The organism is Neobittarella massiliensis (ex Bilen et al. 2018), from assembly GCF_014269355.1.
Taxonomy (GTDB): domain Bacteria; phylum Bacillota; class Clostridia; order Oscillospirales; family Ruminococcaceae; genus Neobittarella; species Neobittarella massiliensis.
Genome location: NZ_JACOGI010000002.1, coordinates 517,772 through 575,442, shown reverse-complemented (window position 1 = coordinate 575,442; position 57,671 = coordinate 517,772). Strand labels below are relative to the sequence as shown.

General features: G+C 60.2%; 53 protein-coding genes, 2 tRNA genes and 1 riboswitch (2 of these 56 running past the window's edge). Of the genes, 5 read left to right on the top strand and 50 right to left on the bottom strand.

Annotated elements, in window-relative coordinates:
• Positions 1–786: the 5' portion of a hypothetical protein gene (locus H8K20_RS11770; protein ID WP_186488518.1), read on the bottom strand. Its footprint begins 396 nt before the window's first position; 786 of the gene's 1,182 nt are visible here — the first part of the coding sequence; it begins with the start codon at positions 784–786; its stop codon lies off the left edge, out of view.
• Between the two features lie 220 nt (positions 787–1,006).
• Between H8K20_RS11770 and H8K20_RS11765 the strand changes: the two genes are divergently transcribed.
• Both H8K20_RS11765 and H8K20_RS11760 read left to right on the top strand, forming a co-directional pair.
• The gene (locus H8K20_RS11765) at positions 1,007–2,065 is read left to right on the top strand and encodes an ADP-ribosylglycohydrolase family protein (protein ID WP_186488517.1); all 1,059 of its coding nucleotides are present in this window, start codon (positions 1,007–1,009) and stop codon (positions 2,063–2,065) included.
• Complete coding sequence (locus H8K20_RS11760) at positions 2,062–3,078, top strand: ADP-ribosylglycohydrolase family protein (RefSeq protein WP_186488516.1); 1,017 nt, start codon at positions 2,062–2,064, stop codon at positions 3,076–3,078. The genes H8K20_RS11765 and H8K20_RS11760 overlap by 4 nt, the downstream gene beginning before the upstream one ends.
• A 234-nt stretch (positions 3,079–3,312) precedes the next feature.
• Here H8K20_RS11760 and H8K20_RS11755 read toward each other — a convergent pair whose 3' ends face one another.
• From H8K20_RS11755 to H8K20_RS14255, 38 genes are all read right to left on the bottom strand, one after another.
• Positions 3,313–3,789 (bottom strand): SAM-dependent methyltransferase, encoded by a 477-nt coding sequence (locus tag H8K20_RS11755; protein ID WP_186488515.1) that lies wholly within the window; start codon positions 3,787–3,789, stop codon positions 3,313–3,315.
• Between the two features lie 216 nt (positions 3,790–4,005).
• Positions 4,006–4,536, bottom strand: coding sequence for a dihydrofolate reductase family protein (locus tag H8K20_RS11750; RefSeq protein WP_186488514.1), 531 nt, complete (start codon positions 4,534–4,536; stop codon positions 4,006–4,008).
• A 265-nt stretch (positions 4,537–4,801) separates the two neighbouring features.
• Positions 4,802–4,878: transfer RNA gene (locus H8K20_RS11745), tRNA-Pro, on the bottom strand.
• Positions 4,879–5,321: 443 nt separating this feature from the next.
• Complete coding sequence (locus H8K20_RS11740; RefSeq protein WP_186488513.1) at positions 5,322–6,269, bottom strand: carbohydrate kinase family protein; 948 nt, start codon at positions 6,267–6,269, stop codon at positions 5,322–5,324.
• A 24-nt stretch (positions 6,270–6,293) separates the two neighbouring features.
• Positions 6,294–7,319, bottom strand: a complete 1,026-nt coding sequence (locus tag H8K20_RS11735) for an ADP-ribosylglycohydrolase family protein (RefSeq protein WP_154867746.1) — start codon at positions 7,317–7,319, stop codon at positions 6,294–6,296.
• 2,212 nt (positions 7,320–9,531) lie between these two features.
• A tRNA-Gln gene (locus H8K20_RS11730) sits at positions 9,532–9,605 on the bottom strand.
• A gap of 191 nt (positions 9,606–9,796) precedes the next feature.
• Positions 9,797–10,000, bottom strand: coding sequence for an alpha/beta-type small acid-soluble spore protein (locus tag H8K20_RS11725; RefSeq protein WP_105205243.1), 204 nt, complete (start codon positions 9,998–10,000; stop codon positions 9,797–9,799).
• Between the two features lie 144 nt (positions 10,001–10,144).
• Positions 10,145–10,651 (bottom strand): hypothetical protein, encoded by a 507-nt coding sequence (locus H8K20_RS11720; protein ID WP_186488512.1) that lies wholly within the window; start codon positions 10,649–10,651, stop codon positions 10,145–10,147.
• Positions 10,652–11,100: 449 nt separating this feature from the next.
• Positions 11,101–11,967, bottom strand: a complete 867-nt coding sequence (locus H8K20_RS11715) for a hypothetical protein (RefSeq protein ID WP_186488511.1) — start codon at positions 11,965–11,967, stop codon at positions 11,101–11,103.
• Positions 11,968–12,070: 103 nt separating this feature from the next.
• A complete protein-coding gene (gene ftsZ, locus H8K20_RS11710; protein WP_105205246.1) occupies positions 12,071–13,144 on the bottom strand; it encodes a cell division protein FtsZ in 1,074 nt (357 codons plus the stop codon).
• Positions 13,145–13,401: 257 nt separating this feature from the next.
• Positions 13,402–14,550 (bottom strand): cell division protein FtsQ/DivIB, encoded by a 1,149-nt coding sequence (locus H8K20_RS11705; protein WP_186488510.1) that lies wholly within the window; start codon positions 14,548–14,550, stop codon positions 13,402–13,404.
• Between the two features lie 3 nt (positions 14,551–14,553).
• Entirely contained in the window at positions 14,554–15,804 is a 1,251-nt protein-coding gene (gene murA / locus H8K20_RS11700) for a UDP-N-acetylglucosamine 1-carboxyvinyltransferase (RefSeq protein ID WP_186488509.1), read from the bottom strand.
• Between the two features lie 415 nt (positions 15,805–16,219).
• Positions 16,220–17,338 (bottom strand): undecaprenyldiphospho-muramoylpentapeptide beta-N-acetylglucosaminyltransferase, encoded by a 1,119-nt coding sequence (gene murG, locus H8K20_RS11695; protein WP_105205450.1) that lies wholly within the window; start codon positions 17,336–17,338, stop codon positions 16,220–16,222.
• 140 nt (positions 17,339–17,478) lie between these two features.
• A complete protein-coding gene (gene ftsW / locus H8K20_RS11690; RefSeq protein WP_207721556.1) occupies positions 17,479–18,663 on the bottom strand; it encodes a putative lipid II flippase FtsW in 1,185 nt (394 codons plus the stop codon).
• 97 nt (positions 18,664–18,760) lie between these two features.
• Entirely contained in the window at positions 18,761–19,771 is a 1,011-nt protein-coding gene (mraY, locus tag H8K20_RS11685; RefSeq protein WP_186488508.1) for a phospho-N-acetylmuramoyl-pentapeptide-transferase, read from the bottom strand.
• Entirely contained in the window at positions 19,768–21,162 is a 1,395-nt protein-coding gene (locus tag H8K20_RS11680) for a UDP-N-acetylmuramoyl-tripeptide--D-alanyl-D-alanine ligase (RefSeq protein WP_186488507.1), read from the bottom strand. Before H8K20_RS11680 ends, mraY begins: the two co-directional genes overlap by 4 nt.
• A gap of 44 nt (positions 21,163–21,206) precedes the next feature.
• Positions 21,207–22,664, bottom strand: coding sequence for a UDP-N-acetylmuramoyl-L-alanyl-D-glutamate--2,6-diaminopimelate ligase (locus H8K20_RS11675; protein ID WP_186488506.1), 1,458 nt, complete (start codon positions 22,662–22,664; stop codon positions 21,207–21,209).
• 54 nt (positions 22,665–22,718) lie between these two features.
• A complete protein-coding gene (locus tag H8K20_RS11670; RefSeq protein ID WP_186488505.1) occupies positions 22,719–24,932 on the bottom strand; it encodes a penicillin-binding transpeptidase domain-containing protein in 2,214 nt (737 codons plus the stop codon).
• A gap of 217 nt (positions 24,933–25,149) precedes the next feature.
• Positions 25,150–25,608 carry a hypothetical protein gene (locus H8K20_RS11665; protein ID WP_186488504.1) on the bottom strand — a complete coding sequence of 153 codons (459 nt, stop codon included), beginning with the start codon at positions 25,606–25,608 and terminating at the stop codon, positions 25,150–25,152.
• Between the two features lie 97 nt (positions 25,609–25,705).
• Positions 25,706–26,629 (bottom strand): 16S rRNA (cytosine(1402)-N(4))-methyltransferase RsmH, encoded by a 924-nt coding sequence (rsmH, locus tag H8K20_RS11660; protein ID WP_407938513.1) that lies wholly within the window; start codon positions 26,627–26,629, stop codon positions 25,706–25,708.
• A gap of 41 nt (positions 26,630–26,670) precedes the next feature.
• Complete coding sequence (mraZ, locus tag H8K20_RS11655; protein ID WP_105205257.1) at positions 26,671–27,093, bottom strand: division/cell wall cluster transcriptional repressor MraZ; 423 nt, start codon at positions 27,091–27,093, stop codon at positions 26,671–26,673.
• A gap of 78 nt (positions 27,094–27,171) precedes the next feature.
• Positions 27,172–27,438, bottom strand: coding sequence for a hypothetical protein (locus H8K20_RS11650; protein WP_186488502.1), 267 nt, complete (start codon positions 27,436–27,438; stop codon positions 27,172–27,174).
• A gap of 49 nt (positions 27,439–27,487) precedes the next feature.
• Complete coding sequence (locus tag H8K20_RS11645; RefSeq protein ID WP_105205258.1) at positions 27,488–27,949, bottom strand: ATP synthase subunit B family protein; 462 nt, start codon at positions 27,947–27,949, stop codon at positions 27,488–27,490.
• 2 nt (positions 27,950–27,951) lie between these two features.
• Positions 27,952–28,437: a pantetheine-phosphate adenylyltransferase gene (gene coaD, locus H8K20_RS11640; protein ID WP_105205259.1), complete on the bottom strand. Its 486-nt coding sequence runs from the start codon at positions 28,435–28,437 to the stop codon at positions 27,952–27,954.
• Positions 28,434–29,054 carry a 16S rRNA (guanine(966)-N(2))-methyltransferase RsmD gene (gene rsmD / locus H8K20_RS11635; protein ID WP_341480845.1) on the bottom strand — a complete coding sequence of 207 codons (621 nt, stop codon included), beginning with the start codon at positions 29,052–29,054 and terminating at the stop codon, positions 28,434–28,436. Before rsmD ends, coaD begins: the two co-directional genes overlap by 4 nt.
• A gap of 69 nt (positions 29,055–29,123) precedes the next feature.
• Entirely contained in the window at positions 29,124–30,944 is a 1,821-nt protein-coding gene (gene uvrC / locus H8K20_RS11630; protein WP_186488501.1) for an excinuclease ABC subunit UvrC, read from the bottom strand.
• Between the two features lie 153 nt (positions 30,945–31,097).
• Complete coding sequence (locus H8K20_RS11625) at positions 31,098–31,361, bottom strand: HPr family phosphocarrier protein (RefSeq protein ID WP_105205261.1); 264 nt, start codon at positions 31,359–31,361, stop codon at positions 31,098–31,100.
• A 192-nt stretch (positions 31,362–31,553) separates the two neighbouring features.
• Positions 31,554–32,264 carry a DUF554 domain-containing protein gene (locus H8K20_RS11620; RefSeq protein ID WP_154867714.1) on the bottom strand — a complete coding sequence of 237 codons (711 nt, stop codon included), beginning with the start codon at positions 32,262–32,264 and terminating at the stop codon, positions 31,554–31,556.
• Entirely contained in the window at positions 32,261–33,016 is a 756-nt protein-coding gene (trmD, locus tag H8K20_RS11615) for a tRNA (guanosine(37)-N1)-methyltransferase TrmD (RefSeq protein WP_186488555.1), read from the bottom strand. The genes H8K20_RS11620 and trmD overlap by 4 nt, the downstream gene beginning before the upstream one ends.
• A complete protein-coding gene (gene rimM / locus H8K20_RS11610; RefSeq protein ID WP_154867712.1) occupies positions 33,006–33,512 on the bottom strand; it encodes a ribosome maturation factor RimM in 507 nt (168 codons plus the stop codon). The genes trmD and rimM overlap by 11 nt, the downstream gene beginning before the upstream one ends.
• A gap of 156 nt (positions 33,513–33,668) precedes the next feature.
• The gene (locus H8K20_RS11605) at positions 33,669–33,902 is read right to left on the bottom strand and encodes a KH domain-containing protein (RefSeq protein ID WP_105205265.1); all 234 of its coding nucleotides are present in this window, start codon (positions 33,900–33,902) and stop codon (positions 33,669–33,671) included.
• A gap of 71 nt (positions 33,903–33,973) precedes the next feature.
• Positions 33,974–34,219, bottom strand: a complete 246-nt coding sequence (gene rpsP / locus H8K20_RS11600; protein WP_105205266.1) for a 30S ribosomal protein S16 — start codon at positions 34,217–34,219, stop codon at positions 33,974–33,976.
• Positions 34,220–34,296: 77 nt separating this feature from the next.
• Positions 34,297–35,619: a signal recognition particle protein gene (ffh, locus tag H8K20_RS11595; RefSeq protein WP_105205267.1), complete on the bottom strand. Its 1,323-nt coding sequence runs from the start codon at positions 35,617–35,619 to the stop codon at positions 34,297–34,299.
• A 41-nt stretch (positions 35,620–35,660) separates the two neighbouring features.
• Positions 35,661–36,023 carry a YlxM family DNA-binding protein gene (ylxM, locus tag H8K20_RS11590; protein WP_154867710.1) on the bottom strand — a complete coding sequence of 121 codons (363 nt, stop codon included), beginning with the start codon at positions 36,021–36,023 and terminating at the stop codon, positions 35,661–35,663.
• 130 nt (positions 36,024–36,153) lie between these two features.
• Positions 36,154–36,840 (bottom strand): YczE/YyaS/YitT family protein, encoded by a 687-nt coding sequence (locus H8K20_RS11585; RefSeq protein WP_186488500.1) that lies wholly within the window; start codon positions 36,838–36,840, stop codon positions 36,154–36,156.
• Positions 36,841–37,070: 230 nt separating this feature from the next.
• Positions 37,071–37,229 (bottom strand): hypothetical protein, encoded by a 159-nt coding sequence (locus tag H8K20_RS11580; RefSeq protein ID WP_178089881.1) that lies wholly within the window; start codon positions 37,227–37,229, stop codon positions 37,071–37,073.
• 41 nt (positions 37,230–37,270) lie between these two features.
• Complete coding sequence (feoB, locus tag H8K20_RS11575) at positions 37,271–39,334, bottom strand: ferrous iron transport protein B (protein WP_243206448.1); 2,064 nt, start codon at positions 39,332–39,334, stop codon at positions 37,271–37,273.
• Between the two features lie 11 nt (positions 39,335–39,345).
• Positions 39,346–39,759 (bottom strand): FeoA family protein, encoded by a 414-nt coding sequence (locus H8K20_RS14255; protein WP_341480844.1) that lies wholly within the window; start codon positions 39,757–39,759, stop codon positions 39,346–39,348.
• Positions 39,760–41,376: 1,617 nt separating this feature from the next.
• On the opposite strand from H8K20_RS14255, the gene H8K20_RS11565 reads away from it, so the two are divergent.
• Together H8K20_RS11565 and H8K20_RS11560 are read left to right on the top strand one after the other, a co-directional pair.
• On the top strand, positions 41,377–42,909 hold the full coding sequence (locus H8K20_RS11565) for an ABC-F family ATP-binding cassette domain-containing protein (RefSeq protein WP_186488499.1): 1,533 nt from the start codon (positions 41,377–41,379) through the stop codon (positions 42,907–42,909).
• A 117-nt stretch (positions 42,910–43,026) separates the two neighbouring features.
• Positions 43,027–43,650 carry a flavodoxin family protein gene (locus H8K20_RS11560; RefSeq protein WP_341480843.1) on the top strand — a complete coding sequence of 208 codons (624 nt, stop codon included), beginning with the start codon at positions 43,027–43,029 and terminating at the stop codon, positions 43,648–43,650.
• 102 nt (positions 43,651–43,752) lie between these two features.
• Here the strand turns inward: H8K20_RS11560 and H8K20_RS11555 are convergent, their stop codons facing one another.
• From H8K20_RS11555 to pdxR, 10 genes are all read right to left on the bottom strand, one after another.
• Positions 43,753–44,706, bottom strand: coding sequence for a nucleoside hydrolase (locus H8K20_RS11555; RefSeq protein ID WP_105205272.1), 954 nt, complete (start codon positions 44,704–44,706; stop codon positions 43,753–43,755).
• 1,079 nt (positions 44,707–45,785) lie between these two features.
• Positions 45,786–46,538, bottom strand: coding sequence for a peroxide stress protein YaaA (gene yaaA / locus H8K20_RS11550; RefSeq protein WP_243206512.1), 753 nt, complete (start codon positions 46,536–46,538; stop codon positions 45,786–45,788).
• 84 nt (positions 46,539–46,622) lie between these two features.
• Positions 46,623–48,014 (bottom strand): MATE family efflux transporter, encoded by a 1,392-nt coding sequence (locus H8K20_RS11545; protein ID WP_186488497.1) that lies wholly within the window; start codon positions 48,012–48,014, stop codon positions 46,623–46,625.
• A gap of 509 nt (positions 48,015–48,523) precedes the next feature.
• Entirely contained in the window at positions 48,524–49,372 is an 849-nt protein-coding gene (locus tag H8K20_RS11540) for an energy-coupling factor ABC transporter ATP-binding protein (protein ID WP_341480842.1), read from the bottom strand.
• A gap of 2 nt (positions 49,373–49,374) precedes the next feature.
• The gene (gene cbiQ / locus H8K20_RS11535; protein WP_186488496.1) at positions 49,375–50,154 is read right to left on the bottom strand and encodes a cobalt ECF transporter T component CbiQ; all 780 of its coding nucleotides are present in this window, start codon (positions 50,152–50,154) and stop codon (positions 49,375–49,377) included.
• 73 nt (positions 50,155–50,227) lie between these two features.
• A complete protein-coding gene (locus H8K20_RS11530; RefSeq protein ID WP_105205277.1) occupies positions 50,228–50,554 on the bottom strand; it encodes an energy-coupling factor ABC transporter substrate-binding protein in 327 nt (108 codons plus the stop codon).
• A gap of 3 nt (positions 50,555–50,557) precedes the next feature.
• Positions 50,558–51,304 (bottom strand): energy-coupling factor ABC transporter permease, encoded by a 747-nt coding sequence (locus H8K20_RS11525; protein WP_105205278.1) that lies wholly within the window; start codon positions 51,302–51,304, stop codon positions 50,558–50,560.
• A 256-nt stretch (positions 51,305–51,560) separates the two neighbouring features.
• Positions 51,561–51,757, bottom strand: a riboswitch (cobalamin riboswitch).
• A gap of 84 nt (positions 51,758–51,841) precedes the next feature.
• On the bottom strand, positions 51,842–53,470 hold the full coding sequence (locus tag H8K20_RS11520; protein ID WP_105205279.1) for a Na/Pi cotransporter family protein: 1,629 nt from the start codon (positions 53,468–53,470) through the stop codon (positions 51,842–51,844).
• Between the two features lie 280 nt (positions 53,471–53,750).
• Positions 53,751–54,194: a hypothetical protein gene (locus H8K20_RS11515; protein ID WP_105205280.1), complete on the bottom strand. Its 444-nt coding sequence runs from the start codon at positions 54,192–54,194 to the stop codon at positions 53,751–53,753.
• Between the two features lie 119 nt (positions 54,195–54,313).
• Positions 54,314–55,723 (bottom strand): MocR-like pyridoxine biosynthesis transcription factor PdxR, encoded by a 1,410-nt coding sequence (gene pdxR / locus H8K20_RS11510; protein ID WP_341480841.1) that lies wholly within the window; start codon positions 55,721–55,723, stop codon positions 54,314–54,316.
• Positions 55,724–55,844: 121 nt separating this feature from the next.
• Between pdxR and H8K20_RS11505 the strand changes: the two genes are divergently transcribed.
• A complete protein-coding gene (locus H8K20_RS11505; RefSeq protein WP_105205281.1) occupies positions 55,845–56,219 on the top strand; it encodes a pyridoxamine 5'-phosphate oxidase family protein in 375 nt (124 codons plus the stop codon).
• A gap of 372 nt (positions 56,220–56,591) precedes the next feature.
• On the opposite strand, the gene H8K20_RS11500 is transcribed toward H8K20_RS11505, so the two are convergent.
• On the bottom strand, positions 56,592–57,671 hold the 3' portion of the coding sequence (locus H8K20_RS11500) for an RNA polymerase sigma factor (protein ID WP_186488495.1). The gene runs 129 nt beyond the window's last position; 1,080 of the gene's 1,209 nt are visible here — the last part of the coding sequence; the start codon falls outside the window, past its right edge; the stop codon is at positions 56,592–56,594.

Genomic DNA, 57,671 nt, shown 5'->3' with positions numbered 1-57,671 from the left:
TCGGCGCGTGCCGGTCAGCCGGCCAATTGGGCAGATAAAATACGGGATGCCCAGCGCCCGTACCTGCGGCAGGTCCTCTGGCGCCACGGTAAACACTGCGCAGGCACAGGCGCCGCAGCTGATCTGGGCCTGCTCTTTGATCGGGTATGTCTCTGACTCACAGAAATCGAGGCCGCTGGTATCGGCCAGCGTATTTGCCTCGTAGCGAAAGCCCTTCGAGCCGCAGGGGAGTATCTCGTGCACGGCGGCACAGTCCCGCAGCGCTTTTACCGCCGCACAGGTCAGCTGCCCTATGTGGCTGCGCTTATCCATGGGGCGGCCCACGGTACACACCAGATCGCCCGGCTGCGAGCAGGCAATTTGCAGCCCCGCCGGCGGGGCTTGCCCCACGACTACCACCCCGGTGGCGGTGCACAGCGGCGCACCGTATGTGCCGTAACCCGGGCGCACGATCTCCCCGCCGCCCCCCACCGAGCGCACCTCATCCAGCACCCCAGCCAACACCCGCTCGGTGTGGGGCGAAGGCGCATAGCAAAAATCGGCATATACCGCCACCGGCACCGCACCGCTGGCGATCACCTCCATCAGCGCCACCTTTACTAAAAACACGCCGGCCCGCCGCGCATCGGTGGCAAAATCGTCCTCCGGCAGCGCTCCTACTGCCCCGGTCGAGTCGCAGGCGAACGCCAATAACTGCCCTGCCGCGCGGCAGAGCGTCAGATCTCTAAACCGGTATAGGTCCGGTTTTTTCTGGTCCTCCACAAACATCACCGAGTGGCTGCACATAGAGCCATCTCCTCTCTGGCGCCCCGCCAGGGGGCACCCGCCAAGCGGGCCTGCCAACTTGTGCCGCGGGGCCTGCCACTGCCGCGTTTCACACCAAAACGACCGGTCTCTGTTGTCGCAAAAGGCGAAATTGATCCGCATAGACCGCTTTTATATTGTGGGTCCTCTGCGAAAATGATAGAATATATTTATAAAATTTTCAAGATGGGAGATGGATTTTTTGACGAGAAGAGACAAAATCTTGGGTGCTCTGCTGGGCGCGGCCATCGGCGACGCGATGGGTGCCGTCACCGAGACCAAGACGACCCAAGCCATCGTACAGCGTCACGGCGGTTTCGTGACCAGTCTGGTCGACCCGGTGTGCGACTGTTTTGCCCACAACAACCGCCGGGGCATGGTGACCGATGACTTCAGCCTGGTCTATCTGATCGGTCTAGCCTATATCAAAGAGCAGGGCCGGGTCGATCAAAAAACTTTTGAGCAGGTGCTCATCGACTGGTCGATGCTCGACCAGTATTTCCTCGACCACTCCGGTCCCAACACCAAAGTCGAGATCCTGCGCCTAAAAGGCGAGATCCCGGTAGACAAATACGCCCACTTAAAGACCCGCAACCACCTCATCACCAACGGCACAGCCATGAAGGCGGCACCTATGGGCTTTATGAACCCCGGCGACTACGATCGCGCCATCACCGAGACCATCGCCATGTGTATGCCCACCCATCCCACCGATGTGGCCATCTCGGCGGCGGCCGCTGTCTCCTGTGCCGTATCTGAGGCCATGACCGAAAACACCAGTAAAGACAAGATCATACAGGCGGCCCTCTACGGGGTCAAAGAGTCCTGCCGGCGGGTGCGGGATACCGCCTACCAGGTCTCCGGCGCCAAGATGGACCGCCGCATCGAAATGGCCGTTGAGCTGGGCTTGCGCTACTGTCACGACACCGAACGCCTGCTGTGGGAGCTGGCCTCGCTGGTGGGTACTTCACTGGTCTGCACCGAGTCGGTTGCCGCTCTATTCGGGCTGTTTATCGCCGCCAAGAGCGCCTTCGATATGGTGGTACTGGGGGTAAATGCCGGCGGCGACACCGACTCGATGGCCTCTATCGGCGGGACCATCTACGGCGCCTACGAAGGGCCCGGTTCCTTCTCCGACGCCGACCGACAGCTCATCGAACACATGAATTTCAGCGACCGCGACCTCACCCGTCACTTCGACATCCTGGGCATGGCCGACCAGCTGGACGCGATCATCGATAAAAGGGGGATACCGGCATGATAGAACGCAAACTGTACGGCTGTATCTCCGGTGCCGCGGTGGGAGAAGCCATGGGCGCCGCCACCGCCACCTGGACCACAGACATGATCCGCGCCGCCCACGGCGGCTACCTCACCACCCTGCAAAAGCCGCCGGTCTCCACCAAGTGTAAGGGCCGCTTTGCCGCCGGGCAACCCGGTGACGCCTTTACCTTCTCCTGGCAGCTGTTGGGCCGCTTTGTGGCCGACGGCGAGATACACGGCGAACACGCCGCAGCCGAGGAGCTGCTTACCTGGGGGGCCGATCCCGACCATTTAGACAGCGCCGGCTATGTGACCCGCGAGTCGTACTGCGCGCTGGCCGGCATCGATACCGGCTACCGCTACCCGTTTCTCACTTTCGACCACCACAAGATCTCAAACGAGGCGGCGGCCCGCACCGCAGCTGTGGCGGTATTTTACCCCGGCGACTGCGAGACAGCCTGCCAGAAAGCGATCATGGTGTATAAAAACATCTACAACAACATGGTCTCGCTCTCTGGTGCTGGCGCTATGGCCGCTGCTATCAGCGAGGCGCTGCGCGAAAGCGCCACCTGTCACTCGGTGCTGGCTGCTGCCGTACACGGCGCCCGCCGCGGCTACGATATCGCCGACAGCTACCGCGCTCAGCCCGCCGCCTGTCCCCTGGTCAGCCGCCGCATCGAACTGGCCATCGAGATCGGGCTCAAATATCAAAACGACTTCGATCGCGCCATAGCCGAGATCGAGGCCTGTGTGGGCAACAGCTCTGCTGCCAACGAGTCGGTCCCCGCCGTATTTGGCTGCCTGGCCGCCACCGGTGGCAGCGCCGCAGCGCTGACAATGGCCGTCAACCTGGGCAACGATACCGATATGATGGGCGCTATGGCAGGGGCTCTGGTCGGGGCGCTCGACCCCGAAGCGCTCTCACCGGCAGATATTCAGCTCGTCAGTGCGGTAGGCAGCTACGATTTTGCCACCATGGCCGCCAACATTGCCCGCCAGATGCAGGGCTAAAATCACCTTACAGCTACCAAAAGAGGACCGGACGAATCGTCCGGTCCTCTTTCATGATAGTCAGCGCAAAATCGCAGATCCGGGGCAGAGCGCACAACAGACGATCATCTGCTGCCCGCCTTTTTTAAAACGATCCGCGCGGGGCAAAGCCCCGTACAAAAAAGCTGTGCCAACCTCGCCGACCGCAGAATGATTCTCCTCTATTGTCGCTAAAACGCCCCGTCTGGCCCGGCACTAAAAGCAAAACTCTTTCGGCCAGTCAAATTCGCCGGACTGTTCGATGCTCTGGGGCCAATGGGCACACCAGGTGGGGACTTGTGGGTACTCTACCCGGTCTAAACTGGGTGTATAGGGCTTTATATCCAGTACCGGCGTGCCTGCGTCGGCATCGATATAGGCCAACCGGATCACACCGCCCGCTTCATCGATATCCAATACCTGGGCACAGCTCAACCCAAGCGGATTGGGGCGTCGGGGCGAGCGAGTGGCAAATGTGCCCATCTGTCGTGGGCCCCGCGTGTAGGGGCGCTGCTCGGTCAGCGCGGCGCGCGACTGTGGGTCGTCGCAGCCCGAAAACCACCACAGCACCTGTATAAAACCGAAGCCCTTCAGCCCGCTGAGAGCCGGCCGGTAGGCGGCGTCTATCTGTATATAGGGCAGAATACCGTCAAAGCATATACTGCCCACCGGTGAACACACGAATGGATGCATAAAACATCCTCCTTTTTAGTAGATTCACGGTACCGTTATCCCCAGTATAGCAGCTCAGATTGATACTAAAACCCCTATTTTGCTTTTTTCTAAAACTGGCTGACGGGAGCTGGTAAAAACACCAAATACCTCTCACATGAAAAGGCCGGCGGCTCTATGCCACCGGCCTTTTCGTCCCAGCTGTAAAAACGACAACCAAACAGTATATTACAGCCATTATCGCCTCTCGTATACCAGGTCCACCATCCCGTCGTATACAGCCGTCGAGAGAAGGCGCAGCCGACAGCACCGCTCCTGTGGGGCAAAAAGGCGCAACCCGCCGCCCAATATCACCGGTAACACCGTGACGTGGTAGCGGTCTATCAGCTGCCCGGCCATCAGCTGACAGATGATATCAGCCCCGCCGCACACCCAGATATCACCGCCTGGCCGCGCCTTGAGCGCACCGACGAGCGCGATCAGGTCCTGGTGGGTAAAGGTGATCTCCCCGGTCGACTCCATATCGCGGTGCGTCAACACATAGCTCTTTTTTCCGCGATACACCCAGCTGCCGCCAGAGAGCTCGGTGACGATCTGGTGGTAGGTGCGGTAGCCCATCAGCACTGTGTCCACCGAATCGATAAACTGCTGGTAGCTGCCCGCACTGCCCGGCTCCGAACTGTCGCCGGTCATCCATTTTACCCCGCCGTTTCGGTCGGCGATATAGCCGTCTAAACTCATGCCGATATACACTACAACTCTGCGCATCGGGGTCACCTCCGCTCTTTAAATAATACCCTCCACTAATTCTCTATCAGCTTGCCCGCTATCGCCATCTATATAGGTACCATCATCAAACAGCGGCCATCTTGTTCACCGAACTGGGCCGACCAGAGCTTTTCAATCTTTAAAAGAGCACCGTAGTAGGGCTCTTTCCTCATGAAAAAAGCGCCGTCTCCGGCGCAGATATCACCATATCCATATATAGATTAAAAGGCCCCGATCGCAAACTGCGCATCGAGACCTATCGACATGGTCGAGGTGACAGGACTTGAACCTGCGGCCTCTGCGTCCCGAACGCAGCGCTCTACCAAACTGAGCCACACCTCGATTTATCTTACCTAAAACATTATACTAGAAACCCAGAAAAATGCAAGAGCTTTTGCGCAAAATCTTTTCCATCTGCCAAAGCCGGTACTGCGCGGAGCACCCACAGTACCGGCCTAAAAACAGATATGGAACTTTCCGCTGCCGACTGCCGGCAGGCTCTGATGCAGATATGGCGCCGTCGACGCCCAGCCGCGGCCAAATGCCCAGACCGAGGTACCGATATTTCGTATCCCGTCGCTGGCGACACTCTAATTCTAATAGATGGCTGGTCCATTCTCTCCGCCGCAACTTACTGCGACCCACTGCAGCCCCTACCAGAGAGCATCTCATAACCTGATCGCGGGTCTGATAGCCCAGTTCTATTCGTACGGGCAACTGCAGTTGGTGTACATACGCCTTATAGCCCGTCGTCTTCTATCTTGTGCTGCCGGGCGGCCGCTCTCTCACAGGTCATACATAATATTTGCAGACTGCAGGACTCTCAGCACTTCACTTTTGGTCGGCACATGCGTGCCACTACCCATTTTGGCCACAGCGGCGGCACCGGTGGCATTGGCCAGCGCTGCGCAGTCGCACAGCGCCCAACCGTGTAGATAGGCAAACATAAAAGCCCCTAAAAAGGCGTCACCGGCAGCGGTGGTGTCGACCAGCGGCACCGAAAAGCCGCGGTATCGAGTCCCGGCAGTATCCTCCGGTGTGGCGATGCAGCACCCCTTAGGCCCGTCTTTTACGATGGCGACACCGCCGTATCTGCATTGCAGCAGCGGCGCGGCGCGCTCGGCGGTATTCTCACCGGTGATAAGAGCAGCCTCCTCGTCGTTGAGACTCACCACCGTCGCCGTCGACATACATTTTTCTAATACGCCCCGATCGATCTGCGGGATCATGGGTCCGGGATCAAAAAAGATCTCCCGTCCCATCGCCGCTGCCCGGTATAGCACTTTGAGCATGTCGTCCCGCATCATCTCGGTAGCCAGCAGGTATCCGGTAAAATAGATAGAGCGCACCTCGCCGATCCACTTATCCAACAGGTCCATATCGCCCAAATACCCGCCGATCATGGACGCCAGCACATGCCGCCCCTCCCCGTCTACCAGCACCACTACTTTGCAGGTCTCGGTGCCGGGCAGCACGGTGATCGCATCGGTACAAATACCTTCTGCGCGGTATACATCCAGAATGAACTCCCCAAACAGGTCATTGCCTATGCCGCCAAAAGGCAGGCATGACAGGCCCAAGCGGCTGCCGGCCAACATGGTGTTCCCACAGCCGCCAGCCTCGGGAGTCACGCTCTCGACGATGCGGGTCGGCCCCGCCACGATGGGAAAGGTACCCTCAAAAGGAGTGATCAGATCCACTTGGGGATTGTTGACGATCATCGTATCAAACATGGTAACACCTCTTCGGCACCGCCGCTACAGCGCAGCCAGAGCAGCAGCCACCGCCTCCAGATCCAGTGCCGGGTTAGCCGCCTTAAATGTGCGGTACCACTGCTGGTCGATCTCCGCAAAACCGCAAAAGGCCCCGGCGATCATCCCAGCGATGCAGGCTACCGTATCGGTATCGCCGCCGAGATTGGCGCCGCCGAGAATGGTCTTTTTCCAGTCGCCCCGCGCGGCTTTAAACAGGGCCACAGCACAGGCCACCGTGGGCTGGATATCTACATTGCACCCGATATTTCTGTCGAGTTGTATGATCGCCTCCTCCATATTTTCCGCCCCGTCAACAGCCGCGAGAGCGCGGTGGAGCAGCGGTAGGCAGTATGGACCGTACGCCGGTCTCGCCTCTTTTTCACCGATGAGCTCCCCCTTTAAACAACCGTAAATCGCCGCCTCAACTACCGTCTCTACCGTGGCCTGCTCGGTGAGCGCCTCGGCAATAGCCGCCGAGATGGCAGCTGCCCCGCTGTAGGCGTGCTGTGTACCATGGGTGGGCACACAAGAGGTGATGGCCGTATTCACCGCCCCATCCAGATCACCGGGATTACACAGCCCGCAAGCAGCCACCCGCATTGCTGCACCGTTAGAGGTGCCGCGCCCGTAAAAGCCACCGGTCTGTCCCAATACGACGGGATCTTTGCCGGCCCTGAGATCATCGATCACCCGCGAAGTGGTGGGGCCAGCGTTGCGCGGATAGTATTTGGGGTAGGACTCAGACCAGCGCACGATCGCCCGAGCTGTGGCCTCTACGGTCAGGTGACCGCCTGTCTCGGCCACCGCTTTGGCCAGTTCAAACATCTGCGAGGCGTCGTCGGTTACCTCGGCCGTTATATTGCCGACGACCAAAGGGTTATCCTTGGGGTCCTCAAATTTCTCTACATAGCCCCCAAAATGGGCGATGATCTCCCGGCGGCTATAGGTCTCGGTGGGCGCGCCCATCGCGTCCCCCATACCGGCGGCCACGAGCGAGCCGAGAATGCGATCTTGCAAGCTGTAAGACATGACAGTTCCTCCTTTTAGCAGAACAATATGTGTATGCGCAAAGCGCCGAATGACAACATCATCGACAGAGCTCCACAGCTCTTACCAGCCCTGCTGATAACAGGGAAACATGTCGCACGGCAAGCATCTTGCCCCAGATCCTATCTGGTAGATGATCTGTCTGTCGCCGCGCCCATTGCGCTCGCCATGGCGGCAACACCCCTTATAGCAGATCGCCGGTGCACTCAGACCACCTATATCTCTACAACATCATTATAGCAGCAAAGGTCTCCGTTTCCCAATAGAAATCCAGCGGCAAAAATCATCCACACTGGCTAAGTGGCCTTGGTGCTGTGCCACAATAAATACTGCAAACTTTGTACAAAAATGATAGCAGGGACCTGTCTGTGCGGGTACGGCCACTTTTGGCAGCAACACTTGTCAGTAATAAGTGCCGGCGGCGCGGCGCAGCACACCACTGTCAGGCCAACACTGCGGTGCCCAGAGCACTGTAAGCAAGTCGTCTTATCTGCCTGCCAAAAGGATCATCTCCCCGCCCATTTTTCATCTGCGGCACCCTATTTTGGCAACTGCGCGTCACCTGTCACCGCCGAAAACATATCGTGCATCTGTGCGAACTGGCGGGCGACATCGGGCCTGTTTGCTAGAGGCCCCCGCACCCCCGGTCCTCCTGTGCGTTGCAGCTGCAAAAAGATCTTCCCCTGTAAGACATCCGTCCAGACAATATTGAGCAAACTGCATTTAGCACCCGGCACCCGATCGACCTCTACCCACCGCTAAAAAAGCTGAGAAGTAAAAACTCTGCCAGTTGGCTCAACAGTACCCTAATGGCAGAACTGGATGGTTTGCGCTACACGTTACACCGATGCCGCTTCGCCCCCTTCGACTACGGTGCACCCATGCACTCGCGTATCATCCCCAAGGGCAGTCAGACCCCGTATATGGCGGTGAGACGCGTATGGACGACCAAAACCCGCCGACTACATTTAAGGACCCAAGGCAGTGTAGGCAGTTCCAGATGTCACCTTCAAAGTTGTGCAGCAAAATTGAGGTTACCACAGGCGATAAAAGACGGAGTAAAACACAGTTGCGTCCGCAACTCGCTGTGTTTTGGCGCATACGCTGACCCCACTGTTATGGCCGACCGAATGGAGACCCCGTGCAGTGAGCTGCAGATACCGCATACAGCGCCGCTGTGTGCGCATTCTTATCGCCCGGCTAAAGGTCAAACGCGGCCGCTATCGGGTAACTCTGGGCGCAAGGTCAAAAAACATATCGTCCTGCTGTATCGACTGCAGCTCTACATCCAAAAAGAATTGGCCAATTCTGTCAGGCCAGCCCCTGATCGGCCCTTTTTATTTAAAAGATACCGGGTTATCGATATAAGAGGCAGAGAGAACACGGTTTAGAGAGGTAGCGCTACATAGGCACAATGTATAGAAGTTTTGATTGCTGACCAATCCGCAAAAAAGTGCCGCGGCTCATATGTTTGCTTCAAAGGAGACTCCTGTTCACTGCGTGGCGGTGATAGATCTTAGGCAGCTATTCTTCTGTTGCAGAGAAATGTGCGGGTCTTTCACCGCCCCGCCAGCGGGGAACTGTCCGTCTCCTCTACCTTTGCCCCAGGCCGGGAGCTATTTGTTGAGCTAAAAGTGCCGCGCAACGACCAACTACTGCTCTTTCAAAACGTGGCCGCAGCCACCGTCTGCACCGCGGTGCGGATGTATCAGGCTGACTTTTTTCGCGGCTTGCGAGGACCTGTAGTTTTGCCTGTTTATACGGTGCCGTGCTGTCAAACAGGCTTTTACGGCCCCGATACATGCTTCAATCTCATCCTTTTATTCTCTAAGGATCGGTATAGCTGTATCCCTGCTGTTCTCGGTGGTTACAGAAAAGTGATTATGCCGACGGCCCCAAAACAGGTGATTGACGCGTAGGGTGATTTTGAATTTTGCTTTTTGGGATCATCTGCTGAAAAAAGCTGTTCAAAGGTGTACCCAGACCAGCCGATACCTGTATTTAGATCGGTACGCTGATCGATAAGAGCTACTTAAATGGCGGGAAGCGCAGTACGACAGTGAGGAGATATGGCCGGCTCCCCTTTTTTATACTACACGCTACTTTTGCACGCAAAAGGCCACCTATTTACAAATGTTTTAAACACTTATAAATAGGTGGCCTTCATGTCGGCACTGCTAACAGTACCATTTTTTGGCTGCGGAACTAGGATTCGAACCCAGACAAACAGAGTCAGAGTCTGCCGTGCTACCTTTACACAATTCCGCAACAACAGCTATTATTATAACCCAAACCACAAAAATGTCAAGATGTTTTTTAAAATTTCTCATTTCTTTTTCTATAGATAGCGCACTTTAAGGTCATGACGCAGGGACGGCGGTACCGAGCCGCCAAAACAGGCCGCACAAAGCGAGAGCGCCCCGCCTATTGGCGGGGCGCTCTCTATCCAAAGAGGAAAGTTATTTGGCAGAGTTCTCGTAAGCCTCGATCATTTTCTTGACCATCTGGCCACCGACAGAACCGGCCTCGCGAGAGGTCAGGTCGCCGTTGTAACCCTGTTTCAGGTTTACGCCCACTTCGTTGGCCGCTTCCATCTTGAAACGATCCATAGCCTCTCTAGCCTCGGGAACTACCAGGTTATTGCTGCTTTTGCTGTTAGCCATTTGTAAACACTCCTTGTTAAAAGTTTAAGTTTTGCGTTTGCAGTAGTAGTATGAGCTGCAGCCGATTTTATATAACTGGTAATTTCATGTAATAGAACTGTTTTATAAATGCAGGTGCAAAGACGTATTGGCCAAAACAAGCGCTCAGGTGAGGCCGAGCAGCAGGCGCACCGCGCCGGCGGTGAGCAGGCTGTAGCTGTCGAGCACAGCGGCAGTGGGCAGCAGGATATCCTGCGGCTCTATCAGGTGGCCAAACACGCCGGTGACCGGGCGCAGCAGGCTGACGGTGGCCTGCTCGCTGTTTTGCGCCGAGATGGTCAGGCTGTCGCGCAGCGACATGCCGCAGGTGAGCAGCTGGGTGTGGCGGCGGCCGGGCGGCAGCGGCTCGGCGTGGGGCAGGATCGTACAGCAGGCGCGCATGTCGGTGGGAAGCAGCTTGCCCGCCCCCTGCTTGACCGCTATCACGGCACGGACGTCTTGCAGGAGCTGGATGCAGCTGGTCTCGCGCAGCAGCAGTGCGGTGCCGCCGCGGCGGTATACCTCTAACTGCCGCTCGCGGTAGGTCTGTTTCCAGCCGGGCAGCAGGCAGCGCCGCATGGCCCGGCCAAGGCGGCGGTCCTCGGTATCCCCCAGCAGTATGATCTGTACCAAACGCTCCATCCCCAGTCTTTATCATTTATAAAAATTGGCGGTGTCATGCCGCATACCACCGCATTCTCTGTAGGTAGTGTGCCCGGCGACGGGTGCAAAATTTCACCCGGGCGGCAAAAAATACCAGCCCGATAGACAGGCCTGTTTCTTTGCTCCCAAAGGGGCGGCGCGCAAAAAGGCACCTGACACAGCTGTGTCAGGTGCCTTTTTAAATTGTTACGAAACTGTAAATTGGCGGGTATTGGGGGCAATCAAAACCTATTTTGACATGTTTTATGTACCCTGCTTGCGGTGTGACCTCTGGACGTCTGCGCCCTATTGTCGCATGAGCTGGAAGCAGCCAATTGTAACGAAACTGTAAACTTGGGGCTTTACCGCACTGTTTTGCACGAAAAAAGCAGGTACCGGCGCTGTTACACGCCCCTTTTTTAGTGGAAGAGGAATGGCCGCTACTTTTTTTGCAGCATACGGCCGATAGATCGTAGCAGCCCGCTGGCCGGCGGCTGTTTTTTCACCGAGGTATACATGCGGTTGTGCCGCACCTGGCCGCCGTACGGCGCGGCGGGGCGGACATTCTCGCGGTTGGGCTGGGGCGCGACTACCGGCTGGCTGGGGGCCGGCTCGGCAGCGGGCGCAGGAGCTGATTCGGGCAGCGGAGCGGGAGCGGCATCGAGCTGCTGCAGGCGATCGCGGTAGAGCTGGATGGTATCGCCCATTGCGTCCAGCCGGCGCTGCAGCTCGCTGGCGGTGTCGCTGACGGTTTGGCTGATCTGCCCCAGCTCCTGCTGAAAAGAGAGCATCTCGCCGCCCAGCACCTCGATACCCGCCAATATCTGCCGGCGCTGCTGCTCGGCCTGCTCACGGCCCTGACGCACCAGGTTGCCGGCCATGATCTTGGCATCGACCAGCGCGGTGGAGATCTCGAACTCTTTTTCCTCGTAGTCTTTGAGCTTGTCCTCGTACTGGTGGACCATGGCGGTGAGCTCGTCCCGCTCGCCCTGGACCTGTTGCAGGTCGCGATCTTGCTGGCCCAGCTTGTCGCGCTGCTGGTTGACCTGCGAGCTGAGCAAAATGACTTTGTCGCCCAGCTCTTTGGTCTTTTGCTTTTGCTGGGTGAGCATGTCGTCGAGACTGGTGAGCCGGTCGTGGATGACGGCGTTCTCCTCGACGAGCTGCTGCTTTTCGCCGTCCAGCGCGTCGATGCGCTCGAGCAGCTGGGCCTTCATGGCGTCGTTTTGATCGTTGAGTTTTTCCAGGTAGGTGATGACATCTTTTTTGTGAAAGCCCATCACCGCGCTGCGAAACTGCCCGTCCATGAAAAGCCCCCCTCTCTCGGCATGCGCGCCGTATCGTTTAGCTGGTGGTGCACAAAACAGCCCACACCCCCAAAAAGGGGCGCCGGCTGCCTTACTTTACCACTTACAGGTTGTTTTTGGTATTGAAGATCTTGAGGATATCGTCGATGTACTCGTTCTCCTCGCCCTCTTTTTCGCCCGACTTGAACTGATAGTTGGGAATACCGAACTGGTTGGGCGTGTTCTCGTCGAAACCGGTGGCGATAACGGTGATCTGCATCTCGTCCTGGAAGGACTCGTCGAAAGCCGCGCCCCAGATGATGGTGGCGTTGGGATCGGCGGCCTTGGTGATCTCGCTGGAGGCAATGGACACCTCGTCAAGACTGATATCGGTAGAGGCGGTGATGTTGATGATAACACCTTTGGCGCCGTTGATCGAGGTCTCGAGCAGCGGGCTGGAGATGGCGGCGGCAGCGGCGTCGACCGCCTTATCTTTGCCGCCGGCGCGGCCCATGCCCATGTGGGCCAGACCCGCGTCTTTCATGACGGTAGTGACATCGGCAAAGTCGAGGTTGACCAGTCCGGGGACATTGATCAGGTCGGTGATGGACTGCACGCCCTGCTTGAGCACGTTGTCGGCGGCCTGGAAGGCGTTCATCAGGGTGATGGGGGTATCGGCCAACAGCTTGAGGCGCTCGTTGGGGATGACCACCAGCGAGTCGACATTCTCGCGCAGGGCGGCGATGCCGGTCTCGGCCTGGTCCATGCGGCGTTTGCCCTCGAAGATAAAGGGTTTGGTCACTACGCCGACGGTGAGCACGCCCAGCTCTTTGGCCACCTCGGCCACTACCGGGGCAGCGCCGGTACCGGTGCCGCCGCCCATGCCGGCGGTAATGAACACCATCTGCGAGCCCTTGAGGGCGGCCACGATGGCATCGCGGCTCTCCTCGGCGGCGCGCTGGCCCTTTTCGGGGAAACCACCGGCTCCACGGCCCTGGGTCAGCTTGTCGCCGATGCGGATCTTGTGGGTGGCTTTGGAGTGGTTGAGGGCCTGCTGGTCGGTATTGACCGAGACGAATTCCACCCCGCGCATGCCGTCGTCGATCATGCGGTTGACGGCGTTGCCGCCGCCGCCGCCCACGCCAACTACTTTGATGCAGGCAACCTGCTCGAAATCGTCATCCAGAATAAAGCTCACTTGATAATCCCCCTATAGCAGCGAAAAAAGGTCTAGGGCGCCTTTTTCGCACGTCATTTGACAAAGTTTTATAGCCGGTACCCGCCGCTGTATGGCCGCGCAGCACCCGCCGTGCCGGCAAAAGCGTATTCTATGGCCAGCATACTTATTTTCACTTATTCTAAATTTAGCAGAACCAGGCCAAAATAGCAAGAGCTTTTGCCGGTCCACGTGCTGTTTTTGCACCATTTTTAACGCTCTGTTCACCTTTTTGGCAGCTATTCCCCGCCCGGCTGCTCTGCCGGGGCCTGTGCGGCGGTATCGGCGCTGCCGTCGGCGGCGGGTTCCCCGCCGGTGGACGGCTGCTCGCCGGCGTCTGCAGCCGGTTGTTGGTCGCCGCTATCGCCACTATCTTCGGCCGGCTGCTCTGGGGCGGGCGCCTCTTCCACCGGGGTGGTATCGGCCTTGGCGGTCACCTTGCCGGGGATGGAGGCGTCGAGGATGGTGCGCTGCAGGGCCAGATTTTTCTGGGCCAGCACCTCTTTGACCATCTGCACCTTGTAGTCGAGCTGGTAGTCGGACCCCAGCTTGACCTTGTAGAACTCGCCCACCTGGATGGTGATGTTGGCGGTATCGGACAGATCGATGAGCCGCACGTCCTCGAGCTGGTACTTTTTGATGGACTGCTGCAGCTTTTGCAGCAGCTGGTATTTCTCGTCGTCGTCAAAGGACAACTTGGCCCCCACCTCGACCCCAGCTACCTTGACGCCGGCCACCACATGCACCCCGTCGGGCGCCTGCGGGGCCGCGGTCTGGATGATGCGGCCGGAGGCGCTGAGCAGGATATAGCCGCTCTCGGTCTGTACGGCCATGGTGGCGGCGGCGTCTTTGGCGCTGATCTGCAGGGTGCTGGGCAGCACTCTTTTTACCTGGATATCGTCGAGCAGCGGGAAGCGGCGGTACAGCGTTTCGGCGATCTTGTCGGTGTTCAGGCGGAAGAGGTTCTCCCCCACCTCGACCCCGCTGGCGGCCACCACCTCCTCGGCGGTGTAGGCGGTGATGCTGCCTTTAAACTGCAGCTTTTCGATGTTAAAAAACACGGTGATGCACATGGTGAGCCCCACCACCAGGACAAACACGAACAGCAGCGCAAAGCGAAACACCAGCTTTTTTTTGCGCTTTTGCTGCCGGCGCTGGGCCGCCTCGCGCTTGCGCTTCTCACGCTCCAGCGACATGCTCTTTTCGCGGGCCCGGTCGCGGCCGGGAGTGTCGTCGAAAACGGGGGCCGGGCGCGGTTTGGCACTCTTTCGTTTTTGCGCGCCGACAGGCACCACCGGCTGCCGCTTTTTAGGTGGGCTGCTGCCGGCCAGCCGGTCGAGCCGATCGGCTGGGCTGGGCGCCCGATTTTTTTTGTCCTGTTTTTTCATCTTCTAAACCCTTTTCATCTCCCCGCCCAGGGCCGAGACCTGGCCGTCCAGGTCTTCGTACCCCCGCAGGATGTGGTCGATATCGGTGATCTTGCTCTCTCCCGGAGCGGCCAGCGCGGCCATACAGACCGCTGCCCCGCCCCGCAGATCGGTGGCCCGTACACTGGCTGGCCGGTAGCGGCTGCCCCCCTCTATGTAGGCGACCTGGGGGTGGGGCAGCTGGATGGCGGCCCCCAGCTTTTCCAGCTGCCGCACGTAGACGAAGCGGTTTTCAAACACGGTGTCTACCACTGTGGTGGTGCCGCGGGCGGTGGCCAGCAGCGTGCACAGCAGCGGCTGGATATCGGTGGGGACCCCGGGATGGGGCGCCGTGCAGATGAGGCCCGGCCCCCGTATGGTGGAGGGGGATACCCCCACCCGGTCGTAGCGCAGATCGAGTTGGGCGCCCATTTTTTTGAGCATTGGTAGCACGTTGTAGAGGCCCATGGGCGTGATGCCCTGCAGCGTGACCTGACCGCCGGTGATGAGGCCCATACACAGTAGGGTGACCGCGGCGATGCGGTCGGGCATGATGCGGTACTCGCAGCCGTGCAGCCCACCACCGCCGGACACGGTGACCGTATCGGTGCCCATACCCTGGATGCCGGCCCCGCAGGCGGTCAAGAACTGGATGAGATCGACTACCTCCGGCTCGCGGGCAGCGCCGTGCAGCACGGTTTGGCCGTCGGCGCTGACGGCGGCGATGAGCAGGTTTTGGGTGGCGCCCACGCTGGGGTAAGGCAAAAAGATATCGGTCCCCTGCAGGTGCCTGCCCTCCAGACTGATCTGCTTTTGATCGTAGTCGCTGACGGCGCCCAGCGCCTCGAACCCGCTGAGGTGGTAGTCGAGCGGGCGGCGGCCCAGCGCGCACCCGCCGGGATAGCAGAGCTGTACCCGGCCAAAGCGGGCCAACATGGCTCCCATAAAAATGGAGGAGGAGCGCAGGCCCCCCATCAGGTCCTCTGGCAGCGGCCGGTAGGCGGCGGGGGCGGTATCGATGGTGAGCGTGCTGCCCTCACGCTTTACTCGGCAACCCAGGTACACCAGTATACGGGCCATCGAGGCCACATCGGTCAGGTCGGGGCAGCTGTGCAACACGACCTGCGCGCCGGTAGCCAGCGCCGCCGCCATGATGGGCAGGCAGCTGTTTTTGGAGCCCTGCACCCGGGTGATACCGCGCAGCGGCCGCCCCCCTCTTATGATATAGCTGTCCATAAAAACGCATCCTTTCATACATGTCATGCACCAGTGTATGAAAGGGGGCGGTTTTGCGTGAAGGGGCTTTTGCGTGAGAAAATACTGACGTTTTGGGAATTTTTACGCGTGTGGCTCTGGGGATGTTACGCAAAAGCGGTAAAGAATCGCTTTGCAGGGCACCGCCCTGCAAGCCGCAAGCGGCACCGCCATTCTTTACGGTCTCTGCTCCCGCTCTAGGATCCTACTTATGTATGGGGTCCTTTTAGATAGGGTCGAATACATGCTGTCTAGGGTCGTTCAGAAGAACGGCCGCTTTGCCGGGCCTTGCCCGGCAACTGCTGTGCAGAACGCTGGGTAGACGGCAGGTGCTTGGGGGATGGGGGCCGCTTTTTTCCTATGCCGCAATGGGTGCGCTGAAAATGGGCGCTTTGGATCACACCATGGCCAGCAGTTCGCGGCAGATGCGCTGGGCGGCGTCGATGATGGCGATACGGGAGCTGGCGTGGCCCCAGCGGGCCAGCTCGCCGGGGTCGGCGATGAGGGCCGCCACCTTTTTGATGAGCAGCTCGCCGGTGAGGTCTTTTTCCTCGATAACGGCGGCGCCACCGGCTTTTTGCAAAACCATGGCGTTGTGATACTGGTGGTTTTCGGCCACATAGGGGGACGGGATGAGGATGGCCGCTTTGCCCGCGGCCTCGAGCTCGCTGAGGGTGATGGCCCCGGCCCGGCAGATGACCAGGTCGGCGGCGGCCATACAGCGGTCCATGTCCTCGATGTACTCGCGGATATCCAGCCGCTCATTTTGCGCGTCTACCCCGTTTTGGCGCAGCCGCTCCATAAACGCCGCCCGTCCGCTGCCGCCGTAGGCGTGGATGTGGCGCACCTGGGGGCAGTTTTTCTGGGTGTAGGCCATCAGGTCGGCCACCACCTCGTTTATGGGGCGGGCCCCCAAGCTGCCGCCGAAAGAGAGGATACAGGTCTCCCACTCGCCCAGGCCCAGCGCGCGCCGGGCCTCTTTTTTAGAGGCGGCCAGCACGCTTTGACGCACCGGATTGCCGGTGATGACGCAGCGGCCCTTGGGGTGCAGGTACTGCTCGGCGGCGGGGACCGCCAAAAGCACCTTGTCCACCTCTTTGGCCAGCAGCTTGTTGGTGACCCCGGGAAAGGCGTTTTGCTCGTGAATAGCGGTCTTGATACCCATCTTGGCTGCCTGCTGCACGATGGGGCCGCTGACGTAGCCGCCGGTGCCCACCACGATGTCGGGAGAGAACTCGCGCAGGATCTTTTTGGCCCGGCTCGGCGCGCCCACCAGGCAGCGCACTGCATCGAAGTTATGGGCCATGGCCGAGGGGGAAAAACTGCGGTAGAAGCCGCGCACCCGCATGGTATAAAAGGGGTAGCCGGCCCGGCCCACCAGCCGCTCCTCCATGGAGTTCTGGTTGCCCACAAAGGCGATCTGGGCGTCGGGTCGGGCCCGTTTCACCGCTTCGGCGATGGCCAGAGCGGGGTTTATATGCCCCGCTGTGCCGCCGCCTGCCAGTAGTAAACGCATGTCGCTGTCCTCGCTTTCTGTGTTGTATAAAACCTCGTACAGCCACTGCCGGCGGCAGTGGCTGGAGAGGGGCCGCACCGGGGCTCATGTCCCCGGCGCGGGCCGCTGCTCACCCGCCGGGCTGCTGGGGCCCGGCCGGGCTATTTTTTCTCGAGCCGGCTAAAGCGCGAGACCGAGAGCACCACTCCCATCTGCCCCAGCAGCATGAGCAGGGAGGTGCCGCCGTAACTGAAAAACGGCAGCGAGATACCGGTGTTGGGCAGTGTATTGGTGACCACGGCGATGTTTAAGAGCGCCTGCAGGCCCACCTGGAAAGTGAGGCCCATGGCCAGCATGCTGCCAAAGCGGTCTTTGGCCTTCATGGCGATGGCAAAGCCGCGCACCACCAGCAGGATGAACAGGATGATGACGATGAGCGCCCCCACCAGCCCCAGCTCTTCGCAGAGGATAGAGAAGATAAAGTCGTTGTGGGGCTCGGGCACGTAGAGGTGCTTTTGCCGCGAGTTGCCCAGGCCCAGCCCGAAGAACCCGCCCGAGCCGATGGCCAGCAGCGACTGCACCGTTTGCCAGCCGTCGCCTTTGGCGTCGATGAAGGGGTCTTTCCACATCTGCAGGCGGGGGATGGCGTGCTCGAGCACATCGGTGAAGAGCAGCAGGCAGACCAGCGCGCCGGCGATGAGACCACCGCCGATGAGAAACCACTTGGTGCCGGTACCGCCCACGAACATCATGGCAAAGCCGATGGTGACGATGAGGATGGTTCCCGACAGATGGGGCTCGAGCACCATGAGGCCGATGGTGATGCTGAGCACCGCCATAAACGGCAGCACCCCGTAGCGGAAGGTCTTCAGCTGCTTGTAGTTGCGGTCGATGAGGTGGGCGAACACCACGATGACGGCGAACTTGGCGATCTCGGAGGGCTGGAAGGTCATGCCGCCGATGATGATCCAGCGGCGGGCAAAGTTGATGGGCGGCATGAACAGCACCACCACCAGCAGCGCCACGGCCACGATCCAGATGACATAGCAAAACCGCTCGTAGATGTGGTAGTCGATCTTGGAGATGATGAGCATAGCCGCGATGCCGGCCACCGCAAAGATGGCCTGGCGGGTGATGTAGTGGAAGCTGTTGCCCTCGTTATAATAGGCGTAGGCGTAGCTGGCCGAAAACAGCATGACCAGCCCAAAAGCCACCAGGATGAGCACCAGTATCAAAAACGTGGCGTCGAAGGGCCTGCTTTTTTTGCGCGGCGGACGGCTCTGCACAGCGGCCTGCGACTGACCACCGACATTTTGTGCCCGTACTTTTCTCGCCTTTCTGTTCAAAAGGTCCTCACCTCGTCTCTCGCTCTCCCGGCGCCGGCCAGGAAAAATTTTGGTGCGGGGCCGGGCCCCGCCGCATTTATACAGTTTATATCGATGTCTACAGGGCGCTGACCCAGATGATTGTCAGCACCGCGCCGATCAGGGTGATGACCGAGAACACGGTGACGATCTTCACCTCGCTCCATCCGCACATCTCAAAGTGGTGGTGGATGGGGGCCATTTTAAAGATGCGCTTGTGGGTGAGCTTGAAAAAGCCGATCTGCAGGATATCGGATACCGTCTCGATGACGTAGATGATGCCCAGCAGCACCAGCGCCACCGGCAGCCCGATACCGAAGGCCAGCGCGGTGACCAGCCCCCCCAAAAACAGCGAGCCGGTATCGCCCATGAACACCTTGGCCGGGTAGAAATTATAGAGCAAAAAGCCGATACAGCCGCCGGCCAGCGCCGCCGAGAGGATGTTCATACCGGCAAAGCCGAGCATGCCGGAAATGACGATGAAGCCCAGGCTGGCGCAGAAAGTGACCGAGCTGGAGAGCCCGTCGAGCCCATCGGTGAGGTTGACGGCGTTGACGGTGCCCACAATGACAAACAGCGCCAGCGGAAAATACCACAGCCCCAGCTCGATATCGCCTGCAAAGGGGACCTGCACCGAGGTGGAGCGGTCGCCGGACAGGTAGCAGGCGGCGATGTAGGCCGCGGCGATGAGCAACTGGCCGAGCATCTTCTCGCGGGCGCGCAGGCCCAGATTGCGCTTTTTGACCACCTTGATATAGTCGTCTAAAAAGCCCAGAAAGCCAAAGGCCAGCGCCATGAGCAGGCCGTAGAACAGCCGCGCCCGGTGGCTGGGCAATATGGTGGCAAAGGTGTTTTTATCCAGCCCCTGCATAGCGAAATAGGCGATGAGGGTAGCCACCGGGATGCCGATGATGAACATCAGCCCGCCCATGGTGGGGGTGCCCTGTTTTCCCTTATGCCAGGTGGGGCCGATCTCTTTAATGGTCTGGCCGTAGTGCAGCCGCTTTAAAAAGGGGATGATGAACAGCCCCCCCACGGCCGTGATGGCAAAAGACAGCACCGCTGCCAGGATCACCGGTATTTGACTCATCTGCACGTCCCCCCGTTTGTATGGTAGATCTCCTCGAGAACTTCTTCTAACTTCATGCCCCGGCTGCCCTTGACGAGCACGCAGTCGCCGGGCGCCAAAGCCGCGATCACCGCCGCGGTGAGGGCCGGCTTGTCGGCAAAGTGCCGCACATCTACCCCACCGGCGGTGGCGGTCTCGGCACAGCGCAACATCTGCGGGCCGTACAAAAAGGCGCAGTCGATGCCGTTGTCACAGAGCATCTGCCCCACGTCGCGGTGCATCTGCTGGCTGTGCTCCCCCAGCTCCAGCATATCTGCCAGCACCGCTATTTTGCGGCGGCCGGGGAAGTTTTGTGCCAGCAGGGTGATGGAGGCGCGCATCGAGTCGGGGCTGGCGTTGTAGCAGTCCTCGATAAAGGTGATATCGCCGCACTGCACCAGCCGCTGGCGCATGCCGGCGGGCTGGTAGTCGGCGCAGCCGGAGGCGGCGGTGGCCACCGAGAGCCCCAGCGCCGCCGAGACGGCGATGGCCGCCAGCGCGTTGAGCACGTTGTGCTGGCCCAGGCAGGGGATCTGCACCGGGAAATCCCCCTCCTTACAGTGTACGGTAAAAAAGGTGCTGACTCTGTCGGAATGGATAGATCCGGCCACAAAATCTGCCGACTTGTCCGCTATGGCATAGCGCAGGATGTGATCTGCCCCCGGCACCTGTGTCACGGTGGAGAGCAGGTCGTTGTCGCTGCACAGCACCAGCGTTTTGGGGCCCTGCAGGCCCAGGGCGATATCCAGCTTTTCGTGCAAGATGTTCTCGCGGGTGCCCATGGCCTCGAGGTGGGAGACGCCGATGTTGGTGACCACCGCCACCTCGGGGCGCACCGCGCGGGTCATGGGGGCTATCTCGCCAAAGCCGCTCATGCCCATCTCGATGACCGCCAGCCGGGTATCGTCTTGCAGGCGAAACAGGGTGGCGGGCATGCCGATCTCGTTATTCTGGTTGCCCTCTGTCTTGAGGGTCTTACCAAAGCGGCGCAGCGCGGCGTAGATCATCTCTTTGGTGGTGGTTTTGCCCACGCTGCCGGTGACCGCCACAAAACGGCAGCTCTCGAACAGGTCGCGGTACAGACCGCCCATGGCGATCAGGGCATTTTTGGTGTTTTGGCACACCAGCTGCGGGCCGCCGGCTCGCTCTACCGGGCGAGCCACCACCGCCGCCGCGGCGCCTTTGTCAAAAGCCGCCTGCACGTAGGCGTGGCCGTCGAAACGCTCGCCCTCGATGGCCACGAACAGGCTGCCCGGCACGATGGTCCGGGTGTCGCTGGATATCTCGGTTATCTGCTGGGCGGGGTCGCAGCCGCCCGGCAGCTGGGCGCCGATGGCCCGTGCGATATCGCCCAGTGGCAAAGATCTCATCATCACGCTCACGCCTTTCCTTTCGTCTTCTCTGTACGGGGCGGCGCCTAGTTCTGGTGGGCGCGCTCCCACTCTTTTACCGCCTCGGCCACGATCTCGTGCTCGTCGAAGTACACGGTGCAGGTGTCGATGACCTGGTAGTTTTCGTGCCCCTTGCCGCACAGCACCACCACATCGTTGGGCCGGGCCTGTTCGATGGCCCAGCGGATGGCATAGTAGCGGTCCACCTCCAGGTGGTAGGGCACGCCCCGGTCGCGGATGGTGGAGACGGTATCTTCCAGGATCACGTACGGGTCCTCGTTGCGGGGGTTATCGGACGAGATGACCATCACATCGGCGTACTGGGCCACGGTGCTGGCCATTTTGGGGCGCTTGGTGCGGTCGCGCTGACCGGCGCAGCCAAACAGCACCACCAGCCGGCCGGGCACAAAGGGCCGCAGGGTGGAGAGCAGGTTTTCCAGCGCGTCGGCGGTGTGGGCGAAGTCGCAGATGACGGTGAACGCCCCCCGGTAGAGCACCTCGGCCCGGCCAAATACCCCGTGGCAGCCGGCGACCGCCCGACAGATCGCGTCCAGCTCTAAGCCCAGCGCCCGGCAGGCGGCGATGACCGCCAAGATGTTGTATACCGAGAACAGGCCCGGCATGCCGAACTGCACCGGGATGCGCTGCTCACCGTGCACCAGCGTAAACGACACCCCGTCTACCCGCTGCTGGATGTCGGCGGCGGCAAAGTCGCAGCCGGCGGCGGTGCCGTAGGCGCTCATGGGGCAGACCGCCTCGGCCAGCAGCCGGCGGCCATAGGCGTCGTCGGCGTTGACCGCCGCCGACCGGGCCTGTAAAAACAGCTGCCGTTTGGCCGAGAAGTAGTGCTCCATATCGCCGTGGTAATCCAGGTGGTCCTGGGTGAGGTTGGTAAAGATGGCCGCGTCGAAGGTGACGCCGCACAGCCGCCCCTGATCCAGCGCCTGGGAGCTGACCTCCATCACCGCGCAGTCGCAACCGGCAGTTACCATGCTGGCAAACAGCGCGTGCAGGTCCTCCGGCTCGGGGGTGGTGAACTTGGCCGGCAGGCTGAGGGTATCGATCTGGTTTTGGATGGTGCCGATAAGGCCCACCTTGTGGCCGGCCTGCTCGAGCACCTGCTTGGCCAGCGTGGTGACGGTGGTCTTGCCGTTGGTGCCGGTGACCCCCACTAGCTTGAGTTTTTTAGACGGGTGGCCGTAAAAGGCACTGCACAAAAGGCCGTAGGCCAGGCGGGTATCCCCTACCACCAGCTGGCGCGCGCCCAGGCCCAGATCGCGCTGGGCGACGACGCAGATCGCGCCTTTTTCCAGCGCCTGGGCGGCGTATGCGTGCCCGTCGGACGAGCGGCCCACCAGGCACAAAAACACAGCGCCCTCGGTCACCTTGCGCGAGTTGGAGGTGACCATGCTCACCGTCACCTGCAGGTCCTGCAGGCCGTCGGGCTCCAGTGCGGCCCCGCGCAGCAATGTCTGTAAGTCCATCAAAAGCCTCCTCGCGGCGGACAGCGCCGCGCGCCCCACCGGGGGCGCACCGCGCTAGTCGCCGGAAACTGTGTTGTCGTAAAATTCCACCGTGATGACGGTGCCGGCGGGCACCATCTCACCGGGCTGGATGCTCTGCTTGTTGGCTGCGGCCGCCGAGGCGTCGCTGCCGCCACCGGTCTCTTTTATATTCAGGTTGGCGCTCGCCGCCATCTGCTGCACCACCGACGGGGTGTAGCCGATGAAGTTCGGCACCTGCACCATCTGCTGCGAGGTGTCGGACTCGGTGTACAGGGTGATGGTGGAGCCGGTGGGCACCTTCTGCCCGCTGTTGGGGTACTGGGAGACGACGGTGGTGCCGCTGCCGACCCGGTTGACCTTAAAGCCGCTGGACATGAGCGTGCTCTCGGCGGTGCCGATCTCCTGCCCGGCCAGGGCCGGGACCGACTGCTCGATCCCCTCGTCGCCCTTTTCGTAGGTGGGCTCGATGCCCAGGTAGGGCAGCGCGTCGGCCATGAATTTGCCCACTGCCGGGCCCATGAGGGTAGAGCCGTAGATGCTGTAGCTGTCGGCCTCGTCTAAGAACATCAGGCAGACGATCTGCGGGTCGTCCACCGGGGCAAAGGCGCAGAAAGAGGCGATGTACCTGGTCTCGCCGCCCTCCTCGTCGATCTTCTGCGAGGTGCCCGACTTGCCGCCGATGCGGTAGCCCTTGACGTAGGCGCGCTTGGCCTGACCGTCGGGGTCGGCCACCACGTGCTCCAGGAACTCGGCCACTTCTTTGGAGGTCTCTTCAGAGATGACCTGACGCACCAGCTTGGGCTGGAAGTTCTCGACCACGTTGCCGTCGGCGTCGACGATCTTTTTGACGATGTGGGGCTGGTAGAGGTAGCCGCCGTTGACCACGGCGCTAAAGGCGGTGGCCATCTGCAGCGGGGTGATCTTGTTGGTCTGGCCGAAAGAAGAGGTGGCCAGGCCCACCGGGTAGAGTTTGTCGAGACCGGCATAGATGCTCTGTGCCTCGCCGGGCAGGTCGATGCCGGTCTTTTCGGTGAGGCCAAAGCCCTGGAAGTACTGGTAGAACTTCTCTTTGCCCAGTTTAGCGGCGGTCTGCATAAGGCCGGGGTTGCAGGAGTTCTTGAGGATCTCCATCAGGTTCTGCTGGCCGTGACCGCCCGAACCGACCGAGGCACAGTTGATGCGCTGGCCGTCTACGATCTCGTAACCGGGGCAGTAAAAGCCGCTGTTGGCGTTGACCACGCCTTCCTCCAGCGCCGCCGATACGGTGATGGGTTTGAATACCGAGCCGGGGTAGTACAGGTCGGAGATGACCTTGTTGCGCCGCTGCAGCGAGAGCTCCTCGGCCTCAGCTTTCTCTTTCTCCTCACCGCTGAGCGCCTCGATGCGGGCCTTGGCCTCGGGGTCGTAGATCTCGAAGGGCTCATTGGGGTCGTAGTCGGGTTTGGTGGCCATGGCCAGTATTTCGCCGGTCTTGACGTTCATGACGATGCCGGCGCCGCGCTTGGTGGCGTTGTGCTCGTCTACCGCCTCCTGCAGGTACTTTTCCAGGTAGTGCTGCAGCACCTCGTCGATGGTGAGCACCAAGGTGTCGCCGTCTTTGGCGGCGTACTCTTTTTCGTAGTCGAAAGGCATGTCGAGGCCCCAGCTGTTTTTAATGGCCACCGACCGGCCGGGGGTACCGCTGAGATAGCTGTCGTAGTAGGCCTCCAGCCCCTCCAGGCCCTGGTTGTCGTTACCGACGAAGCCCAGAACCGACGAGAGGAAATTGCCCTGCGGGTAATAGCGCTTGGTGTCCTCCTCCACGTGGATGGCGGCGATCTCTTTTTCGCTGGAAAAAGCCAGTACCTTGTCCACCGGCTCTTTTTCCACCCGGCGCTTGATGATCTCGTAGTAGTTTTTCTTTTTGGTCTTTTCCAGAATGGCGTCTTTGTCCAGTTCCAGAATAGAGGCCAGGTTCTCGGCGATCAGCTCGCGCTGCTCGTCGTTTTTGATATCGGCCGGCGATATGTACACCGTCCACACGGTGGAAGAGGTGGCCAGTATGTTGCCGTTGCAGTCGGTGATATCGCCCCGCACCGAGCTGATGGGGGTGTCGCGCAGCTGCTGCTCCATAGCCAGCTCGGAGTACTTTTTGCCCTTGACGATCTGCACGTTGATGAGATTGGCAAAGACGGTGCCAAAGCCGATGACGACTGTCAGCGCCAGCACGATGATGGTGCGGGTGCTCATCCTCTTGGTCGGTTTCATAGGTGTGAAATGGCCTCCTTTACCAAAAAAAGGGTCAAGATCTGTGTTCTTGACCCTCTGCATTATGCCCAATCATCCAGATCTCGGGTGCACGGTATCGGGTGCGGGGCCCGGCGGTGCAGCCCTCTGCACACCTCTGCCCGCCCCTGCCCACTGCCGCTGCGGGCGTACCGGCCGTCTGTACGCAGACAGCTGGTGACGTTATATGAGTATGGCCCTACAGGCCCAGGTATTCCTTTATCTTGGCTGCCAGCCCACCAAAAAAGCTGGCCACCGGGGACTTCTCCTCGGACACCTCGATCTTGTTTTGCTGCTCGAGGTCGACGTATTCCACCTGCTTGCTGTCGACCCGCACCAGGCCCAGCTGGGTGCTGGCATACTGCTCGACATTTTTTAAGCTCATGCGGGTCTCGAGCTGCATGTCGAGCTGCTTGGTGGTGGAGGTGAGGGTAGCCAGATTGTCTTTGGCGGTGCTGAGCTGGTCACCCAGCTCGGTGAGGACCACCCGGCTGTAAATCATCAGCCCGGTGACGCAGATGGCAATGGCCGCCAGCAGTACCTTACCGGCCGGGGCTCCTTTTTTCTTGGGTTGGGGCTTTTCATTTTTGATGACCCGCATTTTGGGCTCCCGGTTTTCAAACAGGGATAAGTCGTAGGCCTGGCCTGCATTTTTCATCTGGTTTCATCCTCTCTGTGTGGGGTATTTGGGGTGCTGTTTCTATCTGTGTCTCCGGGTGGAGAGTGTCTATTCTATACCGGGGCCTCTGCCCCGCTTACAGTTTTTCGATGACCCGCAGCTTGGCGCTGTGGCTGCGGCGGTTTTGGGCCAGCTCCTCTTCGCTGGGCAAAATGGGCTTTTTGGGGCACAGCTTGCCCTTTGGCTTGCCGCCGCACACGCAGACAGGAAAATCCGGCGGGCAGGTACAGCCTACCGTCCACTGCACGAACTGTTTTTTCACCAGCCGGTCCTCCAACGAGTGGAAGGTGATGACGCACAGCCGGCCGCCGGGGACCAGCATATCGAAGATATCGGCCAGGCCCTGAGCCAGCGCGTCGAGCTCGCCGTTGACCTCGATACGAATGGCCTGAAAGCTCTGCTTGGCGGGGTTTTTCTGCTTGCGCAGCACCGCTGCCGGCAGCGCCGACTTGATGATCTCCACCAGTTCAAAGGTGCTGGTGATGGGCGCCTTTTCGCGGGCGGCGGCGATCTTGGCGGCGATCTGTCGGGAGAATTTCTCTTCGCCGTAGGTGTATAAGATGCGCGCCAGCTCCTGCGGGGAGTAGGTGTTGACCACGTCGTAGGCCGAGAGGCCCGTCTGGCTCATGCGCATGTCCAGCGGCGCGTCGAAGCGGTAGGAAAAGCCCCGCTCCTTGGTGTCGAGCTGGTAGGAGGATACCCCCAGGTCGAGCAGCGCCCCATCCAGCTGGGTGACCCCCACCGCCGCCAGCGCCGCGCGGGCATTTTTAAAGTCGGCCTGCAGCACGCTGGCCGGCAGCCCGGCAAGGCGCTGGGTGGCGATCTCGACGGCGGTGGGGTCTTTGTCGAGGGCGTAGAGGTGGCCGCCCTCCAGACGGGCGGCGATCTGCCGCGAGTGGCCGGCACCGCCGGCAGTGCCGTCGAGATAGGTGCCGCCGGGGCGGATGCAGAGCGACTGGATACACTCGTTTAAAAGTACCGATACATGTGAAAATTCCAAAGCGCCCATCGCCCCTCTCTGCTCAGCCCAAGGCGGCGGGACTACAGCCCCAGCTCCTCCATGATGCCGGCGATCTCCTGCTCGTCGAGCTTCGAGCACTCGGCGAGCCACTGGTCTTTATCCCATATCTCGGCATGGTTGGCAGCGCCGGCCACCACCACGTCTTTTTGCAGCCCGGCGTACTCCCGCAGCGCGGCGGGGAGCAAAATACGGCCCTGCTTGTCCGGTTCCACATCGACGGCACCGGCAAACAAGACCCGCTGTAGCGCTCTGGCTTTAGACATGGGCAAGTTTTTGATCTTGGCGGCGAGAAGATCCCATTCCTCGTAGGAATAGACGGCCAGGCAACGCTCGCCCAGCCCCTTGGTGACCACAAAACGCATCCCCAGGCCCTCCCGCAGCTTGGCGGGAAAGATCATGCGGCCCTTGGGGTCGATATTGTGGCTGTATTCACCCATTAACATCTTCTCACCACCTTTGTGGTACTTCGTTGCACTTTCAACCACTTTTCACCACTTTATTTCATTATAGGGGCAGCCCTATCAAAAATCAAGTGAAAAATTCGCTGCGCGGCGATTGTTCACATTTATTCCACATTGTTTTTTGCAGGTTTTTTCACAAAAAAACGGGGCTTTCGCCCCACTTTTCACCACACTTTTCTGATTTTTGCCAAATTTGACCGTTTTCGGGCGGTAGCGCCCACAAAAAGGCCGTTTTTGCCCCTCTTTTTGCCGGTAATATTTTCCACCAAAATGCCACCGCGGCCCACTTTTTCCACACAAAAAGCGGCGGCTGCCACCGGCAGCCACCGCTCGTTTTCCACATCTATTGCTCTTTTGGGGGAAAGGCGCCCACCGGCTACCGCTTTTTGACCTCGCGGCCGTGCAGCCGGGCCCGGGCCGATTTCACCTCGTCCATCTGGGCGATCAAAAACTGCTCGGTGCTCTTCATCACGTTGTCGGCAAACTCGGTGGAGGCCTGTTTCATCTCTCGGGCCTGCATCTGCGCCTGGCTGAGGATCTCGCCGGCCTTTTTCTGGGCGGCCTTGACCAGGTCGTCCTGGGCGACGATGCTGCGCGCCTTGTCCTCGGCCCGCTTGATGATGGCGGCCGCCTCTTTTTTGGCGGTGGCCACGATGTCGGCCCGGTCGGAGACGATGGCTTTGGCCTGCCGGATCTCGGTGGGCAGGTTGAGGCGGATGTCGTCGGTCAGCTCGCGGATCTTCTCGATGTCCACCACCCGGCGCCCGCCGGACAGGGGCAGCGTCCAGGCGTCTTCGAGCGCGTCGTCGAGCAGGTCCAGTATCTCATCGATATTCATAGTTATTCTCCTTTACTCAACCGGGTCTTGATGGGCTGTACGATGGCCGGGGGCACGAAGTCGGCGATGTCGCCCCCGAAGGCAGCGATCTGTTTTACGATGCTGGAGCTCAGGTACATGTATTTGGAATTGGTGTTTAAAAAGATGGTCTCAAGCTCGGGGTTTAATTTTTTGTTGGCCAGCGACTGCTGAAACTCGTACTCGAAGTCGCTGACGGCGCGCAGCCCCTTCACCACCGCGATGGCCCCCACCTGGCGGGCGTAGTCGGCCAGCAGGCCGTGATAGCAGTCGACCTCTACCCCGGGCAGGTCGCCGGTCACCGCCCGGATCATCTCCACCCGCTCCTGCTCGGAAAACGAGGTGGTCTTCTGCGGGTTTTTAGACACCAGCACGATCACCCGGCTAAACAGCTTGCTGGCCCTGACGATGATATCGAGATGGCCCTTGGTGATGGGGTCGAAACTGCCGGGGCAGATGACGGTGCTCATAGCCGCTCCCCTTTCTGGTAGGTGGTAATGGTGATCTTGCCGTAGCGGCGGCGCTTTTGCTGCTGTAGCTGCCCCACCTGGGGCGGCAGCGGCTCATCGCGGTCGCTCTCGACGGTGACCAGCCCGCCCGCGGCCACGCAGGGCTCCAGCGCAGCCAGTATCTCGCCGTAGAGCCCGCAGGCATAGGGTGGGTCGACGAATACCAGATCGTAGCTGTCGCGGCAGCGGTGCAGGTAGGTGAGCGCCTCGCTCTGGATGACCCGGGCCTGTTTTTCCAGCTTGGCCGCGCGCAGGTTGTCGCGCACCACCTGGTGGGCGGTGCGGTCCTGATCGACGAACACACAGCTGGCGGCGCCGCGGCTGAGCGCCTCGATGCCCAGCTGGCCCGAGCCGGCGAACAGGTCGAGCACCCGGGCGCCGGGCAGTAAAAAGTGGATGGAGCTGAAGAGCCCCTCCTTTACCCGGTCGGTGGTGGGGCGCACCGACAGCCCCTCCAGCGTCTGCAGTCTGGTGCCTCTGGCACTGCCTGTGATGACCCGCATGTAAAAAACCTCTCTTTGAGCGGTGCCGCCGGTGCCGGGCGGGGGCGGCGCCCCGCGCTCGACAGGATGCGACACCTGTTTTGTCTATTATCGTATACTGCGCCCGGCGCTGTCAAGTCGCGGCAAAAAATACCGGGGCGCTCTCTATTTGCCGTTAAAGTAGTCGTACACCGCCAGCGCCGCCTTTTTGGGCAGCTTTCCTCTGTCCATGAGCTGCTGCACGTCGGCCAGCGATATCTCCTCCAGCGAGCGAAAGGCGGTCAGCAGCGCCTTGGCCCGCTTTTCGCCCACGCCGGGGATGTTTGTCAGCTCGGACTTGAGGGCCGAGTTCTTGTGCAGCTTGCGCTGGTAGCTGATGGCATAGCGGTGCACCTCGTCCTGGATGGTGGTGACCAGCTTAAAGGCCGCCTTGTACGACGACAGCGCCACCTCCTGCCCGCCCAGGGCGATGGCCCGGGTGCGGTGCTTGGAGTCTTTGACCATGCCGAACACCGGGATAGAGAGCCCCAGCTGCTGCACGATGGGGCGGATGGCCGCCACGTGGCCCTCGCCGCCGTCGAGCAGGATCAGGTCGGGGATGGTGGCAAAACCCTCGTCGCTGTCGCCGTTTTTCAGGCGGGTGAGGCGGCGGGTGAGCACCTCGCGCATGGAGGCGTAGTCGTCCTGGCCGTCGACGGTCTGGATCTTAAAGCGCTTGTAGGCCCGGCGGTAGGGCTTACCGTCGCGAAACACCACCATGCCGCAGACCTTGTAGCTCTCGCCCAGGTTGGAGATATCGTAGGACTCGATGTAGGCCGGCGGCTCCCCCAGCCCCAGCAGCTTGGCCAGCTCGTCTAAGCCGGCCACCTCGCGGGAGGAGCGGCGGCTGCGGTAGGAGATGCCGGTGACCGCGTTGTCGTAGGCCATCTGCACCAGCTGGCGCTTTTCGCCCCGCTGCGGCACCAGCACCGACACCTTGCTGCCCCGCTTCTCCCCCATCAGCTGCGCCAGCAGCGCGGCGTCGGGGATCTCGAGCTCCAGCAGCACCTCTTTGGGCATATCCTGGCGGGTAGTGTAGTAGCGGGCCACGAACTCGTTGAGGATCTCCACCGGGGTGCCGTCGTCCTTGAGCAAAAACTCGTCCTTGTCGCTGAGACGGCCGCGGCGGAACTTGAGCACCACCGCGCACACGGCGGTGCCCCCCTTGGCCACCGAGATGGCGTCCATGTCCACCTTGCTCTCGAACACCACCTTCTGCCGCTCGTTCAGCCGCCTGAGCGACTGCAGCTGGTCGCGGATAGCGGCCGCCTTCTCGAATTCCATCGACTCGGCCAGACGGGTCATCTCCCGCTCCAGGTCCTTTACGATCTTGTCGGCGCCGACGGTGATGTAGTCCACCGCCCGCTGCACCCGGTCGTTATACTCCTGGCAGGAGATCTTGCCGGTGCACACCCCGCAGCACTGCTTGATGTGGTAGTTGAGGCAGGGCCGCTCCTTGCCGATATCCTGGGGGAACTTCTTTTTACAGCCGGGCAGCATGAACACCTTTTTGGCCAGCTCCACGCTCTGGGTGACCACGAACGAGCTGGTGTAGGGGCCGATATAGGTGCTGCCGTCGTCGATCTTCTGCTTGGCCGCCTGCAGGTCCGGCCAGGGGCCGGGAGTGATCTTCACGTAGTGGTAGCCCTTGTCGTCTTTGAGCAGGATGTTGTATTTGGGGCTGTACTGCTTGATGAGACTGCACTCCAGCACCAGCGCCTCGAACTCGCTGCCGGCCACGATAAAGTCGAAATCGCTGACGTGCATCACCATCTGGTACACCTTGGGCAGGTGCTTGTCCACCGAGTGGAAGTAGCTGGATACCCGGTTCTTGAGCTTTTTTGCCTTGCCGATATAGATGATCTGGCCGGTCTTGTCCTTCATCAGGTACACGCCCGGCTCCAGCGGCAGCTTGCCCGCCTTTTCGGCCAGCATGGGTATGGTCATGGCAGTCGCCCCCCTTTATAAAGGTATGTGCAGCGCTGCGGCCGCCACTTTGGTCGACCGCTTGCACCGAGGGGCCCCGCCCCGACAGGAGCAGGGCCCAAAAATGCAAAAAGGCGCTGCCGCGCAAAAGCGACAACGCCAGGTACAGAGCAGTTACTCTTTAAAGCCAGACTCCACCAGAGCGACCAGTCCCTCAACTGCCTGCTCCTCGTCGCCGCCGTCGGCCATGATGCGGATCTGGGTGCCGCCGATGATGCCCAGCGAGAGCACGCCCAGCAGACTCTTGGCGTTTACCCGGCGCTCCTCTTTCTCCACCCAGATAGAGGATTTGTATTCGTTTGCTTTCTGGATAAAGAAAGTCGCGGGTCTCGCGTGCAGACCGACCTGGTTTTCCACAACTACATCTTTCACAAACATCTTGCCATACTCCTTATATAGATAAAAGATATTCGATCACGTAATTTTAAGGTGGCAGGACGGGGTCCTACCTTATACCGAGACCCATTATACCACAGTTTCGAGCTTTGTCAGCAGGGCCACTCTATTTTCTGCTATTGCCATAAGTTTGCCGGGAACATGCTCGGCCGCATTTGTGTAAAACTTCTACATTTACACCAGCGCTGTTAGCAGATTATACAGGATTGGTACCAACAGGGCCGGCAGCAAGTTGGCGGTCTTTACCTTTTCGCCGAATAAAAAGTTGATACCTATACACAGGATGATGGCGTTGCCCACCACCGTGATCTGGCCCATCAGCGCGTCGGTCATGTAGGGGGCCACCAGCCCGGCCGCCAGCGTGATGCCCCCCTGGTAGACGAGCACCGCCGCCGCGGCAAAACCGACCCCCACCCCCAGGGTGGTGGTGAGCACCATGCCGGTGACCAGGTCGAGGGTGCTCTTGATGATGAGCAGGCTGTAGTCGCCGGTGAGGCCCTCATTCAGCGCCCCCACGATGGACATGGCCCCCACGCAGAAGATGACTGCCGCCGCCACAAACCCGCGGGCAAAGCCCTGGATCTTCAGCTTGTTCTCGATGAGCTGGCCCAGTCCGCCCAGGCGGCGGTCGATATCCAGCAGCTCGCCGGCCACGACGCCCACCACCAGGCTGACGAGCAGCAGCAGGCCGCCGTCAAAGCTGACAGCGCCGTCTTTTACGGTGGCCATAGCGCCCAACATGCCCGAGAGGCCGATGCAGAGGATGGCCAGGCCCATGGTCTTCATCAGGCTGTCCTGCAGCCGCGCGGGCAGCCCCTTTTTAAACAGCAGGCCCAGGCCGGTCCCCAGCAGGATAGCCCCCACATTGATCAGTGTGCCGGTCATCGCTCTTTTCCCCCCGCATCTTCTGCCAGCTGCCGCAAATGGGCCCGGTCACTGTCGGTCAGCGGGGCGCTGTCCAGCATGTCCGGCCGCTTTTTCAGGGTGTTTTGCAGCGCGCCCCGCCGCCTGAAATCGACGATGTTCTGGTGGTGGCCCGAGAGCAGCACCGCCGGCACCTCGCGTCCGTTCCACACCAGCGGGCGGGTGTACTGGGGGTACTCCAGCAGGCCGTTCCAGTGGCTCTCCTCCTCAAAGCAGCTGTCGTCGGCCAGCACTCCCGGCTGCAGCCGCACCACCGCGTCGACCAGGGCCATGGCCGCGATCTCGCCTCCGGTGAGCACAAAGTCGCCCAGCGACACCTCCTCGTCGACGATCTCGTCGAGCACCCGCTGGTCTACCCCCTCGTAGTGGCCGCAGAGCAAAAACAAATTTTGGTGCTGCTGGTAGCTGCGCACCAGCGCCTGATCCATCACCCGCCCCTGGGGCGACAGGTACACCGTCCAGGGGCGCTGCCCGCCGCTCAGCTCTTCGCACACCGCGCGGTGGCAGTCGTAGATGGGCTGGGGCTGCATCACCATGCCCATGCCGCCGCCGTAGGGGTAGTCGTCCACCCGGCGGTGGCGGTCGGCGGTGTAGTCGCGGATGTTGTGGGCGTGTATCTCGACTTTTCCCTCCTGCGCGGCGCGGCCGATGATGCTCTCGCCCAGCACCGCCATCACCATATCGGGAAACAGGGTAGCGATATCAATGCGCATCGTCAAACAGCCCCTCCAGCGGCCGGATGCGCATACTGCCCCCGGCAAAGTCGATGTCCAGCACCACCTCTTTGATGGCCGGCACCAGCCGCAGCTTGTCGCCGTCTTTTACGTGGTACACGTCGTTGGCGCCGGTCTGGCTCACCTCCACCACCTCGCCGTAGCGGGCGCCGGTGTCGGCGTCGTACACCTCCAGGCCCAAAAGGTCCTGCACAAAGTAGCTGCCCTCGGGCAGCTGGGCGTCGTCGCGGTCGATATACAGCACGGTGCCGATGTAGGGCTGGCCGTCCTCGATGCGCTCGATACCGGCGAATTTGACGATGACGATGTTCTTCTGCACCCGGGCGCGCTGCACCTCCATGGCGGTGCCGTCCTGCCGGTACAGGGTATCAAAGTCCAGTAAAAATGCCGGGCTGTCGCACCAGGGCTGCACCCGCACCTCGCCGCGGATGCCCTGCGTGGCCACGATCTTGCCCACCTCTAAAAACTTCTTCACGCTCTTTTTCCTCCTGTAGCTGGCGCCGGGGCGGGCGGCACATCGGGCCGCTGCAGCCCCGGGATGGGGTGTTTTGACGCGGCGCGGCGCACCGGCCCCCAAAGGCGGCGCCACACAAAAACAGGGAAAGCCCGCGGGCTTTCCCCATATCTGTCGTCAGTCGATCTCGACGAGAACTTTTTCGCCCCGGCGGCTGGCCGCCGAGCGCATCACAGTGCGGATCGCCTTGGCGATCTTGCCCTGTTTGCCGATGATGCGGCCCATGTCCTGCTGCGCCACGTGCACGTGGTAGACGATCACGCCTTCCTCGCTGGGGGCGTCGCAGGTCACCTCGATGGCGGAGGGGTCCTCCACCAGGCCGGAGACGATGGCAACTAAGAGTTCCTCCATCTGGCCAAACCTCCTTATGTCTCAGACATAAAACATCTCACTGCCCAATGCGGCAGCGCGGTCTGACGAGATTACTCGGCCTCGCTTGCCTTTTGCAGCAGCGCCTTCACGGTATCGGTCGGCTGGGCGCCGTTGGCGATCCATTTCTGCGCTTTCTCCACGTCGATCTTCACCACTTTGGGATCTTTGGTGGGATCGTAGTAGCCCAGCTCCTCGATGAATCTGCCGTCTCTGGGGTATCTGGAATCCGCCACTACCACGCGGTAGAAGGGGGCCTTTTTGGCGCCCATGCGGCGAAGTCTTATCTTAACAGCCATCACTGTCACCTCCTGTACATTTAGTATCTATACCACCGGCCGCAGGCGGCCGGTCCGTACCTCGTTAAAACTGCCCGCTAAAAAGGCATGAATCTGCGCCGGCGCTTGCCGGGCCTTGTAAACTGGCGGATGAGCTTGCTCATCTGCTCGAACTGCTTGAGCAACCGGTTGACGTCCTCCACCTTGGTGCCGCTGCCGGCGGCGATGCGCCGCTTGCGGGCGGGGTTTATCAGCTTGGGCTTGGCTCTCTCCTGCGGGGTCATCGAGAGGATGATGGCCCGGGTGCGGTCGATCTGCCGCTCGTCGATGTCGGCGTCCTTCATCTGGGCGCCCATGCCGCCGGGCATCATGCCCATGATCTGCTGCATCGAGCCCATCTTGTTTATCTGTTCCAGCTGCTCGAGCATATCCTGCAGGTCGAACTTGTTCTGGCGCAGCTTTTCTTCCATCTTTTGCTGCTGCTTTTCGTCGAACTGCTCCTGCGCCTTTTCGATGAAGGTGAGCACGTCGCCCATACCCAAAATGCGCGAGGCCATGCGGTCGGGGTAAAACGGTTCCAGGTCGTCGAGCTTTTCGCCGGTACCGGAAAACTTGATGGGCTTGCCGGTGACCGCCTTGACCGAGAGCGCCGCGCCGCCGCGGGTGTCGCCGTCGAGCTTGGTGAGCACCACGCCGGTGATCTCGAGCAGGTCGTTAAAGCTCTGGGCCACGTTGACGGCGTCCTGTCCGGTCATGGCGTCGATGACCAGCAAGATCTCGCTGGGATCGACGGCGGACTTGATGTTCTCGAGCTCGCCCATCAGCTGCTCGTCGATGTGCAGGCGGCCGGCGGTATCGAGGATGACGATATCGTTGCCGTAGTCCCGGGCGTGGGCCAGCGCCTTTTTGGCGATCTCCACCGGGTCGATCTGGCCCATCTCGAATACCGGCACCCCGGCCTGCTCGCCCACCACCTGCAGCTGTTTGATGGCTGCCGGGCGGTACACGTCGCAGGCCACCAGCAGCGGCCGGTGCCCCTGACCTTTGAGCAGCTTGGCCAGCTTGCCCGAGTGGGTGGTCTTGCCGGAGCCCTGCAGGCCGCACATCATGATGACGCACTGCCCCTTGGAGGGGATCTGCAGCCGGCTGACCTCGCTGCCCATGAGGTTTATGAGCTCCTCGTGCACGATCTTGATGACCTGCTGGGCGGGGGTGAGGCTCTCGAACACGGCGGCGCCCACCGCCCGCTCGGTGACGGCGCTGACGAACTGCTTGGTCACCTTGTAGTTGACGTCGGCTTCCAGCAGGGCCAGACGCACCTCCCGCATGGCGGTCTTTACGTCTTTTTCGTCAAGCTTGCCCTTTTGCTTGAGCCGCTTGAACGCGGCCGACAGTTTTTCCGACAGGCCCTCAAACGCCATGTGGCAGCCCTCCTACCTAACTACTCGCTTTGCCGCTCGGCTCAGCGGCTCATCTCCTCTACGGCATCCAGTATCTCCTGCACGCAGCGGCGGATCTCCGCCGCGTAGGGGGTGCCGTCGCCGTAGGGCAAAATGTTTTTGGCCTGCTCAGTGATGCGGGCCAGATGGCCGTAGTTCTGGCGCTCCTTGGCGCACAGGCCCAGCGCCCCCTCCATCTCCAGCAGCGTGGCTTCGCCGCGCTTGATGGAGTCGCGCACCCCCTGCCGGGTGATGCCGGTATTCTCGGCGATCTCCCCCAGCGAGAGGTCCTGGTCGTAATAGAGCTCCAGGCAGTCGCGCTGCTTGTCGGTGAGCAGGTCGCCGTAAAAATCGCACAGCAGCGACATCTTTAAATCTTTGGCCATACGCCCGGCGCCCCCTCCCTGCACAGCGGCCTAAAAACAAGCCCGCCCCCATACGGGCAGGCCTGTAAAGGGGCCGCCTTTACATGTATTATATCGGGCGCCGGCCGTCCTGTCAAGGCCTGCGCCTTTACTATTTCGCCTTTTCTACAATTTTTTTGGCCGCATTTTGGCGGTCGGCAGACCCCGACTCGCCGGTGAGACGGCGCACCAGCGGGCCCAGCCGGGCCATGAGCAGGTCGGTAAACTTGCCGATACACAGCACGTTGGCCACGGTGCCCACCCCAAACGGGGCGCCCATCAGCACCGCCGCCACGAACAGCAGCGCGTTCAAGATGTTGAGGCCCATGCCGTAGGTGCGCCGCACCAGCCGCCCGATGTAGATGGCCAGCATATCGATGGGCTCGGCCCCCAGCCCTACCGGGATGTAGTAGCTCAGCGCCAGCACGATACAGCCGATGCCGGCGGCCAAAAAGAGCGCACGCACCCACAGGGCCGGGTGCGCGCCCCGCAGCGCCTGCAGCAGCGGCAAAAACAGGTTGACGAACGGGCCGCACCCCAGCGAAAAGACCACCGCCCCCACGTTGATGAGCGAGCGGTCGAGCAGCAAAAACAGCAGCACGATGGCCACGTTCACCAGCACCGACACGGTGCCCACCCGCAGGCCGGTCAGGCCGGCCAGGCCCTGCTGAAAGCTGGTGTACGGGTCGCTGCCCAGGTCGGCGGTGATGTTGCAGCTGATGCCCAGCGCCATCAGCGGTACCGCCGGCAGCAGACAGGCCAGCTTGCGCCAAAACAAGCGCGTCTTCTCGCGGCTCAAAGCACTCTCTCCCCTCCCGGTGCGCGCCCGGCCGGTACCGGCCGGGCGCGCACACACTATACCCAGTATACCACTTTGCCCGCCGGGGGCAACCGCCAGCCGCCGAAAGCACTCAAAAAATACCCGCTGGGAGGCGATAGCTGAGGACAGGCTGAAGTCGGGCCGGGGCGGGCCGGCGGTGTTTTTTCGCAGGTATTTTGCCATGCGGGCAGCGGGGGCCGTATGCGCCTTTAGCGGCGCCCTCGGTCGCAGCCGGCACAGCCGCCGGTGCAGTGGCCGCAGTCGCGGCAGCCGCGACCGGTGACAAGGTGGGCGATGTGCACCGCCACCGTGTAGACGGCGTAACCGGTCAGCGCCACCACTGCAGCCATGATCAGCCAGTACAGCACAAAAACACCTCCTTACAGCTGCACCGGGCGGGGGCCGGCGGTCAGCACAGGATCATGGCCAGCCGGGCAAACTGGTAGGCCATATACGAGACCAGGTAGGCGGTGCCCACCTGAAACAGCGCCGCCTTCAGCGCCCATTTTAAGCTGCCCATCTCCTTGATGATGGTGGCAAAAGCCGCCATGCAGGGCACGTAGAGCAGGCAAAACACCATAAAGGCGTAGGCCGAGGCAGGGGTGAACGAGGCGCCGATGATCTGCAGCAGCGCCGTCGAGCCCACCTGTACCCCGTAGAGCACCGCCAGCGTAGAGACCACCGCCTCTTTGGCCACCAGCCCGGCCAGCAGCGCCACCGCCGCCTGCCAGGTGCCAAAACCGAGCGGGGCCAGCACCGGGGCGATGCACCGGCCCAACCCGGCCAACATGCTGGCCGAGGTATCGCCTACCAGCCGCAGCGACAGGTCAAAATGCTGCAAAAACCAGATGAGCACGCTCATCGACAGAATAATGGTGCCCGCCTTGACGAGAAAGCCGCGGCACTTCTCCCACATCAGCAGGCCGGTATTGCGCAAACTGGGCAGGCGGTAGGGGGGCAGCTCCATAATAAAGGGGGAGGCGTTTTGGTGAAACACTGTTTTTTTGAGCAGGATGCCCGAACAGATGGCCACCGCCAGCCCCAACAGGTACATCGAGAACACGATGAGCCCGGCGTGGGCGGGAAACAGCGCCCCGGCAAACAGGCCGTAAATGGGCAGCTTGGCCCCGCAGGACATGAACGGCGTGACCATGATGGTCAGCCGGCGGTCGTCCTCGTTCTCCAGCGTCTTGGTGGCCATCACCGCCGGGGTGGTGCAGCCAAAGCCCATCAGCATGGGGATAAAGCTCTTGCCGGTAAGGCCCATCTTGCGCAGCAGCCCGTCCATCACGAACGAGGCGCGGGCCATGTAGCCGCTGCTCTCGAGCACCGAGAGAAACAAAAACAGCAGCATGATCTGGGGCAAAAAGGTGAGGATCCCCCCCACCCCGGTGATCACCCCGTCCACCAGCAGCCCCTGCACCCAGGCGGGGGTGCCCGCCCCGGCCAGCAGCACGGTGACCGCCGGCATCAAAACATCGGTGATAAAGCGCTCCACCAGCCCCGACAAGGTGGCGCCCGCCGGGCCAAAGGTGACCGCGAACATCAGCGCCATCACCGCAAAAAAAATGGGGATCGCTAGGTAGCGGTGGGTCACCACCCGGTCAATGCGGTCGGTAACTGTCTCTTTTTCCGCTCTGGGGCCGGGGGTAAAGGCGGCGGCGACCACCAGATCGATCTGGTCGTACCGGTCGGCGGCCAAAATGCTCTCGATATCGCTCTTTTTCCCGTAGGCCCGCTCCAGTTGGGCACCGATCTCGGCTATCTGCCGGGGCGCGATGTGGTGGGCGTGCAGCACCTCCCGGCGGCCGGCCAGCAGCTGGCTCACCACATAGGCGCGGTGGGGCAGCTCCGGCGGCAGCAGCTGCGCCACCGCGCTGCGGGCCCGCTGCACCCGCTTATCGTGTTCTATCGGCGGCCCGGTGCGGCGGCCGGCGCGCAGCACTGCAGCCATCAGCGCCTCTACCCCCTGCCCGCGGCGGGCGGCGATGGGCAGCACCGGCACCCCCAACAGCTGCGACATGGCCGCCGTATCGATGCTGCCGCCGGCGGCCTGCACGTCGTCGATCATGTTCACGGCCACCACCACCGGGATATCCAGCTCCAGCAGCTGCATGGTCAGGTACAGGTTGCGGCTGAGGTTGGTGCCATCGACGATGTCGAGTACCGCGTCGGGCCGCTCTTTTATAAGAAAGTCGCTGGCCACGATCTCCTCCATGGTGTACGGCGACAGCGAGTAGATGCCCGGCAGGTCGACTAGTGTGTAGGGCTGCCCCTGTAAACTGGCCCGCCCCTCTTTTTTCTCAACTGTCACCCCCGGCCAGTTGCCCACGTATTGGTTCGAGCCGGTCAGGGCGTTAAACAGGGTGGTCTTGCCGCAATTGGGGTTGCCGATCAGGGCGATGCGCGGCGACCGCATTTTTCCCGCCTCCGGCGGGGCCGGCCTCTTTACCGTGTGTACCTGTACAGCCATTTTGCACCTCCTTACCTGCCGGCCAGCGTGATCTCTTGGGCCTGGCTCTTGCGCAGCGACAGCACGTACCCCCGCAGGCTGATCTCGATGGGGTCGCCAAATGGGGCCACTTTTTTTACCAGCACCCGCACCCCGGGGGTAAGGCCCAGCTCCAGCAGGCGGGTGCGCAGCGGCCCGCTGCCGCCCACCTCCCCCACCCGGCCGCTCTGGCCCGGTCTCAGGTCCCGCAGTGTGCGGGCGGGCAACTCCTTGGCTCTCATGGCAAACACGTCCCTTTCTCTTCTTGCCGGCCGCGGCGGGCCGGTGCTCGTCCGCCCCGCTGCCGATCTGTTTTGCGCGGCGCGGTCACCGCCCCGCCGGTGCGGTACCTGGTCTTTGTAAAACAGCAGGCGGTCTTGACCGGCCCGCACAGCTGCTCTCTCCACCGGCAGACTCCCGATCATGCACCGGGCACCGCCGCGGGCCGTCAGGGGATACGCCGCCCCGATCTGTTCCAAACAGCAGCCATACCGCCGACCTTACCGGCATGTCTCGGGGCCGGCAGCAGCCGACTGGCACACCCGTACTCAGCGCAGGGCGCAGTACTTTTTCTGCACAGACGGCAGACGCCCTGACTCTCTCATATACCGGTACCGGCGCTGGACAGCTGCCAGCCCCGAATATGTGCGCATACCCTCAAAACACATATCAGCTGCCGTTCTCCTCTTTATTGACAGAACTGATAGAGACCCGCTGCCGCACCGCCCGGTGCCGCCGGCATAAATCGGTGCATCTCCAATCTCTTATCGCCCGGCGGTCCCTGCGGCGGACCATTCGGCCCCGCTCTGCAGGCAGCCGCTGACCAGTACGTCTAATCGTACCAACTTACCCGCTGGTGCGGCCCCCATCCGCTCTCGCAGCATCTTTTTGCTCCGCCGCCTTTTGGAGCGCAGCTGGGACACGATGGTCCCGACCGATCTCGGGCAGTTTCGGCAGCGCCCCGGTGGAGCACCCGGTGGGGCAGCGCGATGATCTTTTTGATGGTAGGGGGAGCATTTGCGGGCGTGGACAGGCACCGGATATGCCGCCATCTGGTGGCAACATATCACTCAGCAGCACAGAGCGCAATATCCGCCGGGCAGGTATCGCCTGTTCAGCGCGCTGACTGGGGTACAAACGCGCCAAAATAGTCTTTTAGCAGGTCGTTCGCCAACTTTAGCGCCACAATTCTGCGGGACAGATGATGCGGCATCCCCTTTTGCGATAAGCGGATGATCTCGCCGCTATCTGCCGGCGGACAGGCACCGCTTGTCCGTCCTCTTGCTCACAATGTATGTCCGCTTGGGGCATGATATACCATCAGCGGCGGCTGTACCTCTATTTTGGCTTTTGCGCCGTTTTCGGCGGCAAAAATCAGCTGCAAAGGCTCGTTTTTACAATTTGTTCACATTTTAAAAAAGCCCTGAAAAACACTCGCAGGTAAGGTCCACGCACCTTTAAGTTTCTCTTGGCTTTCTTCATCCGCCCTATTTTCTTCCCCGCTCCCCTGCCGATACGAACCGTCGCCCACGATCCTGCCGCTCCTGACACTCCACAGCGCCTTTAAACACCGCACTACGCTGCTTTTTATACCGGTATCCCCCCAGTTGAAACAGCCCCCGGCTTGACAGCAGAGCGGGCCGGCTGTTAAGATAATACCAGGCAGGAGGCCGAGATCATGACATCTACACTACTGATCGACCAGCTTAGAAGAAAGCTGTGCTCTGTACAACTGCATTTGGCGAGACACTGTACAGAGCCTAATTTATAGAGCGTACCCCGCTTTTTTACTCGCCAGAAGACAGGTCCGCCCCGGCGTACGAGACGCGTACGTCTGTTGGCGTGTACCTCTCTTCTGGGCGCGCGGTATATCGCATGTATTTTGGCTGTGGGCAGGTGTTGCCCACAGCCTTTTGTTTTTGTGCGGGACCAGCGCCCGAACACGTTTTGACTACCGGAGCAAAAGGCAGATGAGCATCTCTCATCTATCTTTTGCTCCTTTTTATTTCAGAGAGGAAAGACCCATGAGTTTACTGGATATCTATCACCTGTCCCACACCTACGGGGACCAGGTACTGTATAAGGACGCCGAGCTGTCGCTGCACCGGGGCGAACACATGGGGGTGGTGGGCCCCAACGGGGCCGGTAAATCCACCCTGATCAAGATCTGCACGGGGCAGGTCATCCCCGACGAGGGGCGCGTGGTATGGCGCCGCGGCACGGCAGTGGGCTACTTAGACCAGTACGCCCAGATCGGCGGCGACCCCACCATTGACGCCTTTTTACACGCCGCTTTTGCCGAGCTCTATGCGCTGGAAGAAAAGCTACAACAGATCTACGCGCGTTTTGCCATCGGCGAAGACGTCTGGGAGCAGGCCGAGCGCTGTCAGCAGCGGCTAGAGGCAGCAGATTTTTACGGCATCGATACCGCGGTGGAGAAAGCCGCCACCGGGTTGGGATTGACGGCCATCGGCTTAAACACCCCTATTTCGCAGCTGAGCGGTGGTCAGCGGGCCAAGGTGCTGCTTTGCAAACTGCTGTTGACGCGGCCGGACGTACTGCTGTTGGATGAGCCCACCAACTTTTTAGACGAGCAGCACATCGACTGGTTAGCCGGTTACCTGCAGGGGCTAGAGGCGGCATTTATAGTGGTGTCGCACGACAGCGCCTTTTTGCAGCGGGTGACCAGTTGTATCTGCGATGTGGACGGCGGCACGCTGCGCAAATATGTGGGCAGTTACCACGCCTTTTTAAACCAGAAACAACACCTGCACCAGGACTACGTACGCCGCTACCAGGCCCAACAGCAGCACATTCAAAAGACCGAGGCCTTTATCCGCAAAAATATTGCCGGCAACAACAGCAAGATCGCCAAGGGGCGCCGGCGCCAGTTGGGGCACCTCGAGGTCCTGGCGCCTCCCAGTGGCAGCTTGACGCCGCCGGCATTTGACTTTTGCCCGCTGCCGGCTGCCGACCAGCTATTGCAGACAAACGACTTGGCGGTGGGGTATCAATTTCCCCTATTTTCTCACCTGAGACTGGCGGTGGCGGCAGGACAGAAAGTGGTGGTGACCGGCTTTAATGGCGCTGGCAAGTCGACTCTGCTAAAAACACTGATCGGCCAGCTGCCGCCGCTGCACGGCCGCTGCCGGTTATCAGACACTGCCGTTTGGGGCTATTACGCCCAGGATATCGGCTGGGACGACGGGAACAGGACCCCGCTGCAGGTGGTGCAGGACGGCTTTGCCTGCCTAAAAGAGAAAGAGGCGCGGCGCCAGCTGGCCCGATGCGGCATAACCAACGACCATATCAGCCAGCGGGTGAACACGCTCAGCGGCGGCGAGCAGGCCAAGGTAAAACTGTGCCTGCTGACCTTAAAGCCCTGTAACCTGCTGGTGCTCGACGAGCCTACCAACCACCTGGACGCAGACGCGACACAGGCTTTGAGCCGCGCGCTGCAAAATTTTGACGGTGCAGTGCTGCTGGTGTGCCACGAACCCCGCTTTTACCGTACCTGGGCAGACAGGGTACTGGATGTGGCGGCGCTGCGCCAGTGAGCGCCCGACCCGTTAAAAAGGTGGCCAAACCCGGCCAAAAACGGTAGAATAAAAAGGGGATATGTGGTAGATCACGATGTTTATTCCGCCAAGATGACACCGACAGGAGGTACCGCTGTGGAGAGTAAAAACATATTGGTAGTGGTTGGGGGCGGCCGTGCCAGGGGCAACACCGCCCAGCTGACCGATGCCTTTATCGAGGGGGCCAAAGAGGCCGGCCACCGGGCAGAAAAAATATCGCTGCAGTCGGTGTTGGTGCAGGGCTGTACCGGCTGCAACGCCTGCCGGTTTGGCCGCCCCTGCGTACAGAAAGACGATTTTAACCTGCTGGTACCCCAAATACTGGCCGCCGACCTGATCGCATTTGCTTCTCCCCTGTATTTTTGGACCATCTCGGCCAAGCTGAAAGCCTTTATCGAGCGCTTTTACTGTTTGGCCCAGCAGGACCCCGACCCGCCGCTGGGGCGCTATGAAAGGTATCCGGCTAAGGATTGTGCGCTGCTGATGACCGCCGCCGACAACAATTTTTGGACTTTTGAGCAGGCTGTCTCTTACTACCGCTTTGCCATCGTGCGCTATATTGGTCTTCACGACCAGGGCGTGCTGTTGGCCGGCGGCTGCGGGAGCACCAACGGCAGGCCGCAGATAGAGCGCACTGATCATTTGCAGGCCGCCCGTACTTTTGGAAAGACCATATATGACGGCTGTACTGCGCCCCAACAGGCAGCGCCCGACATGTAGCCGGTAAACGGATGCATACAGGCAAAAAACTTAGAAAAAGAGCCCGCCGGTTCTCTGATGCCGGCGGGCTCTTTTTGGGCTTTTTGTCAATAGTAAAATTTATTACAGGTCTGCGTAGTAGCGGCACATCTGTACCATCATGTCTTTAAAGCGGCGGTTGTCGGTATCCATCGCCACGGTGGTATTGGGGGCGCGACCGAGCTTGCCCTCGGGGTCGGCCACCGTTTCGCCGTCGTTTTCGCTGTAGGCGCCGTCCTCGGTGTACACATACCACTCGTGGCCCTGACACACGGCCGGGTCTATGGCCCAGGCGATGGTGAGCGCATCGTGGATGATATTGGAGTCGCTGCCGCAGTCGAAGGCATTGTGGCGGGAGAAGAGCAGCAGCTGGCGCAACAGCTGCGCCCGGGGCCGATCGCCACAGATAGCGAGCATCTCGTCGAAGTCCTCGGCGGTGAGGGCGGCGGCATGGGTGGCGTTGAGGCCCACCATGTAGGTGTGCAGCTTTTCAAAGCAGATGCGGGCCGCAGTGGGGTCTTTAAAAATGTTGGCCTCGGCGTATTTGCTCTGATTGCCCATGCCGATACCGCCGCCCATGATGTAAAAGCCGGCGATGAGCTGCGGCAGGTCTGGATAGCGCATGACGGCGCGGGCAATGTTGGTGAGCGGGCCGATGGCAAACACCACCAGTTTTCCGCCTGCTTTGACCGCCTCGTCGTAGATCACATCACAGGCCTCGCGCTCGTCGAAGGCGCGGCCGCCGGTGGGCAGTACGATATCGCCGATACCGGTGGAGCCATGGACTGGGCTGACATAGTCATCGCCCCGATCGTAAGCTTTAAACAGCGGTCTGTCGGCGCCTTTAGCCACCGGGCAGGAGAGATCCAGCGCCTGGGCCAGACCCAGGGCGTTGACCGCCGTTTTTGCAAGCGGCATGTTTCCAAACACCGCCGTTATCGCTCTGAGATCGAACTGGGGGCAGCTGCCCAGCAGCGAGAGCGCAAAGGCGTCGTCGACACCGGGATCACAGTCAAACAGTACAGGGGTCTTTTCCATCCAGATAGCCTCCTCACATGATATATACCTATCTTACCGTTACCGGGCAGTTTTGTAAACCCGAATACTCCCCCTAAGGCGGGGACCTATCTGCGGCAGCCACCGCACAGCAGCCGGGCCGAGAGAAAAGACCGCACATAAAAAGCCAGCCGGAAATCGGTCACGGCTGGCTAATCATCTGTAAACTGTGTGTTGTTGCGCTCTATATCATCAGATATTTAATCTGTTGGTAATAGAGATCTTGTCATCTGCTCTACTGATCTTCTAACTGCTAGAAAGAATAGCAGGGAAACTTTTGCGCCGATGACCGAAACACTTTACATGTTTGCTTTATACACATTTACCGATCACAGTTTAGAAATACCCGGTACTCCTTTTACTCTGCATGGGAATCGTACCCCTTCGGACAGATACAGATATCGAGTCTGCATGTTCTCTGACCAATTACAGAAAGCCCGGTGGCTTTTTACTACTGCATGGGATGAATCACCTTTCAAGGTATTTTTGGCTTGCCAGTACAGTTTGTACCGCGTAACCCGTATGCTCCGCTTACAGTTGACACTTGGCCTTTTACGACTGCATGGGAATAACTACCTTTCAAGTTTTTCTTTGAGTCTTACAGTTTTTGTTCTGTTTGCCGTCTTTACAACAGATCTTTCAGATCTGACGATCTTTTAAAACACTGTGTGGAAAGAAATGCCTTTTAGGCTGACATTTACAGATACGATTTGTACTGTTTACCCTCTGTGTATAAAAGCTATTCAGTTGTTAGTTGGTCTATACAGAAAGGACTTGATCCCTGTAAAGTCTTGATCCTGATGAACGGGGTCTGTTTGGTGGGGCTTTATAGCACCCAATCCAGATACACGCTTATTTTACAGGTTGCCGGGCCTTTCTGTGTGGCAGTGCGCCTCTACTTCTTGACCCATTGGAATCACCTCTTTCTTTGTCTTTAGTATATAGTAATCATTCAACATTTTCAAGTGTTTTATATATTTTCGTCAGTTTCTATAATTTAGCGTGGTAAAACGCCGCACTTTGAATAAGGCACCTGTGGCTGGACCTGTACAGACCGTGTATTACGGTGCCTGCCTGACGAATACGAGCCGGTCGGGGGTAGAGAGCGCCGGGGCGAAGGCAAACCCCTGCCAGCTGAAAGCCCTGAGGGCCAGCGGGTCGTCTATCTGATTTCGGGCGATAAAGCGCACCATCTGTCCCCGGGCCTGTTTGGCTATCGTCGCCACCGTTTTGAGACCGCCGGGCCGAGAGACCAAAAAGTCGCAGCTGATGAGCTGGTGGCGGGCCGCCAGGTATGGGACTATCGCACGGCTGTACTCTTTAGAGGCCAGGTCGAGCACCGGCTGCCGGTGTGAAAACAGCTGGCGGCACAGCGCGCCGCCCCAGTAGGCATAGAGGTCTTTACCGCCGGTGGGGTGCCATCTGAGGCCCATCTCGAGGCGATAGGGGCGCACCCCGTCACAGGGGCGCAGCAGGCCGTAGAGCGCACTGACGATGTAGAGGCGCTGCTGCAAAAAATGAATGTCGGCGGTATCGAGGGTGGCGGGATCGATATTTTTGTACTGCAGGCCCTGATAGCACAGCAGCGCCGGCACCGGTGGACAGCCATCGCTAAAGTGCTGAAAATCATCGTAGGCCCGCAGGGCCAGTTGCGGATTGATGTGCATGAGCTGCTCGAGCTGCCAGGGATCTAATTTTTTCAGCGCCCGGGCCAGCTGGAGCGGCTGGCGGGAGAAGTGGGGAACCGTGCACTGCCAGCCAGGCGGCAGCGCTGTCGGCGGCTGGCGGCACATATTTTTGGCCGGGGAAATCATGATCTGCAAGACCAGTAGCCTCCTCTGAAAAGTGGCAGGACTTTTTTATAGTTGGTGTATCTTGTATCTGTGTGCTGCTAATAGCTAATGTGGCCGGCGCTGTTCGGGGGCAAAGCCCATGGCGGCGATGCGGCGACGCAGCCAGCCGCCCCGCAGATAGTAGATGATAAAGAGCAGTGAGGTGACCGTCCAGGTGATGGGATAGCTGGCCAGCACCGTACTCAGCTCGTTTTTAAACGGCAGCGCGATCAGCACCCACAACACCCGCAGCACACAGACGCCGCCGCAGGTGATGAGCATGGGGACGATAGAGTCGCCGGTACCGCGGATGGCGCCGGCCAGTATCTCGACACAGATATAGGTAAAATAAAACGGCACCATAGAGCGCAAGATCTGCACCCCCAGGTCGATGACCTGCCCGTCAGCGGTAAAGAGACGGTACACCGGCTGGCAAAAAAAGTAGAGTAGACTGCTGGCCACCAGCGCCACCCCAAAAGAGAGCCCCAGGCAGACCCGGACGCTCTGCCGCACCCGGTGGTATTTCTGTGCGCCGAAGTTTTGCCCCACAAAGGTGGTGATCGACACGCCGAACGCGCCCATGATCATCCAGAAAAAGCCGTCGATCTTGCCAAAAGCCGTCCAGGCGGCGACGGTATTGGTGCCAAAAGAGTTGATGCAGGACTGCAGGATGATATTGGACACGGTGTACATGTTGGACTGCAGCCCGGCGGGAATACCCACCCTAAAAACACTGCCCAGCACGCCTTTGGAAAAGCGCACCTGGGACAGCGTGAGCTGATAAGGCTGGCCCTCGCTGCGGGAGAGCGTGAGCACCACCAGCACGGCGCTGAGGATCTGCGACAGTACGGTGGCCAGCGCCACCCCCAGCACCCCCATGCCCAGCAGGGCCACGAACAGCAAATCGAGCGCAATGTTGGTGAGACAGGCGGCGATGAGGAAGTATAGCGGGCGCCTGGTATCGCCCACCGCGCGCAACACGCCGGAGCCCATGTTGTAGATGAACGAGGCGATCATGCCAAAAAAGTACACCCGCAGGTAGGTGAGCGCGTGGTCCATAATATCGGCCGGGGTGCCCATAGCCCGCAAAACAAATGGGGCGATGAGCACGCCTACCACTGTCATGAAGCCGCCGGCGACTATCGCCAGCGCCGTGGATGAGTGGACTACCTTGTGCACATCGTCGTGCCGGGCGGCACCATAGTACTGGGCAATAACTACCGTGGCCCCCGACGAGATACCCACAAACAGGTTGACGAATAGATTGATGAGCACGCCGGTGGAGCCGCCCACCGCCGCCAGCGCCTGTTTGCCCACAAAATTCCCCACCACGATGGCATCGGCCGTGTTGTACAGCTGCTGGAAAAAAGTACCCAGCAAAATGGGAAAGAAAAAAGCGAGCAGCTGTTTCCAGATGACGCCTTCGGTGATGTTCTGCTGATATTTATCTGCCACCATAGGTATCCCCCTCCATATATTGGGCGGGGCCGGACAGGGCCGCACCTGTACTGCAGCGCCCCGCATATTTACTTGCACCTATAACATAGCGGGTATACCGGGGAAAAGCAAGAGGGATACAGAAATTTATGGGGTGATGTTTGGCTGCATAAGGCTATATTTCAGCAGGGCTGAAAAGCACATGGTCAGTTGGTGTACACTGGGAACACCTGCAGATCTGCCGATACCTTTGCACCGGCTTTTGACAGCCTGGCTGCCCTTATTGTCCTGCTTAAGGTGACGGAGGTGGCTGCAATTTGCCAATTGACAGGACAGGCGATACGAGCACATAGGCGCAAAATCTGTATCGGCACATTTTTGTGTGGATCTGCTGTCGCCAGCCATACAGGTGATGTGGGTGAAAAACGCCTGCCGGCTGTTGGCGGGGCTGGTACCGGGCAACCGCCATTTTTGTAGGCGGGACAAAAAAGAGAGCGCGCAGACGGGATGGACCTGTCTGCGCGCGCTTTTTAGACTGTGGGGGGATGGGGCACCAGCAGAGATGCCTGAAGCTCGGTAGAGCTGGTGGGCCAGCAGCCGGGCGGCAGCAGGCCGGCTTTTTGCAGCGTGTGGGCGGCAGCATACCAGATCGGCGGGACCAGACCGGATAGCCGCAGCAGCTCGCTGTCGCCGAAGACCGCGCGCGGCGGTGCATCGGCGATCAGGCGGCCGGAAGAAAACACCAGTACCCGGTCGGCCCACTGATAGGCAAAATCGATATCGTGGGTGGAGAGCAGCAGTGTTTTGCCAGCGGCGTGCAGCGCATCGAGCGCGGTGCGCAAAAGCACAGTGTTTTGCGGGTCCAGGCTGGCGGTGGGCTCGTCTAACAGCAGGACACGGGCATCCATTGCCAGCACGTCAGCCACGCTGACCCGCTTCTTCTCCCCCCCGCTCAAATAGTGGGGGCAGCGACTGGCATAGTGCTCCAGCTGCATAAAAGAGAGCGCCTGGTGGGCCCGCCGAGACACCTCCTCTTTGGGCAGCTTTAAGTTCATGGGACCAAACGAGACCTCGCCCAGCACGGTGGGGGCGATGAGCATATCGTCGGGGTCCTGAAACACCACCCCTACCTGCTGGCGCAGATTAGAGAGCGATTTTTGGCCGTAAGTGACCAGTTGTCCATCGAGCAGCAGCTGCCCCCGATCGGGCTTGAGCACGCCGTTGAGCTGCAAAAAGAAGGTGGATTTACCAGCCCCATTTTGCCCCAGCAGCGCCACTTTCTGGCCCGGATAGATATCGACGGTGACGCCGTCGAGGGCCGGCGTGGGCTGCCCCTCGTAAGTAAAGGTGAGTTCTCTTGTCTGTAAAATGGGCTGCACGGCTAATACCCCCCCAGTAAAAATATTCGGCGCAGCACCAGCAGCACCACAAAATAGGCGACAGCGCCGGCGACCTGCACCGGGCGCAGCGGCGGGCGCTCTTCTAAAAACTGGATAGAGCCGGTATAGAGACGTGATTCCATAGCGCTATACACCGAGGAGGACTTGGCCATGGCCGCCAGAAACAGATTGGCGAAGATGGCGGCCGTACTGCGCAGATGGATGTAAAAGCCATTTTGCCCCATCCGCGATACAGCAGCGGTGTGCATGCGGGACTGGGTGTCGAGCAGCACGAAGATAAAGTGGTAGGTGAGGCTCATGAGCTCGGTGAGCAGGGCCGGTACATGCAGCCGCCGCAGCACCCCGATGACCTGATGGGAAGGGGTAGTCAGGGTGAGCGCATACAGGCAGCACACCGCGCCCATAGCCCGACAAAAGAGCAGGCCGGCCGTGTGCAGACTGGAGGCGGTGACGGCTATGAAGCGGGAGAAAAAAGGCAGTGAGATCAGCCCCTGCCGGGTGGTGGGAAAGCTGAGGGCCACCACTGCACAGCTGATGGTGACGAATACCAGCGGGGCAGCCATGAGTTTGGCCCACAGCTTGACCGGGGCGCGGCCGGGGCCGAGGGCCAGCACAGCCATACACAGCAGCACCGCGAGCGAGAAGGCGGCCGAGTCGGTGGCGATGCACAGGGCCAGCGTGCCCACGGTGATGGCCAGCTTATAGCCGCCGCACCAGCGGCCGAGGCCGGTCTGCTGAGCGTAATAGTCGATCGAGAGCATTTTTCTCACCATCCTTTTGCGTCAAGGACAGGCGGCGGGGCAAACAGCTGCCCCGCCGCACAGTACGCCCCGGTTAAGCTTGTATCTGCGCCGCAGTACCTGCCTGACCGGTTTGCTTTTGGTATTTTTTGCGGGCGATGAGGTAGCCGAAGCCAAAGCCCAGTACCGCCGAGCCCAGGCCGGCCTGCAGACAGAACAGCAGGCTCTCGGTCTCGCCGCCGGGAGGGGCGATGACGCTCTCCATCCAGGGGGTGTAATCGGGGTCGATCTGGGTGATCGCGTCTTCGGCGGCGCCGTCCGCCCCGCCGAACTCGCTGTTGTGTATAGTCAGTAGCGGCACCGCGGCGATGAGCACCGCGGCCAGCAGCAGTCCAACGACCAGTAATCCTGTTTTTTTCATGTTCTACACCTCCGACAGATAGCCCAGCTCGCGCAGCTCGGGCTTGGCGTAACTCTCGAGACCGATGATGGCGATCACCGTCAGGATGCCCTCGATAACGGCCAGCGGGATCTGGGTGATGGCAAAGATGCCGAGGAAGGTGCCGATAGAGGCGGCACTGCCGCCAGACTGGGCCGGGTGGTCGAGACCGAGCTGGATGCTGGTGATGACATAGGTGAACAGATCGCCCAGAAAGGCCGCCAAAAAGATAGCTACCTTGCGGTTGACCTTACACTTTAAGCACAGCTTGTACACACCAAAGGCCAAAAAGGGGCCGGCGATAGCCATGGAAAAGGTGTTGGCGCCCAGCGTGGACAGCCCGCCGTGGGCCAGCAGTAATGCCTGGAATAGGAGCACGATAAAGCCGATGACCGCCATGGCTGCCGGCCCAAAGAGGATGGCCCCCAGGCCGGTGCCGGTGGCGTGAGAGCTGGAACCGGTGACGCTGGGGATCTTGAGTGCGCTGAGCACGAAAGCATAGGCGCCGGACATGACCAGCACCAACAGCGTTTTGCGGTGGTCGCGGGCGGTGCGGCGGATGGATATGAGCCCCCAGGCCAAAAACGGCAGGCAGACAGCACCCCAGAAGATGCAGTAGCCCTTGGAGAGAAAGCCCTCCATGATGTGCATGGCGCTGGCGGGGAGCGAGAAGCTCAGCACCAGACTGATGGCGATGGTGGCGCCGAGAAAGCGGCGCTCGTGTTTGGTCATAACAGTTTCCTCCTGCTTTTTAGTTGGTGGCCGCCGATGGCGGCACACAGATAAAAAAGCTGCCCCTGCCGATGGCTGCGACACTGGTGTGCGGCCAAGGTGGGTGCAGCCCGACAGCCGGTGCGCCCCGGGTGGGGGACCGACAAAAAAGCCTGTCTTCTGCGGGTGCAAAAGACAGGCATATCAAGACGGAGAGAGGGGCAAGGCGCGGCCCTCTCTGCCGTGTGACACCTGACCTATCGACCGTAGATCCTGCGTGCTGCACAAAAATGGGGCAGGTCTTCTGGCTCGAACCTCGGGCGCTGGGCGGGCCTTCCCGCCCCGACAGGGGCAGTGGCATGTTCCGGACAGCTCGGTTCTCACAGCGGCGGGACCGCACGGGATTTACACCCGTTTCCCTATTATCTGCTCTCGCCGCAGCGGCGCAAGCAGACCCCACTTTGTTAAATTTTTGTAAACACCGGCCCAAATAGACCAGTTTATAGGCTGATGGTACACGATTTGCCAGAGTTTGTCAACTGCCGGTGGCAAGCAAAGTTAGATGGCCCGCACCGGTTTGCCGCTCTTGGCGGCCTGAGCGATGTTGAAGGAGTGGTCGCCGATGCGCTCGAGGTCGTTTAACACCTCGTCGAATACCAGCCCCGACTCGGTGCTGCACTGGTGCTGGCGCAGGCGCACCACGTGGTTATCTTGCGACTGCAGCACCAGCATGTCCACCGTCTCCTCGAGATCGTGCAGCTGGCCCTCCTCACTGTCGGTAAGGCTCTGGCGGCGGAAGGCGCCGATAGAGCGGTCGAAGAGGTAGAGGTCGGTCTCGTAGATGGCCTCGATCTCGTCGATGGCTTTGGCCGAGTAGAGCAGCCCCCGGTCGACGAACATCTCGGTGCGCTCGAGCAGGTTGAGCGAGTGGTCGCCGATGCGCTCGATGTCGCTGACTACGTGAAAGATACGGCTGACATACAGCGAGACCGGCGCCGGCAGCTCCTGTCGGGTCGCCTGGACCAAAAACTCGGTAATGCTGTGTTTGAGGTAGTCGATCAGATCCTCCTGGTCGCGGATAAAGCTGGCCTGACTGACATCGTTTTTGAGAAGCCCCTCGGCGGCGCGGACGAAGTTGGCACGGGCGATCTGGCCCATGCGCTCTACTTCTTTTTGCACCTGAGCAGCCATGACATTGGGCGAGGTGGCGAGGTTTTTGTCGATATACAGCAGGCGGCGTTCGTCCTCATGCACCTTTTTGGGCACGAAGATGTAGGAGAGCTTGACGATGGTGTTGGTAAAGGGCAGCAGCACCACCGCAGTGACCACCTTAAAGATGATGTGACAGAGCGAGACCTGTACCATGGGCACCGAGGTGATGGACTCGATCGTTTGGGTAAAGGGGGTAAAAATGGTGATGGGCACGAAGATGATGGCGCCCACTACATTGTAGATAAAGTAGACGCAGGCGGCGCGCTTGGCGTTGTTTTTGGCGTTGATGGCCGACAAAAACGGCGGTACCGATGAGCCGATATTGATGCCGCAGATGAGAAAAGAAGCAAAGTGCAGCGGCATGAGCCCCTGTGAGGCCAATGCCTGCAGCACGCCGACTGCCGCCGAAGAGGACTGGATGACCGCACAGAGCACCACGCCCACCAGGAGACCCACCACCGGATTTTTAGCGGTGGTGATGAACGACTGAAAGGCGGGCACATCTTTGAGGCCGCCCATGGCTCCGCTCATGGTGTGCAGGCCCTGGAACAAAAGGCCGAAGCCCAACACCACCTGGCCGATGTGCTTGTGGAGATTTTTTTTGCAGTAGAGCATGGCTACGGCACCGGCAAAGATGCAAAACGGGGCGATGGCCGAGATATCCAGTGCGATGAGCACGCTGGTGATGGTGGTGCCGATGTTGGCGCCGATGATGACGCCGGTGCCCTGAGCCAGCGTGAGGATGCCGGCATTGATAAAGCCCATGACCATGACGGTGGTGGCCGACGAGGACTGGATGGCCACCGTGACCAGCATACCCAGCAAAAAGCCGCGGATGGGGGTGCGGGTGAGCTTTTCCATCAGCGCGCTCATCTTGGGGCCGGCCGAGGCCTCGAGCCCATCGCCCATGTATTTCATGCCGAACAAAAAGGAGCCCAGGCCCCCCAGGAGAAGAAGTAGATCGTCTAAACCCATTGTGTTCACCCAATGTCTGCACTTTACAGATCTTTTACCCAAATTTTACACACGCGTACAAATTTATGATACTGTTTTGCGGTGACAAATACAATGGGGTCAGGCCAAAAAGTTACAAAAATCGCGGAATTTCGGCGCGCTACTTTGGCACTGTGGGCGAGAAGCGATCGTTTATTTTAGATCAATGGCCATAAAAATGACGGCAATTTTGGTATGATAAATAGAGCGCCCATGAGCGGGCGCTCTATTATACTGGCAATATAACCGGGGGCAGCACAGGTCAGCAGTAGTAGGCCATGGGGGCATAGAAGGTGCAGGCGGTCACCTTGCCGGCAAAGTGCAGCGACAGCTGGACCTTGGCCGCGCCGCGGGGAGCGGTGAAGGTGGCCATTTGGCGCTGGAATTTGGCGGTGACTTTGCAGCCGATATCTTCTTGCTGGGTGTCGAGCACGGCGCCGGAGGCGCTGTAGAACCGAGCCTGCAGCAAGATGTGCGGACCCTCTATCTTGCGCAGGATGTAGCCCCAGCGAATGCGGCGGCCGCCGGTGATCGGCAGCAGCGGGTCGTACTGGTCATAGCCCTGCATATCTGCCGTTTGGGTGATGCTGCAGGTGCGGTTATCGTCGATACAGAAATCGTCGAAGGTGGCTACAGCGCCGGAGAAATAAGCCGGACCGCCGCCGGGGCCGGGGCACCAGCAGGAATTCATGATAAGATTGTTCATAGTGGACGGTCTCTCCTTTACGGTATAGTGGCGATAGAAACAGAGTCGTCCTTACATTGTATGCGCAGGGGGCATAGGCGGTGCGCGCCGGCCCCCGGGCGGGCGGCATGCTGCCAGAGCTACTGCCCGCCCCACGCCTGGGCCAGCCGGGCGACGCCTTGGCGTATCTGCTGCTCGGTGAGACTGCCAAAGCCCAACAGGACCATATCGCCGCTGTAGCGCTGCCTATTCATCCAGTAGCGGGAGACCGGGTACACCCGCACGCCTTGTTCCCGCGCGCGGCTGATCAGCGTATTTTCGCCCAGTGGCGGCGGGGCCTGCAGCAGGATGTGCAGGCCGGCATTTTCGCCGTGGATGGTAAAGTGGGGCAGCGCTTCTTTAAGGCACTGGATGAGCAGGTCGTGCTTTTTGCGGTTGGCGGTACAGGCGCGGCGCAGGTGGGCCTCCCACTGCTCGGAGCCCAAAAACAACTGCAGCACTTTTTGCTCGATGATCGGCACCGAGGCGGGATGATCGTCGAACTGCTGCTCGTACCGCGCCGCCAGCGCCGGCGGCAGTACCAGATAACTGGCCCGCAGACCGGGCGAGAGGATCTTGGATAAGGTACCCATGTAGATGACCTGGGCGTCAGGCTGGATGCTGGCGATGGAGGGGACCGGCCGGGTGTGATAGCGGAACTCGCTGTCGTAGTCGTCCTCGATGATAAGGCCACCCGTTTGCCGGGCCCAGTGCAGCAGGCGCCGCCTTTTTTGGATAGACATGACTGCCCCGGTGGGGAACTGGTGGGACGGGGTGGTATATACTACCCGTGCCCCGCTGCTGTACAGTGCCGCTACATCCAGCCCGTCTTTTTCTACCGGGACGGGCAAAACGGCAAAGCCACATTTTGAAAAGGTGTCGCGGGCGTTGGGGTAGCCGGGGTCTTCTACCGCGACGTGACGGTGCAGCGGCAGCAGCAGCTGACCCAAAAAGCCCAGCGCACAGGTGGTGCCGGCGCAGAGCATGACCTGATCGGGGGCACACTGCACCCCGCGGGCGCGGCGCAAATACTGGCAGATCTCCCACCGCAGGCTGTAGTCGCCTTTTCCGCTGCCGTAGACAGAAAAATCCTCTGGTGACAGTTCGGCCAGCGCCTGCGCAGTGAGCCGCCGCCACAGATTTAAAGGAAAATCGCGGGCGTCGAGATGGCCGTACTGGAAGTCGCAGAGCAGGCCGTCAGCGGCGGGTGGCGGCGGCGGTACCGGGCGTGCTTTGGGGGCAGTGCCGGGCCGGGGCGCAAGCGCGAGCTGCGGGATCTTTTGTACGATGTGGCCGCTGCCGGGACGGCTGGCCACGTACCCCTCGACTGCCAACTGGGCGTAAGCGCTCTCGACGGTATTGCGGCCCACCGCCAGCTCGGCGGACAGTGATCGGGTGGAGGGCAACCGCTGCCCCGGCGGCAGCTGACCGGCGGTGATCTGGTCGCGTATCTGGCGGTATATCTGCATGTAAAGCGGTTGTTTATCTTCCTCTTTTAGCAAGATGAGCACGGTGCTCTCCTTTCAACTGGGTCCTATAAATTTATAGAAACTGGCTCTTTTGATATAGCCAATTATACCGTATACTGAGCTTGTAAAACAACCGGTCTACAGTGATCAAGGAGGAAAAAATATGCTGGATAAAAAACTGTTTGATATCTTGGCCCATGACGGTATCGTGGCCATCGCCACCTGCTGCGATAACGTCCCCCACGTGGTAAACACCTGGCACAACTACGTAAACGTGACCGAGGACGGCCGTCTGCTCATCCCCGCTGGCGGTATGGCTGAGACCGAGCGCAACATCGCGGCCAACAACAAGATCGTGCTGGCGCTGGGCAGCAGCCAGGTAGAGGGGCTCTCGGGCTCGCTGGGCGCCGGGTTCTGCATCGAGGGCACCGCCAAATTTTTGAGTGAAGGCGCCGACTACGATATGATGCACGAAAAATTCAGCTGGCTGAGCCGCGTATTGGAAGTGACAGTGACCAGCATGAAAGAGACGATGTAGGCAGATTTCGTTTTCTGTTTATAAAACGAGGTATACCCGCTGGGTATACCTCGTTTTTCTGTGTGAAAAAGGGAGCACTATATGAGATCGCTTTGCCAGACTGCGCTATGCAGGGTTTGGCGAGAAGGCCAAATAAGCGGCCGTACAGACTACCTCTATCAGGCGTTCGCTTGTATGGTATCACCGTATGGCTGTCTGATATGATCGCTTCGCTTGGGAAAGTGACGGTGTAATTTGAGATACGATCCCGCAGCACCGGGTGCGGCGAAATATATACAAGGTCGCTCTCTCACAGCAAAATGCAGCGCTCTTCGTAAAATGTTGGCTATCATTTTTGACGGTCATACTCTGTCCCCCACATTCAGTTATCATTTATTCCGATGGTGTATACACCCGAAAAGGGCCTTCTGCGCGATTTCCGAGCATATCGCATACTGAAAAATGATACTGACCGTCTGGGATCTGGAAGTACGCGATCCCCGCGCTTTCATCGATGGTATCTGCCCTATAATGCTGTCCCTCTGCCGATATGAGGGATAGGGTCGCCCAATCCACACCGCTGCAGTCGGAGATCTGCACCGCCGCTACGCCGATCTCGTCCCAGCTCTTCATGATCTGGGGCGCCTGCAGATCGCCGTCACCAACTAATATTTCTTTGGTGCTCACCCGACCGTTCATTCCTCGGGCTATAATGGTCCCCGGGCCGGGCGCCGCCGGTGAAAGTACAAACTGACCTTTTTCCGCCTGTAAAAAAAGCGTCTCTCCCTGAGCAGTCTGCAATGCCAATTGCTCGGCTCCACGAGCCTGCACGGTAATCTGTGCGCCGCCTCCAATCGGGGTACTGTCTGCTTTTATGATCTCTGGGTGGGGAAAGAATGCCACAGCTGCAGCTATCCCGATGATACCGGTCCCCGCCAATGCGGCAACAGGCAGCGGAATTTGCTGATATGGTTTTGGCGAGAGAGACCCCGACTGTTTTGCCGATCGGGACAGCACCCATCCCATGGGGAAAAATACCGGCAGGAAGTCTCTCATTTTCCGCTTTAACTGTTTTCTCGCCAGCTGCAACTGCCGTTTGGCCGTACTCAAAGAGCACCCCATCTGCCGCGCCACTTGCTGCAGAGGCAGGCCCTGATAGTACTTCAGCACCACCGCCTGACGCTGTCTTTCCGGCAGGTCTGATACTGCTTGACGAAGGGCGGCTTCCCGCTCGCGTTTCAGGGCAGTCTCTTCCGGCTGTACCAACAGATCACTGTCGGGCAGTCCTTCCAAGTCCTCCGCTCCCCGACCGGCACGTCTACTCTCTACACGGCGCAGGTTTTGACAGCACAAAAAGGTAGCGCGGTTCAGAAAAGCTACCAGCGTCTGGGGGTTATGTATCTCATCTATCCTGCGGTAGAGCGTCAGGTAGCTCTCCTGCACGGCCTCCTCAGCCAGAGTCTGGTTCTTGAG

What these genes read in the sequence shown, in the direction of transcription:
- H8K20_RS11760 (WP_186488516.1), top strand. Translation starts at nt 2,062, where the DNA reads ATGATAGAACGCAAACTGTACGGCTGTATCTCCGGTGCCGCGGTGGGA.
- H8K20_RS11755 (WP_186488515.1), bottom strand. Translation starts at nt 3,789, where the DNA reads ATGCATCCATTCGTGTGTTCACCGGTGGGCAGTATATGCTTTGACGGT.
- H8K20_RS11750 (WP_186488514.1), bottom strand. Translation starts at nt 4,536, where the DNA reads ATGCGCAGAGTTGTAGTGTATATCGGCATGAGTTTAGACGGCTATATC.
- H8K20_RS11740 (WP_186488513.1), bottom strand. Translation starts at nt 6,269, where the DNA reads ATGTTTGATACGATGATCGTCAACAATCCCCAAGTGGATCTGATCACT.
- H8K20_RS11735 (WP_154867746.1), bottom strand. Translation starts at nt 7,319, where the DNA reads ATGTCTTACAGCTTGCAAGATCGCATTCTCGGCTCGCTCGTGGCCGCC.
- H8K20_RS11725 (WP_105205243.1), bottom strand. Translation starts at nt 10,000, where the DNA reads ATGGCTAACAGCAAAAGCAGCAATAACCTGGTAGTTCCCGAGGCTAGA.
- H8K20_RS11715 (WP_186488511.1), bottom strand. Translation starts at nt 11,967, where the DNA reads ATGGACGGGCAGTTTCGCAGCGCGGTGATGGGCTTTCACAAAAAAGAT.
- H8K20_RS11705 (WP_186488510.1), bottom strand. Translation starts at nt 14,550, where the DNA reads ATGAAAAAACAGGACAAAAAAAATCGGGCGCCCAGCCCAGCCGATCGG.
- murA (WP_186488509.1), bottom strand. Translation starts at nt 15,804, where the DNA reads ATGGACAGCTATATCATAAGAGGGGGGCGGCCGCTGCGCGGTATCACC.
- murG (WP_105205450.1), bottom strand. Translation starts at nt 17,338, where the DNA reads ATGCGTTTACTACTGGCAGGCGGCGGCACAGCGGGGCATATAAACCCC.
- mraY (WP_186488508.1), bottom strand. Translation starts at nt 19,771, where the DNA reads ATGAGTCAAATACCGGTGATCCTGGCAGCGGTGCTGTCTTTTGCCATC.
- H8K20_RS11680 (WP_186488507.1), bottom strand. Translation starts at nt 21,162, where the DNA reads ATGATGAGATCTTTGCCACTGGGCGATATCGCACGGGCCATCGGCGCC.
- H8K20_RS11675 (WP_186488506.1), bottom strand. Translation starts at nt 22,664, where the DNA reads ATGGACTTACAGACATTGCTGCGCGGGGCCGCACTGGAGCCCGACGGC.
- H8K20_RS11670 (WP_186488505.1), bottom strand. Translation starts at nt 24,932, where the DNA reads ATGAAACCGACCAAGAGGATGAGCACCCGCACCATCATCGTGCTGGCG.
- H8K20_RS11665 (WP_186488504.1), bottom strand. Translation starts at nt 25,608, where the DNA reads ATGAAAAATGCAGGCCAGGCCTACGACTTATCCCTGTTTGAAAACCGG.
- mraZ (WP_105205257.1), bottom strand. Translation starts at nt 27,093, where the DNA reads ATGTTAATGGGTGAATACAGCCACAATATCGACCCCAAGGGCCGCATG.
- H8K20_RS11645 (WP_105205258.1), bottom strand. Translation starts at nt 27,949, where the DNA reads ATGAATATCGATGAGATACTGGACCTGCTCGACGACGCGCTCGAAGAC.
- coaD (WP_105205259.1), bottom strand. Translation starts at nt 28,437, where the DNA reads ATGAGCACCGTCATCTGCCCCGGCAGTTTCGACCCCATCACCAAGGGC.
- uvrC (WP_186488501.1), bottom strand. Translation starts at nt 30,944, where the DNA reads ATGACCATACCCATGCTGGCCGAAAAGGCGGGCAAGCTGCCGCTGGAG.
- H8K20_RS11625 (WP_105205261.1), bottom strand. Translation starts at nt 31,361, where the DNA reads ATGTTTGTGAAAGATGTAGTTGTGGAAAACCAGGTCGGTCTGCACGCG.
- H8K20_RS11620 (WP_154867714.1), bottom strand. Translation starts at nt 32,264, where the DNA reads ATGACCGGCACACTGATCAATGTGGGGGCTATCCTGCTGGGGACCGGC.
- trmD (WP_186488555.1), bottom strand. Translation starts at nt 33,016, where the DNA reads ATGCGCATTGATATCGCTACCCTGTTTCCCGATATGGTGATGGCGGTG.
- H8K20_RS11605 (WP_105205265.1), bottom strand. Translation starts at nt 33,902, where the DNA reads ATGGAGGAACTCTTAGTTGCCATCGTCTCCGGCCTGGTGGAGGACCCC.
- rpsP (WP_105205266.1), bottom strand. Translation starts at nt 34,219, where the DNA reads ATGGCTGTTAAGATAAGACTTCGCCGCATGGGCGCCAAAAAGGCCCCC.
- ffh (WP_105205267.1), bottom strand. Translation starts at nt 35,619, where the DNA reads ATGGCGTTTGAGGGCCTGTCGGAAAAACTGTCGGCCGCGTTCAAGCGG.
- ylxM (WP_154867710.1), bottom strand. Translation starts at nt 36,023, where the DNA reads ATGGCCAAAGATTTAAAGATGTCGCTGCTGTGCGATTTTTACGGCGAC.
- feoB (WP_243206448.1), bottom strand. Translation starts at nt 39,334, where the DNA reads ATGGCTGTACAGGTACACACGGTAAAGAGGCCGGCCCCGCCGGAGGCG.
- H8K20_RS11565 (WP_186488499.1), top strand. Translation starts at nt 41,377, where the DNA reads ATGAGTTTACTGGATATCTATCACCTGTCCCACACCTACGGGGACCAG.
- H8K20_RS11555 (WP_105205272.1), bottom strand. Translation starts at nt 44,706, where the DNA reads ATGGAAAAGACCCCTGTACTGTTTGACTGTGATCCCGGTGTCGACGAC.
- yaaA (WP_243206512.1), bottom strand. Translation starts at nt 46,538, where the DNA reads ATGATTTCCCCGGCCAAAAATATGTGCCGCCAGCCGCCGACAGCGCTG.
- H8K20_RS11545 (WP_186488497.1), bottom strand. Translation starts at nt 48,014, where the DNA reads ATGGTGGCAGATAAATATCAGCAGAACATCACCGAAGGCGTCATCTGG.
- cbiQ (WP_186488496.1), bottom strand. Translation starts at nt 50,154, where the DNA reads ATGCTCTCGATCGACTATTACGCTCAGCAGACCGGCCTCGGCCGCTGG.
- H8K20_RS11530 (WP_105205277.1), bottom strand. Translation starts at nt 50,554, where the DNA reads ATGAAAAAAACAGGATTACTGGTCGTTGGACTGCTGCTGGCCGCGGTG.
- H8K20_RS11525 (WP_105205278.1), bottom strand. Translation starts at nt 51,304, where the DNA reads ATGACCAAACACGAGCGCCGCTTTCTCGGCGCCACCATCGCCATCAGT.
- H8K20_RS11520 (WP_105205279.1), bottom strand. Translation starts at nt 53,470, where the DNA reads ATGGGTTTAGACGATCTACTTCTTCTCCTGGGGGGCCTGGGCTCCTTT.
- H8K20_RS11515 (WP_105205280.1), bottom strand. Translation starts at nt 54,194, where the DNA reads ATGAACAATCTTATCATGAATTCCTGCTGGTGCCCCGGCCCCGGCGGC.
- H8K20_RS11505 (WP_105205281.1), top strand. Translation starts at nt 55,845, where the DNA reads ATGCTGGATAAAAAACTGTTTGATATCTTGGCCCATGACGGTATCGTG.